The sequence below is a fragment of the Blastococcus deserti genome, assembly GCF_042682525.1.
Lineage (GTDB): Bacteria > Actinomycetota > Actinomycetes > Mycobacteriales > Geodermatophilaceae > Blastococcus_B > Blastococcus_B deserti.
In genome coordinates, this window is record NZ_JBHUHP010000001.1 from 407,474 (window position 1) to 464,704 (window position 57,231).

General features: G+C 73.0%; 50 protein-coding genes (2 of these 50 only partly in view). 27 read left to right on the plus strand and 23 right to left on the minus strand.

Annotated features, from left to right (window positions below):
- Nucleotides 1-530, plus strand: partial view of a hypothetical protein gene (locus ACFSHS_RS02010; RefSeq protein ID WP_376871099.1) — the final stretch only. It extends 1,354 nt beyond the left edge of the window; 530 of the gene's 1,884 nt are visible here — the last part of the coding sequence; the start codon falls outside the window, past its left edge; its stop codon occupies nt 528-530.
- Nucleotides 531-693: 163 nt separating this feature from the next.
- Nucleotides 694-1,848 carry an acyl-CoA dehydrogenase family protein gene (locus ACFSHS_RS02015; protein WP_376871101.1) on the plus strand — a complete coding sequence of 385 codons (1,155 nt, stop codon included), beginning with the start codon at nt 694-696 and terminating at the stop codon, nt 1,846-1,848.
- Here ACFSHS_RS02015 and ACFSHS_RS02020 read toward each other — a convergent pair.
- From ACFSHS_RS02020 to ACFSHS_RS02035, 4 genes are all read right to left on the minus strand, one after another.
- Nucleotides 1,781-2,485 (minus strand): cyclase family protein, encoded by a 705-nt coding sequence (locus ACFSHS_RS02020; protein ID WP_376871103.1) that lies wholly within the window; start codon nt 2,483-2,485, stop codon nt 1,781-1,783. The two genes, ACFSHS_RS02015 and ACFSHS_RS02020, sit on opposite strands and share 68 nt — an antisense overlap.
- Nucleotides 2,486-2,562: 77 nt before the next feature.
- Nucleotides 2,563-3,390 carry a DUF1028 domain-containing protein gene (locus tag ACFSHS_RS02025; protein ID WP_376871105.1) on the minus strand — a complete coding sequence of 276 codons (828 nt, stop codon included), beginning with the start codon at nt 3,388-3,390 and terminating at the stop codon, nt 2,563-2,565.
- Complete coding sequence (locus ACFSHS_RS02030; RefSeq protein WP_376871107.1) at nt 3,387-4,193, minus strand: TIGR03089 family protein; 807 nt, start codon at nt 4,191-4,193, stop codon at nt 3,387-3,389. The genes ACFSHS_RS02025 and ACFSHS_RS02030 overlap by 4 nt, the downstream gene beginning before the upstream one ends.
- 61 nt (nt 4,194-4,254) lie before the next feature.
- The gene (locus ACFSHS_RS02035; RefSeq protein WP_376871109.1) at nt 4,255-5,718 is read right to left on the minus strand and encodes an LCP family protein; all 1,464 of its coding nucleotides are present in this window, start codon (nt 5,716-5,718) and stop codon (nt 4,255-4,257) included.
- A gap of 1,305 nt (nt 5,719-7,023) precedes the next feature.
- On the opposite strand from ACFSHS_RS02035, the gene ACFSHS_RS02040 reads away from it, so the two are divergent.
- The 9 genes from ACFSHS_RS02040 (at nt 7,024) to ACFSHS_RS02080 (ending at nt 19,165) form a co-directional block, all read left to right on the plus strand.
- Complete coding sequence (locus ACFSHS_RS02040) at nt 7,024-8,106, plus strand: FAD-dependent oxidoreductase (protein ID WP_376871111.1); 1,083 nt, start codon at nt 7,024-7,026, stop codon at nt 8,104-8,106.
- Nucleotides 8,093-9,184, plus strand: a complete 1,092-nt coding sequence (locus ACFSHS_RS02045) for a hypothetical protein (protein ID WP_376871113.1) — start codon at nt 8,093-8,095, stop codon at nt 9,182-9,184. The genes ACFSHS_RS02040 and ACFSHS_RS02045 overlap by 14 nt, the downstream gene beginning before the upstream one ends.
- Nucleotides 9,181-9,969 (plus strand): NAD-dependent epimerase/dehydratase family protein, encoded by a 789-nt coding sequence (locus tag ACFSHS_RS02050; RefSeq protein WP_376871116.1) that lies wholly within the window; start codon nt 9,181-9,183, stop codon nt 9,967-9,969. The genes ACFSHS_RS02045 and ACFSHS_RS02050 overlap by 4 nt, the downstream gene beginning before the upstream one ends.
- Nucleotides 9,966-10,778: a sugar phosphate isomerase/epimerase family protein gene (locus ACFSHS_RS02055; protein ID WP_376871118.1), complete on the plus strand. Its 813-nt coding sequence runs from the start codon at nt 9,966-9,968 to the stop codon at nt 10,776-10,778. The genes ACFSHS_RS02050 and ACFSHS_RS02055 overlap by 4 nt, the downstream gene beginning before the upstream one ends.
- Nucleotides 10,775-11,593: a glycosyltransferase family 2 protein gene (locus tag ACFSHS_RS02060; RefSeq protein WP_376871120.1), complete on the plus strand. Its 819-nt coding sequence runs from the start codon at nt 10,775-10,777 to the stop codon at nt 11,591-11,593. The genes ACFSHS_RS02055 and ACFSHS_RS02060 overlap by 4 nt, the downstream gene beginning before the upstream one ends.
- Nucleotides 11,590-12,069, plus strand: a complete 480-nt coding sequence (locus tag ACFSHS_RS02065; RefSeq protein WP_376871122.1) for a GtrA family protein — start codon at nt 11,590-11,592, stop codon at nt 12,067-12,069. Before ACFSHS_RS02060 ends, ACFSHS_RS02065 begins: the two co-directional genes overlap by 4 nt.
- Nucleotides 12,066-13,640 carry a DUF2142 domain-containing protein gene (locus ACFSHS_RS02070; RefSeq protein WP_376871124.1) on the plus strand — a complete coding sequence of 525 codons (1,575 nt, stop codon included), beginning with the start codon at nt 12,066-12,068 and terminating at the stop codon, nt 13,638-13,640. Before ACFSHS_RS02065 ends, ACFSHS_RS02070 begins: the two co-directional genes overlap by 4 nt.
- A 175-nt stretch (nt 13,641-13,815) precedes the next feature.
- Entirely contained in the window at nt 13,816-16,398 is a 2,583-nt protein-coding gene (locus tag ACFSHS_RS02075) for an N-acetylmuramoyl-L-alanine amidase (protein WP_376871126.1), read from the plus strand.
- 1 nt (nt 16,399) lies between these two features.
- A complete protein-coding gene (locus tag ACFSHS_RS02080; RefSeq protein ID WP_376871129.1) occupies nt 16,400-19,165 on the plus strand; it encodes a SpoIID/LytB domain-containing protein in 2,766 nt (921 codons plus the stop codon).
- Here the strand turns inward: ACFSHS_RS02080 and ACFSHS_RS02085 are convergent.
- Nucleotides 19,152-20,255: a glycosyltransferase family 4 protein gene (locus ACFSHS_RS02085; RefSeq protein ID WP_376871132.1), complete on the minus strand. Its 1,104-nt coding sequence runs from the start codon at nt 20,253-20,255 to the stop codon at nt 19,152-19,154. The genes ACFSHS_RS02080 and ACFSHS_RS02085 overlap by 14 nt on opposite strands.
- 207 nt (nt 20,256-20,462) lie before the next feature.
- On the opposite strand from ACFSHS_RS02085, the gene ACFSHS_RS02090 reads away from it, so the two are divergent.
- A complete protein-coding gene (locus ACFSHS_RS02090) occupies nt 20,463-23,486 on the plus strand; it encodes a rhamnosyltransferase WsaF family glycosyltransferase (protein ID WP_376871134.1) in 3,024 nt (1,007 codons plus the stop codon).
- Nucleotides 23,483-24,856, plus strand: coding sequence for a glycosyltransferase (locus tag ACFSHS_RS02095; protein ID WP_376871136.1), 1,374 nt, complete (start codon nt 23,483-23,485; stop codon nt 24,854-24,856). Before ACFSHS_RS02090 ends, ACFSHS_RS02095 begins: the two co-directional genes overlap by 4 nt.
- A 37-nt stretch (nt 24,857-24,893) precedes the next feature.
- On the opposite strand, the gene ACFSHS_RS02100 is transcribed toward ACFSHS_RS02095, so the two are convergent.
- Nucleotides 24,894-25,808 (minus strand): class I SAM-dependent methyltransferase, encoded by a 915-nt coding sequence (locus tag ACFSHS_RS02100; RefSeq protein WP_376871138.1) that lies wholly within the window; start codon nt 25,806-25,808, stop codon nt 24,894-24,896.
- 224 nt (nt 25,809-26,032) lie between these two features.
- Between ACFSHS_RS02100 and ACFSHS_RS02105 the strand changes: the two genes are divergently transcribed.
- A complete protein-coding gene (locus ACFSHS_RS02105; protein WP_376871140.1) occupies nt 26,033-27,040 on the plus strand; it encodes a class I SAM-dependent methyltransferase in 1,008 nt (335 codons plus the stop codon).
- Here the strand turns inward: ACFSHS_RS02105 and ACFSHS_RS02110 are convergent.
- The 7 genes from ACFSHS_RS02110 to ACFSHS_RS02140 all read right to left on the minus strand — a co-directional run bounded on the left by ACFSHS_RS02110 (nt 27,031) and on the right by ACFSHS_RS02140 (nt 36,166).
- Nucleotides 27,031-29,130 (minus strand): glycoside hydrolase family 99-like domain-containing protein, encoded by a 2,100-nt coding sequence (locus ACFSHS_RS02110; RefSeq protein WP_376871143.1) that lies wholly within the window; start codon nt 29,128-29,130, stop codon nt 27,031-27,033. The genes ACFSHS_RS02105 and ACFSHS_RS02110 overlap by 10 nt on opposite strands.
- A 54-nt stretch (nt 29,131-29,184) precedes the next feature.
- A complete protein-coding gene (locus ACFSHS_RS02115; RefSeq protein WP_376871146.1) occupies nt 29,185-30,015 on the minus strand; it encodes a rhamnan synthesis F family protein in 831 nt (276 codons plus the stop codon).
- Nucleotides 30,016-31,227 carry a class I SAM-dependent methyltransferase gene (locus ACFSHS_RS02120; RefSeq protein ID WP_376871149.1) on the minus strand — a complete coding sequence of 404 codons (1,212 nt, stop codon included), beginning with the start codon at nt 31,225-31,227 and terminating at the stop codon, nt 30,016-30,018. It lies immediately after the preceding gene.
- 35 nt (nt 31,228-31,262) lie between these two features.
- On the minus strand, nt 31,263-32,564 hold the full coding sequence (locus ACFSHS_RS02125) for an ABC transporter ATP-binding protein (protein WP_376871152.1): 1,302 nt from the start codon (nt 32,562-32,564) through the stop codon (nt 31,263-31,265).
- The gene (locus tag ACFSHS_RS02130; RefSeq protein ID WP_376871154.1) at nt 32,561-33,373 is read right to left on the minus strand and encodes an ABC transporter permease; all 813 of its coding nucleotides are present in this window, start codon (nt 33,371-33,373) and stop codon (nt 32,561-32,563) included. Before ACFSHS_RS02130 ends, ACFSHS_RS02125 begins: the two co-directional genes overlap by 4 nt.
- Before the next feature lie 175 nt (nt 33,374-33,548).
- Nucleotides 33,549-34,505 (minus strand): glycosyltransferase family 2 protein, encoded by a 957-nt coding sequence (locus tag ACFSHS_RS02135; RefSeq protein ID WP_376871156.1) that lies wholly within the window; start codon nt 34,503-34,505, stop codon nt 33,549-33,551.
- Nucleotides 34,506-34,780: 275 nt separating this feature from the next.
- Nucleotides 34,781-36,166, minus strand: a complete 1,386-nt coding sequence (locus tag ACFSHS_RS02140) for a hypothetical protein (protein ID WP_376871158.1) — start codon at nt 36,164-36,166, stop codon at nt 34,781-34,783.
- Nucleotides 36,167-36,382: 216 nt separating this feature from the next.
- Here ACFSHS_RS02140 and ACFSHS_RS02145 point away from each other — a divergent pair, with 216 nt between their 5' ends.
- Nucleotides 36,383-37,489: a glycosyltransferase family 4 protein gene (locus ACFSHS_RS02145; RefSeq protein ID WP_376871160.1), complete on the plus strand. Its 1,107-nt coding sequence runs from the start codon at nt 36,383-36,385 to the stop codon at nt 37,487-37,489.
- Nucleotides 37,490-37,733: 244 nt separating this feature from the next.
- On the opposite strand, the gene rfbA is transcribed toward ACFSHS_RS02145, so the two are convergent.
- The gene (rfbA, locus tag ACFSHS_RS02150; protein WP_376871163.1) at nt 37,734-38,612 is read right to left on the minus strand and encodes a glucose-1-phosphate thymidylyltransferase RfbA; all 879 of its coding nucleotides are present in this window, start codon (nt 38,610-38,612) and stop codon (nt 37,734-37,736) included.
- A 155-nt stretch (nt 38,613-38,767) separates the two neighbouring features.
- On the opposite strand from rfbA, the gene ACFSHS_RS02155 reads away from it, so the two are divergent.
- Entirely contained in the window at nt 38,768-39,838 is a 1,071-nt protein-coding gene (locus ACFSHS_RS02155; RefSeq protein ID WP_376871165.1) for a glycosyltransferase family 4 protein, read from the plus strand.
- Between the two features lie 10 nt (nt 39,839-39,848).
- Here the strand turns inward: ACFSHS_RS02155 and glf are convergent, their stop codons facing one another.
- Nucleotides 39,849-41,033 (minus strand): UDP-galactopyranose mutase, encoded by a 1,185-nt coding sequence (gene glf / locus ACFSHS_RS02160; protein ID WP_376871167.1) that lies wholly within the window; start codon nt 41,031-41,033, stop codon nt 39,849-39,851.
- 96 nt (nt 41,034-41,129) lie between these two features.
- Here glf and ACFSHS_RS02165 point away from each other — a divergent pair, with 96 nt between their 5' ends.
- The 4 genes from ACFSHS_RS02165 to ACFSHS_RS02180 all read left to right on the plus strand — a co-directional run bounded on the left by ACFSHS_RS02165 (nt 41,130) and on the right by ACFSHS_RS02180 (nt 44,391).
- A complete protein-coding gene (locus ACFSHS_RS02165) occupies nt 41,130-42,098 on the plus strand; it encodes a glycosyltransferase family 2 protein (RefSeq protein WP_376871170.1) in 969 nt (322 codons plus the stop codon).
- A 40-nt stretch (nt 42,099-42,138) separates the two neighbouring features.
- Nucleotides 42,139-43,239 (plus strand): mannose-1-phosphate guanylyltransferase, encoded by a 1,101-nt coding sequence (locus tag ACFSHS_RS02170; RefSeq protein WP_376871171.1) that lies wholly within the window; start codon nt 42,139-42,141, stop codon nt 43,237-43,239.
- Between the two features lie 67 nt (nt 43,240-43,306).
- A complete protein-coding gene (locus tag ACFSHS_RS02175) occupies nt 43,307-44,035 on the plus strand; it encodes a glycosyltransferase family 2 protein (protein ID WP_376871172.1) in 729 nt (242 codons plus the stop codon).
- Entirely contained in the window at nt 44,032-44,391 is a 360-nt protein-coding gene (locus ACFSHS_RS02180; RefSeq protein WP_376871174.1) for a DUF2304 domain-containing protein, read from the plus strand. The genes ACFSHS_RS02175 and ACFSHS_RS02180 overlap by 4 nt, the downstream gene beginning before the upstream one ends.
- Before the next feature lie 13 nt (nt 44,392-44,404).
- Here ACFSHS_RS02180 and ACFSHS_RS02185 read toward each other — a convergent pair whose 3' ends face one another.
- Nucleotides 44,405-45,298 carry a glycosyltransferase family 2 protein gene (locus ACFSHS_RS02185; protein ID WP_376871177.1) on the minus strand — a complete coding sequence of 298 codons (894 nt, stop codon included), beginning with the start codon at nt 45,296-45,298 and terminating at the stop codon, nt 44,405-44,407.
- Entirely contained in the window at nt 45,288-46,562 is a 1,275-nt protein-coding gene (locus ACFSHS_RS02190) for a lipopolysaccharide biosynthesis protein (RefSeq protein ID WP_376871179.1), read from the minus strand. Before ACFSHS_RS02190 ends, ACFSHS_RS02185 begins: the two co-directional genes overlap by 11 nt.
- A 302-nt stretch (nt 46,563-46,864) precedes the next feature.
- Between ACFSHS_RS02190 and ACFSHS_RS02195 the strand changes: the two genes are divergently transcribed.
- Nucleotides 46,865-47,635 (plus strand): SDR family NAD(P)-dependent oxidoreductase, encoded by a 771-nt coding sequence (locus tag ACFSHS_RS02195; protein ID WP_376871182.1) that lies wholly within the window; start codon nt 46,865-46,867, stop codon nt 47,633-47,635.
- Nucleotides 47,636-47,691: 56 nt separating this feature from the next.
- The gene (locus tag ACFSHS_RS02200; RefSeq protein ID WP_376871184.1) at nt 47,692-48,648 is read left to right on the plus strand and encodes a DNA-3-methyladenine glycosylase family protein; all 957 of its coding nucleotides are present in this window, start codon (nt 47,692-47,694) and stop codon (nt 48,646-48,648) included.
- A gap of 1 nt (nt 48,649) precedes the next feature.
- On the opposite strand, the gene ACFSHS_RS02205 is transcribed toward ACFSHS_RS02200, so the two are convergent.
- Genes ACFSHS_RS02205 through cofD form a run of 3 tightly spaced genes read right to left on the minus strand, consistent with a single transcriptional unit; the run spans nt 48,650 to nt 51,355 of the window.
- Complete coding sequence (locus ACFSHS_RS02205; protein ID WP_376871186.1) at nt 48,650-49,252, minus strand: dTDP-4-dehydrorhamnose 3,5-epimerase family protein; 603 nt, start codon at nt 49,250-49,252, stop codon at nt 48,650-48,652.
- A 26-nt stretch (nt 49,253-49,278) separates the two neighbouring features.
- Complete coding sequence (locus ACFSHS_RS02210) at nt 49,279-50,397, minus strand: coenzyme F420-0:L-glutamate ligase (protein WP_376871188.1); 1,119 nt, start codon at nt 50,395-50,397, stop codon at nt 49,279-49,281.
- Nucleotides 50,390-51,355, minus strand: coding sequence for a 2-phospho-L-lactate transferase (gene cofD / locus ACFSHS_RS02215; protein WP_376871190.1), 966 nt, complete (start codon nt 51,353-51,355; stop codon nt 50,390-50,392). Before cofD ends, ACFSHS_RS02210 begins: the two co-directional genes overlap by 8 nt.
- A gap of 333 nt (nt 51,356-51,688) precedes the next feature.
- On the opposite strand from cofD, the gene ACFSHS_RS02220 reads away from it, so the two are divergent.
- Both ACFSHS_RS02220 and ACFSHS_RS02225 read left to right on the plus strand, forming a co-directional pair.
- Nucleotides 51,689-51,958 carry a WhiB family transcriptional regulator gene (locus ACFSHS_RS02220; protein WP_458199623.1) on the plus strand — a complete coding sequence of 90 codons (270 nt, stop codon included), beginning with the start codon at nt 51,689-51,691 and terminating at the stop codon, nt 51,956-51,958.
- 121 nt (nt 51,959-52,079) lie between these two features.
- On the plus strand, nt 52,080-52,889 hold the full coding sequence (locus tag ACFSHS_RS02225) for a hypothetical protein (protein ID WP_376871192.1): 810 nt from the start codon (nt 52,080-52,082) through the stop codon (nt 52,887-52,889).
- 3 nt (nt 52,890-52,892) lie between these two features.
- On the opposite strand, the gene ACFSHS_RS02230 is transcribed toward ACFSHS_RS02225, so the two are convergent.
- From ACFSHS_RS02230 to ACFSHS_RS02240, 3 genes are all read right to left on the minus strand, one after another.
- Entirely contained in the window at nt 52,893-53,807 is a 915-nt protein-coding gene (locus ACFSHS_RS02230; RefSeq protein WP_376871194.1) for a hypothetical protein, read from the minus strand.
- A gap of 60 nt (nt 53,808-53,867) precedes the next feature.
- Nucleotides 53,868-54,335 (minus strand): metallopeptidase family protein, encoded by a 468-nt coding sequence (locus tag ACFSHS_RS02235; RefSeq protein ID WP_376871196.1) that lies wholly within the window; start codon nt 54,333-54,335, stop codon nt 53,868-53,870.
- Nucleotides 54,336-54,402: 67 nt separating this feature from the next.
- Nucleotides 54,403-55,155 carry an SDR family NAD(P)-dependent oxidoreductase gene (locus ACFSHS_RS02240; protein WP_376871198.1) on the minus strand — a complete coding sequence of 251 codons (753 nt, stop codon included), beginning with the start codon at nt 55,153-55,155 and terminating at the stop codon, nt 54,403-54,405.
- Between the two features lie 101 nt (nt 55,156-55,256).
- Between ACFSHS_RS02240 and ACFSHS_RS02245 the strand changes: the two genes are divergently transcribed.
- The 3 genes from ACFSHS_RS02245 to ACFSHS_RS02255 form a co-directional block, all read left to right on the plus strand.
- Nucleotides 55,257-55,607: a DUF3499 domain-containing protein gene (locus tag ACFSHS_RS02245; RefSeq protein ID WP_376871200.1), complete on the plus strand. Its 351-nt coding sequence runs from the start codon at nt 55,257-55,259 to the stop codon at nt 55,605-55,607.
- A gap of 150 nt (nt 55,608-55,757) precedes the next feature.
- Nucleotides 55,758-57,122 (plus strand): phosphomannomutase/phosphoglucomutase, encoded by a 1,365-nt coding sequence (locus ACFSHS_RS02250; RefSeq protein WP_376871202.1) that lies wholly within the window; start codon nt 55,758-55,760, stop codon nt 57,120-57,122.
- Nucleotides 57,119-57,231: the 5' portion of a Trm112 family protein gene (locus ACFSHS_RS02255; protein ID WP_376871204.1), read on the plus strand. It continues 100 nt past the right edge of the window; the window shows 113 of its 213 coding nt (coding positions 1-113); it begins with the start codon at nt 57,119-57,121; its stop codon lies off the right edge, out of view. Before ACFSHS_RS02250 ends, ACFSHS_RS02255 begins: the two co-directional genes overlap by 4 nt.

Sequence of the window (57,231 nt, forward strand, 5' to 3'; positions counted from 1 at the left end):
TCGCGGTGGCCCCGGAGGTGCCCGCCAACGAGGTCGAGGCCGCCCTCCAGCGCATGGACTTCCGCGACCACGAGTGGCAGTACAAGACGGTGAACGTCGTCTACTGGCTGCTCTTCCCCGTGGCGGTCGTCCTGGGCGTCGTCCTCCTGGGGGCTCTGCTGGCGTCCCGGCGCGGTCGCGCGACCGCCGGACCGCTCACGGCGTTGGGCGTCGCGCTGTTGTTCGCCGCGGTCTCACGGCTCGGGCTCATCTCGATCGTCGACGCGGCCGACTACGACGCCGACCAGTCGCGGTACCTCATCCCGGCGCACGCGCTGCTTCTGGCGTTCGCGGTGGTCGCAATCGTCCAGGGCCTGTCGGCGCTCGACCTCAAGCGACTCGGTGCGGTCGTCCGCGGGTCGCGCGAGGACGACCGCCGCGCCCCGGCGGACACGCGGAAGCAGGCCGAGGACGTCGTCTCCGACGAGTGGATCCGGCCCCTGGGTTCCCGCCCGATCGACGACCGGACCCCGGTCCGCAGCGGCCGCTGACCCGTCGCGGCGGTGGCCCCCGAGTGGACGGGGTCCACGACGCCGCAAGAGCTCGACACCTTCCCCCGCATCTGCCGGCCATGTCCGTAGGCGCAGGGACGCGATCGGCTGGCTGTCGCGAGCCGATGCCGACCGGGAGGCAGGTCGGGCTTACGATCTACCCGTGGGTAGCAACACCGCGCTATACGCCCTCACCGAGGAGCACGAGGCGATCCGGGCCGCCGTCCGTGAGATCGCCGAGCGAGAGATCGCGCCGTTCGCGGCGGAGGTCGACGCCGCCTCCCGCTATCCGATCGAGGCCCAGAAGGCCCTCACGGCCGCGGGCTTCCACGCCACCCACATCCCCGAGCAGTACGGCGGCGAGGGCGCCGACGCGATCGCGACCTGCATCGTCATCGAGGAGGTCGCCCGGGTCGACGCGAGCGCCTCGCTGATCCCGGCGGTGAACAAGCTGGGCTCGATGCCGATCATCCTGTCCGGTTCCGAGGACGTGAAGCAGCAGGTCCTCCCGTCGATCGCGGCCGGCGACGCCATGATCAGCTACGGGCTCTCCGAGCGCGAGGCGGGCTCCGACGCCGCCGCGATGAAGACCCGCGCCCGCCTCGACGGCGGTTCGTGGGTGCTCAACGGCGCCAAGGCGTGGATCACCAACTCCGGCGTCTCCGAGTGGTACACGGTCATGGCCGTGACCGACCCGGAGAAGGGCGCCAACGGCATCTCCGCGTTCGCCGTCCACCGGGACGACCCCGGCTTCGCCGTCGGGCCAAAGGAACGCAAGATGGGCATCAAGGGCTCGCCCACCTGCGAGCTCTACTTCACCGACTGCACCATCCCGGCCGACCGCATCGTCGGGGTGCCGGGCACGGGGTTCAAGACCGCGCTGCGGACGCTGGACTTCACCCGCCCGACCATCGGCGCGCAGGCCGTCGGCATCGCCCAGGGCGCGCTCGACGCCGCGGTCGCCTACGTCAAGGACCGTCGCCAGTTCGGCAAGGCGATCAGCGAGTTCCAGGGCGTGCAGTTCATGCTCGCCGACATGGAGATGAGGATCGAGGCGGCCCGCCACCTCGTCTACGTCGCCGCCGCCGCGGGGGAGCAGGGCCGGCCCGACGTCACCCGCGTCTCCGCCTCGGCCAAGGCGTTCGCCTCCGACGTCGCCATGCAGGTGACCACCGACGCCGTCCAGCTGTTCGGCGGGGCCGGCTACACCCAGGACTTCCCCGTCGAGCGGATGATGCGCGACGCGAAGATCACGCAGATCTACGAGGGCACCAACCAGGTGCAGCGCATGGTGATCGCACGGAGTCTCCTGAAGTAGCGGCCGGTCCTCGGGGGACCGGGTCACGAACGGCTGAGCACGGCCCGCGCAGGGGCGCCTCAGCGCCCGGGATGCGCAGCGGCAGACAGGTGGGGTCCCACCAGCCCGGGTCGACCGCCCGCAGGTCGAGCGTCTCGAGGATGGTGACGCCGGCGCGGAGGAACGTCTCATGCGTGGGCGCCCGGTCCCGGGACGAGGCGCTGGACAGGTAGTCGATGCCCACGAGCCGGATGCCGCCCGGTGAGCGCGGCGGCGGCGTCCGAAGCGACCGCGACGACTCCTCCACGAACGTCGGCGCCTTCCACAGCGCCGAGTTCGACGTCCTGAGGAGGACCCGCACCGCTCCGTCGGGGATGTCCCGGCGGCTCAGTGCCGCGGCGTCGATGTCGCCGTGCTCCGCTGCCGCGTCCACCACCCAGGCCGGCCCGAGCAGGGTCTCGATCGGGACGGCGTCGACGCCGGGCTGACCGTCGAGGAAGTGCACCGGTGCGTCGACGTGGGTCCCGCAGTGCAGCCAGCACGTCAGGGACGAGACGTTCGCCGGATCACCGTGAGCCCGGTGCTGCACGCGTCGGACCTCCATCTCGGTGTCGCCGGGGTACAGCGGCGCCAGACCGGGAACCAGGGGCACGGTCACGTCGACGTAGCGGGTCGCGTCCCCGGGACACCCGCCGGGAGGACCTGCGACCGGATTCGAGCGGGCCGGCGGTCCGGTCAGCCCTCGCCGAGCAGCCGGGACACCGCGCCGACGCGGGGGTCCCCGGCCATCGCCGCGAGCCACGCCCGCCACCCCGGGCGCGAGCGCATCGCCTCCAGCGCGGCCCGGGCGGCCTCCCGGTCGCCGCGCTGCGACGCGGCCAGCGCGGCGTAGAGGTCGCGGGCGCCTTCCGGGGCGAAGACGGCGAGGGTCTCGTAGTCGCGCTCGTCGTAGGCCCGCTGCAGGTTGCGGAGCATGCGCAGCTGCGCGACGGGGTCTCCCGAGTCGTCGACCCGCAGATCGGCCCGCACGCCGTCGTCCTCGTCGGTCGCCGGCTGGCCGCTGACCACGAGCAGCGCCGCGGACTGGCGCCCCCGCAGGTCGCCCCCGGCGTCCTGCCCGGCCGTGAGCGCCGCCAGCAGCCGGTCGGCCAGGTCGCCGCGCGCGGCCGCGAGGGCGGTCGCCATCGCCGGCAGGACCTCGTCGGACGCGAGCATGTTGCCCTGCACGCTGAACCCGTCACCGGTCAGGTGCCCGCAGACCGGGAACGACCCCGGACCGGTGTCGGCGGCGACCTCACCGGTCGCACCGAGGACGGCGATCTGCCGGTCGGCGTCCTCCGCGGAGTGGGCGGCCCGGCGCACCAGGACGGCAGGCGGGGTGCCGTCGGCGAGCCCGCCCAGGAGGCTCCCGCCGAGACCGCGCCGGCTGCGGGCCTGCACGGCCACCACCCCCACTCCGGCCCGTGCCGCCGGGACGGCGCGGCCCACGGCCAGGATGCAGGAGGAGACGGCGACCCCCAGCTCGCCGGTGTCCGCGTCGTGCGCGAGGGCGGAGAACGTCACTCCTCGCCGCCCGTCCGGCCCAGCTCGCGGACGCCGTCGACCCGGACGCCCAGAGTGGCAGTCACGCGCTCGGTGGCGGCGCGGCCGGGCAGCCGCTCGACATCGACGTTCCGGCACAGGACCAGGGAGGCGCCCACGGCCAGGGGTGCCAGCAACCACGCCACGGGGCCGGCCTCCGTGGCGGTCCGCTCGTCGACCAGGACGCGGTCGTCGGGACCCAGGCCGAGCCGCCCGGCCAGCTCGGCCGCCGCCTCCACCAGCCCGCCCAGGCCGAGCTCGAGACCGCCGGCCAGCAGCCCGGGCGCAGCCGGGTCGGGCAGGGCGTAGGGGACGAAGCGGTCGCCCGCCGTACGGACCTCGAGCGCGAAGTCACGGGCTGGTCCGGCGTACCCGGTCATCCCCGCTCCCAGAGGGTGCAGCGACAGGCCCAGCAGCTCCGCGTCCCCGGCCGACTCCTCCAACGCGGGCAGGCGGTCCTGCGCGGCGAGGACGACGTCGACGCCGACGAGGCGGTCCTCGTCCTCGGCAGCGGTGTCGAGCACCGCGGCGCCGCAGCTCCACACGCCGAGCAGCACGGCGGCGGTCTGCCAGTGCACCGGGAGGGCCACCGCGACGGTGCTGCCCGGGCCGACGTCGAACTCGTCCTGCAGCAGGTTCGCCGTCTTCGCGACCCAGTTGTCCAGCGTCGTGGCCGAGAGCTCGACCCGCTCGCCGGTGGCGTCGTCGTAGTGGGTGAGCAGTGGCCGGGCCGGGTCGCGGTCCCGGACGTTCGCGAGCAGGGCGGCGGGACCGGCGGGAAGCATGCCCACAGGATCGCAGGCCGGGACCGGTGGGCGCCGCCGTAGCCGGCGGCGCCCACCGATGTCACCCGCGCTTGGTGGGCGGCTCGCCCTTGTCCAGCGCCTCCTGCGCCGCCTCGGGGTCGTAGGCGCAGGCGTCCGTGGCGTTCGTGACAGGCGATTCCGACGCAGCGGCCGGCCCCGAGGCCTCCGGAGCGGCCGTCGCCGTGCCGGCGGCGGCGTCCGAGCTGTCGCCCGACGGCGCGGGCTCGGCCGGGGTCGGTGCCGGTGCCGGGGTCATGGCCAGCGCCTGCTGGACGGTCGCCCGGATCTCGTCGTAGTCGGGGTAGGCCGGCCGGATCAGGGTGTCGTCGAAGACCACGCTCTGGATACCGGCGTCCTTCACCTTGAGGGCGAGGTCGGCGAAGTTCCCGACGACCGACTGCGGGATGTCGGTGCTGACGATGTCCTGCGTCGTCGCCGCGATCTGCTGGTAGCGGGTCAACAGGGTCATAGGGTCGGCGGCCTCGACGATCGCGTTGATCATGCAGCGCTGGCGGTCCATGCGCTGGTAGTCCGTCAGCCCGAAGCGTCCTCGCGCGTAGTCCAGCGCTCGCTCGCCGTCCATGTGCTGGTTGGGGCCGGGCGCGATGTAGTCGTCGGGCAGGTAGCCGAGGGAGGGCTCCCCGCCGATCGGCACGTAGTAGTTCACGTTGACCGTGATCCCACCGAGGGCGTCGATCAGCTGGCTGAAGCCCTCCAGGTTCACCAGGACGAAGTAGTCGATCGTCAGGCCCAGGGCCTCACCGACGCCGACCTTGAGGAATTCGGCGCCGGGATACGTGCTCCCCTCGAAGATTTCGGGGTGCTCGTTCGGGCCGTTCCGGTAGACCGCGTTGAGCAGGCTCTCGCTCTCGCTGCCGGCCCAGAACCCGTCCGGGTAGGCGTCGTGGAGTTCGCTGCCCTCGGGGAAGGGAAGCTCCTCGAGGTTGCGCGGCAGGCTGAACGTCGTGGTCCGGCCGGTGTCGGTGTCGATGCTGGCGACGATGACCGTGTCGGTGCGCACGCCGGTCCGGCCGTCGCCGCCGTCGCCCCCGAGCAGGAGGACGTTGACCCGGCTCTTGTCCCCCCACGGGTTGCTGGCGGCAGCGCTGGGCACCGTGGCGGACTCGACGTCGCCGCCGAACAGGCCGGTGATCAGGTTGCGCTGCACCGACGCGAGGTGGGCCGCTTCGAAGGCGGGTGCGGCAACCCCCAGGGCCAGCAGCGTGACGAGCAGTCCGCCGAACAAGTGCTGCCTGCGCGTCGTCGAGTCCGGCGCCAGGACGCGGTAGCCCGCGATGACGACGAGGGACCAGACGACGGCCAGGCCAACGGCAGCCGCGATGACGAGCAGGAGACCCGTGGGGCTGACCGCCAGGCGCACGGCGATGTGCTGGCCCCCGGTGGCCAGCCAGGCGGCCAGGGCGACCAGTGCCGCGAAGCCGGCGACCAGGGCCCAGCCGACCCTGCGGTAGCCGGCGGCGAGGAAGGCGGTCCCGGGGATCACGGCGCCGAGCGTGGTGAGCCCGAGGACGCTACCGAAGCGGGGTGCAGGGATCGTCGCCCGCGGGTCGGCAGCGGAAGGGCGGTGGCTCATCCTCTGCGACGTCGGGCGACCGGCTTCGTCACCGCCGGCCGGTCGCGCCCGCGGACGGGGCGGACGGCCGGCGCGGGGGTCCAGGCGAGGAGGGAGCGCGCGAGCGCCCAACGTCCCCGCGCGCGGGTCGTATGGTCGGCTCACCGGCTTCCTCACTGTCGGGGATGTGACGGTCCAGTCCGACAGAACGCAGCGCGCCTGTGTGATGCTGGCGTTCCGTCGTCGGCGAACGAAGCTGATGGTAAGCACGCAAGCCATTGCCGGTGGACGTTCGACACCCCCGGGTCGTGATACCTCCTACCCGTCGAGCACGGGCGTTCACATCGGCCGCAGACGCCACAGACGGCGCCGGATGTGCCGCCGCCCCGCCGGTCGTGCGGGCGGCGGGGAAGGGGTACCCGCGGGAGCCGGTCGGCCCCGGGGGAGCGCACCGCCCAGCGCCCCCCGACGGGACACCCACCCATCACCAGGCTCGCCGTCCGCGGACGGCGCTGGGCCCGTGGCCTCGGGGCGGCTGTCACGGTGAGGTGCGGGCGCACCTGTGGCACGGCATCCCGTGTCCGCACAGCTGCCACCACGGGAAGGGCGCCACGAGGCCACATCGGGTTCGGCGTCGGCATCACGCGGAACTGCCGTGCCGCTGGGGCACGAGGTGGGTCGGGACCCGGACCGCCGAGGCATGGCCTTCGTGCCGGCGAGGTGGGCGCCGGAACGGCATCGTCGCGCCGTAGTGCCGCCCTGTGCCCAGGTTCTCCGACGACGGGTTGCCGGTGGGTGCGGCGAGGGACACGTCGATCCGGCGGCAGGCTTCCGCAGAGGCGTCGCCGGTAGCCAGCGGTCCCCGGACGCCGGCACGTGTCCCCCCGACAGGTCGGCAGTACCACCAGGGGGTGGTGACAGGAAAGGTCGCCACAGGCGGGGCCGGATGCAACAGGCGCTTCCGACGCGACGACGCTCGTGCCGTCCTCGACCGCGCCCCCTTCCGGCCTCCGCGCGGATGGCCCACGCGCTGGAGGACCACCGCCCTGCGGCGGTGACGGACCCTTCCGGTCCATGCATGCGGTGCCCGTGTGACTCGTGTGACGGCAGAGGCCCGAATTCGATCCGGGGCCTGTCACTCAGAGTGGTTGGAACCGTACTCTCGGGACACCGCAGGAGTGAGGGCTCTCCAGAGCCACCTCGGCCACGTCTCTCAGCGAAGGAAGTGCCCGCCGGATGATCGCACCTCGCCTGGTCGTCGTCGGGGGCGGGTTCTACGGCTCCTCTCTCGCGGCTCACCTGGCTCGGGAAGGCGCTTCGGTCACCCTCCTCGAGGCGCGCCGCGACCTCCTCGGCGGAGCCAGCTACTTCAATCAGGCGCGGGTGCACGGGGGCTATCACTACCCCCGCTCGCTGCGCACCGCCGGGCGCAGTCAGGCCAGCTACGCCGCTTTCATGTCGCGCTATGCCGACTGCGTCGTCGACGACTTCCTCTGCATCTACGCCGTGGCGCGGGGGTCGCTCACCAACGCCCGCAAGTTCCGTCGGGTGTGCGAGCACATCGGGGCGCCCCTGATGGACGCACCGGCCGGCGTCCGGCGGCTGTTCAACCCGGCGCTGATCGAGGCCTCGTGGGTGACCCGCGAATCCGTCTTCGACTCGCTCAAGTTGCGGGAGATCGTCCGTCAGGAGCTGGACGACGCCCGGGTCACCGTCCGCCTCGGAGCCCGCGTGACCGCGGTGGAGGAGGGGCCGGCGAGCGCCGAGGTCATCCTGGAGGACGGCCAGGCGCTCACCGCCGACCGTGTGCTCGTGTGCACCTACGGGGAGACGATCGGCGCCCTGCCCGATGACGTCGGGTACTCGGGCCTGCACTGCGAGCCCTGCGAGATGGCCCTCGTGGACCTGCCCGACGACCTGCGCGGGAAGGGCATCACCGTCATGGACGGCCCGTACTTCTCGCTCATGCCGTTCCCCTCGACGCCGTACCACACGCTCAGCCACGTGCGGTACACCCCGCACGGCGCCCAGCCCTCCTACGAGGCGGCGCAGGCCGCGCTACGCAGCGGGCTGGCCAGCCGCGCGGATTTCATGCTGCGGGACGCGATCCGCTACGTCCCCTCACTCCGCGACGCCGTCCACCGCGAGTCCCTGTGGGGGGTCAAGACGGTGCCGGCGCGCCGCGACGGTGACGACGCCCGGCCCATCGTCATGCGTCGATCCGGCGGGGGCCGCGTCATGTCCCTGCTCGGCTCGAAGATCGACAACATCGGTGACGCACTCCGAGTAGCAGAGGAGCACCTCCGTGACGCTGTCTGACATCCAGGCGCCTCGCGCCGTCCCGGCCCCGCGTAGGACGGGTGTGGAGCCGGCGGAGCTGGTTCTGCGCACGCCGGCTCCCGACCGGAGCGCGAGCACGTTCGTGAGCGTGGTCGTGATCGCCGAGGGCCCGGCGGCCCAGATCGAGAGCGACCTGACCGCCCTCGACGCCGCCCTGTCCGCCGCCTACCCGGTGCACGAGATCGTCCTGGTCCTGTCCGGCGCCCGGGGCCGGCAGCCCTGGGCGCGGGCCCTCGCCCGGCGGCAGGCCAACCTGCAGGTGCTCGGCCTCCTGCACGAGTGCACCGACGAGGTGGCCTTCACCGCCGGGCTCGACGGGGCCCTCGGCGACGTCGTCGTGACCGCCCGCCTGGGCGTCGACGCGCCGACGGACGTCGTCCGGTGCGCGAGCATGGTGGACGACGACACGGGCATCGTGGTCGGCGTCGACAGGGCCGCCGGTGGGGGCCGCCGGCTGGCCCTCGGCCTGAGCCGTCGGCTCGCCCGCTACGGCATGCGGGACGACGACATCGCGTCGGTGAGCCTGGGCCTGCGGGCATACAGCCGGCAGGCGCTGGACGCCTGGCTCCCGCGGCGCGACCGGGACCGCGTCCTGCGGCTGTTGCCGTCGCTGTCCGGCTACCCCTCCGCTGTCCTGGACTACACCCCGGGCACGCGAGCCCATGCGCGGTCGACCACCAGCCTGCGCCAGGTGCTGCGCTCGATCTTCTACGCCAGCGCGCGGCCGCTGCGGCTGGCCGTCGGTATCTCGGTCACCGCGAGCGTGATCAATCTGCTGTACGCCCTCTACGTCGTGATCGTCGGGGTCTTCAAGGGCGCCGTCGCCGGCTGGACGTCGACGAGCCTGCAGACCAGCGTGATGTTCTTTCTCATCTGCGTGGTCATCGCGATCATGGCCGAGTTCATGTACCAGTCGAACGAGACGGCGAACGAACGGCCCGCCTACCGGGTGGCGTTCGAGGCGACGAGCGCGGTGCAGAACGCGCGAGACATGCTGAACGTAGAGGCTCAGGGCGCCGCCGCGGTGCGGTCCGACGACGGTCGGGTGGCGTCATGAGCGACACCGTGCGGCGCGCGCTCGTCGGCTGGTCCGGGTTCGTCGGGGGCGCCCTGCTGCCCCGGATCCGCCCCGTCGCCCGCTTCCGCAGCACCGACATCGACCAGCTCCCGGCATCCGACGTGGACGAGATCGTCTGCGCGGGCGCACCCGCCGAGAAGTGGCGGGCCAACGCCGAGCCGGAGCAGGACCGCGCCAACATCCAGCGGCTCATCGACGCCCTGGACGGGAGCCGGGCCACGTCGTGCGTCCTGGTCTCGACCGTGGACGTGTACGCCGACTCGCGCGGGGCCGACGAGGACACGCCGGCCGACACCGCGCAGGAGCAGGCGTACGGCCGGCACCGGGCGCTGCTGGAGGAATTCGTCACCGGGCGGTTCGAGAACACGCTCATCGTCCGGTTGCCGGGGATGTTCGGCCCGGGCCTGAAGAAGAACCTGATCTTCGACCTGATCCACCAGCCCGGGAGCCGCTTCGCGAACGCGGCGTCGACCTTCCAGTTCTACGACGTGCGCGATCTCTGGGGTCACGTGCTGGTCGCCCGCGACGCGGGGCTGACCGTCGTCAACCTCGCGACCCAGCCGGTGTCCTCGGCTCAGGTGGCCGAGGAGAGCTTCGGCCTGCCGTACGACTGCGACGACCGCCCGAAGGTGGCCTACGACCTGCGGACGGTGCACGCTCCGGTCCTCGCCGGTCGCGAGGGCCCCTACCTCCGGTCGGCCGGCGAGGTGCTCGCCGCCGTCCGCACGTGGGGCGCCGGCGAGCGGCGGTTGGCGGCACTGTGAACCTGGCCTTCTCTAACCTCGCGTGGTCGGCCGAGGAGGACGCGCACGTCCTGCCGCGATTGCCGGAGCTGGGCTTCGCTTCCCTCGAGGTGGCCCCGACCCGGTTGTGGGCCGACCCCTTGGCGCAGGATGCGGCGGAGGTCGCGGCGGCGCGTTCGGCGATCGAGGCCGCCGGCCTGCGGATCGTGGCACTCCAGTCGCTGCTCTTCCAGCGTCCCGAGCTGCAGTTGTTCGGGGACGCCGAGGCGCGCCGCGGGCTGCACGACCACCTCGTCGGGATGGCGCGTCTCGCGGTCGGCCTGGGCGCGACCCGGCTGGTGTTCGGCTCGCCTGGGAACCGGCGCCGCGGCGATCTGCCCGTGGAGCGGGCCGATGAGATCGCCGTCGAGCTTTTCGCCCGGCTCGGGGCGCAGGCCGCCGACCTCGGCGTGTGCTTCTGCATCGAGGCCAATCCGACGGCGTACAACTGCGACTACCTGACCGACGCCGTCGCGTCCGCGGCCTTCGTCCGTGCGGTCGGCTCTCCCGGCGTGCGGCTGCACTTGGACACCGCCTGCATGGCACTCGCCGGTGACGACGCCGCCGAGCGAATCCGCGCCGGCGCCGACGTGCTCGCCCACGTGCACGCCAGCGCGCCGCAGCTGGGCGCCGTCGGCCCCGACGGCCCGGTCGACCACGGCGCGGTGGCCGCCGCACTGCGCGCCGTCGACTACGACGGGCACGTCTCGGTGGAGATGCTCCGCCAGGCGGACGACCCGACCGGCGCCGTCCGGCGCACCGCGGAGTTCGTGAGGAAGACCTACCAGTGAGCGACACGAATGCACCTGACCGGCATCCGGCGGGGTGGGCCGTCCCAGCGGGGGACGTGCACGTCCTCGAGTCGGAGCGGGGCAGCCGCTACTGCGTCCTCATCCCGGTGATCAACGAGGGCGAGCGCATTCTGGGTCAGCTCGGCCGCCTGCGGGACCACGGCTTCGGGATCGACGTCGTCGTGGTCGACGGCGGCAGCACCGACGGGTCCACCGACCTCGACGTCCTCCGCGGGCTCGGCGTCCGGGCGCTGCTGGTCAAGCGCGATGCCGGCAAGCTGAGCGCCCAGTTGCGCATGGGCTTCGCATTCGCGCTCGCCGAGGGCTACGACGGGGTCATCACCGTCGACGGCAACGGCAAGGACGACGTCGCCGCCATCCCGCGGTTCGTCGCCGCGCTCGACGCCGGTGCCGACTTCGTCCAGGGGTCGCGCTATGTCCCGGGCGGCCAGGCGATCAACACCCCGCGCGAGCGGCACCTGGCGATCAAGCTGTTCCACGCCCCGGTGACCTCGCTGGCGGCGCGGCACCGCTTCACCGACACCACCAACGGCTTTCGCGGGCACTCGCGCGCGCTGCTGCAGGACCCCCGGGTGGCGCCGATGCGCGCGGTCTTCGACACCTATGAGCTGCTGGCCTACCTGCCCATCCGGGCGGCGCGCCTGGGCTTCGCCTGCACCGAGGTGCCCGTGACCCGCGCCTACCCGCCGGCCGGCGACATCCCCACCAAGATCCACGGGCGATCGGCGCAGCTGGACCTGGTGAAGATCCTCGGTCGGGCCGCGACCGGCCGGTACGACCCCGAGGTGGCGTGAGCACGCCCCGCCGCAAGAGGCTCGGGGTCTTCGCGCGGTTCGTCCTGGTCAACGCGTTGAACACAGGCCTGTACTGGGGTCTCTACCTGGCGCTGCTGCCGGTCGCGCCGTACATGGTGGCCAACGGGATCGCCCTGGCGGTCGCCGTGCTGGTCGCCTACGTGGCCAACGCTCGGTACGCCTTCCGTGTCGGCACGTCGCGGTGGTCCCTCGTCATGTACCTGGTGACCAACGGCACCACCGTCGTGCTCCGCTCCGCAGTCGTCTGGGTGCTGGTGGAGGTGCTCTCGCTGAGCGAGGTACTCGCACCTCCGGTGGCGGTGGTCGTGACCATGCCCGTCGCCTTCGGATTGACCCGGTGGGCCATGCGTGAGCGCGTCGGCGCGCCGCAGAGCGCGTCCAGCCGCCCGGCCGCCGAGGTCCCTGCCGCCGAACTCGCGCACGCGGTTGGAGGGCCGGGATCAGGATGCCGTTGAGTCGGTCCTCGGAGGCGCGCCGCTGGCTGGTCGCCTTCATGCTCTTCTCCGTCTTCGGGCAGACGTGGGCGCTCGCGACCCCGGTCTTCGGCGTGCCCGACGAACCGGCCCACTCGATCTACGCCGCCGCGGCCGCCCGGGGTCAGGTGTGGGCGCCCTCCGAGGGGGTCGAGACCGTGGTCACGGTGCCGGCCGAGTTCGCCGACGTGCCGCTGGTTCCCTGCTTCGCCTCGCACTCGACCCTCCCGGCCGGATGCGCGCCGGCGTTCGAGGGGCGGCCCGGCGAGGCGCAGGTGGTCACCACCGTCGGCCACTACCCGCCGGCCTATTACGCGTACGCCGGTCTGGGGTCGCTGGTGGCGGACGGGGCCGTGGCCGTCTACCTGATGCGAGGGCTGACGGTCCTACTCGTGGCGGGCCTCCTGGCCTCGGCGGCCTGCAGCGCCCTGCGGGCCGACCGTCCGCGCGTCGCCCTCGCCGGACTGGGCCTGGCCACGACACCGATGGTGTTCTTCTTCTCCGGTTCCGTGAACCCACAGGCCCCCGAGATCGCCGCAGCCGTCTGCCTGTGGACGAGTGGCTTCGTGCTGCTGTCGCGGCTGCGGGAGGAGCCCGGGGCGTCGCTCCGGTGGAGCGAGCCGCTGCTGCGCCGGTCCCTGCTGGCGGCGGTGGTCCTGACCGTCGCCCGGCCGCTGTCGCTGCTCTGGCTGGTCGCGATCCTTGCCGCCCTGCTGGTGCTCCGCGGGTCGCGCGAGGCGGTGCGGAGGCTGCTCCGGTCCCCGGCGGTCGTGGCGACCGTTCCCGTCGTCTGCGCCACCGCCGGGTCCACCCTGGCCTGGATCGTGCTGCGGGACGCCTTGCGGCTCCTCCCGTCGGAGGGCTTCGCGGACCTGCCCGTCCTGCCGGCAGCCGTGACGTCGTTGCAGACGGTCACCACGGGGCTGTCCCAGATGGTGGGCTTCTTCGGATGGCTGGACACCCCCCAGCCCGATGTCGTCACAGCCGTCTTCGTCTGGGGACTCGCGACGCTGGCCGCCCCTGCCCTCGCCGGCGCGCCCCGCAGGGACCTCCTCGTCCTCGGCGCCCTGGCCGCGGCCGCGGTCCTCGTGCCGGCCACGCTCCAGCTGCTCACGTACAGGGAGTACGGCTTCTCGTGGCAGGGCCGGTACACCCTGCCCCTGGCGGTCGGGATCCCGCTCCTCCTCGGATTGCTCCCGGCGACCGCCGCGACCGGGCGGGCCGGCAGCCACCGGCGCGTGCTCGCCGTCGTCGTCGCCGCCTTCGTCACGCTCCAGACCGCCTCTCTGCTGTGGGCGCTCAACCGCAACGTCCACGGCATCGGTGGTCTGTGGGGGCGCTCCGCCGCCGGCTGGGGGCCCCCGGTTCCCACCGAGCTGCTGGTCGCCGGCCTGCTGGGCGCGTCCCTCGTCTGCGCCGTGCTGACCCTCCGCAGCGGTCGGCGGGCCGGCGCGGCACCGGGCACGGGAGTCGTGGCGGACGGGCGGGTCGAGACCTCCCCGCTGCCCGTCGCCGCCGGCGGACGGAGCCCGCTCCAGGAGGCCGCCGTCTAGGTGTGGCCGGCTCGGCACCGCTCGAGTGCCCCCTGCCGGCTCAACTCCGGTCCCGGTCGTCCGAAAGAAACAGGTAGGCCGCGTCGCGCCCACCCCCACGAACCGCCGCAGATCACTCGTTGTACCCGGAGGACCAGTGCGCCGCCTCATCGCAGCACCCATCGCCTTCTTCGCGATGACCAGCACGATTCTCGTGTTGCCCGTGTACGCCGCCCCCGTGCCGGAGGCTCGCCCGGTCGAGGTGGCGATCGACGAGGTGGCGCTGGGCTCGGTCACCGAGCCCGCCGGGGAAGCCGTGGTCGCCACCGACGGCCAGTCGGTCGAGGGCGGGGTCGACGAGGCGGAGGCCACCGCCCCGCCGGTCGAGCCGCCCGTGGGGAAGCCGTCCGCCGAGCAGGTCGCGGCCGACGACGTGCCCGGGGACGAGCAGGTCGTCTCGGGGGAGGAGCTGCCCGGTGTCCCGGCCCTCACCTACGCGCAGCCGGACGCGGAGAAGTTCTCCACGGTGGGCATCACCTGGCGCCAGGGCGGCGTCACCGACGTGGTGGTCCAGCTCCGGGTGAAGGACGCCGACGGCGCGTGGGGCGAGTGGACCACTCTCGAGGCCGACGACATCGAGCAGACGCCATCGGAGAAGACGCCGGCCGAGGAGGCGAGGGGCGGCACGGCGCCGTACTGGACCGGCGAGTCCTACGGCGTCGAGGTGATCGTGCAGGGCGCCGGCGGCGTGGTGCCCGACGACGTCAAGGTCGCGCTGATCGACCCCGGCGAGAGCGCGGCCGACGCCGTGCCGGCCGAGTCCGGTGCCGTGGACCAGGCAGGCGCCGCCTCCGGAGCCACGATGCCGAGCATCATCTCGCGGGCCGCATGGGGCGCGGACGAGTCGATCCGCACGTGGGGGCCCGAGTACGCCCCGACTCTGAAGGCGGCGACCCTGCACCACACGGCCGACCGCAACACCTACAGCGCCACCGACGTCTACGGGATGATGCGGTCGATCTACGCGTACCACACGCGGACCCGCGGCTGGGGCGACATCGGCTACAACTTCATCGTCGACAAGTTCGGCCGGATCTTCGAGGGCCGCTACGGCGGGATGACCTCGACGGTGATCGGCGCACACGCCGGTGGCTTCAACACCGGGACCTTCGGTGTCTCGATGCTCGGCAACTACGCCGAGGTCGACACTCCGCAGGCGCTGCTTGACTCGGTGGCCTCGGTGATGGCCTGGAAGCTCCGGCTCTACGCGATCACGCCCTTCGGGTCGACCCAGCTGACCTCGGGCGGAGGGGGGACCGCGAAGTACGCGGCCGGCACGACAGTCACCGTGCCGACCGTCTTCGGCCACCGGGACGTCGGCAACACCACGTGCCCGGGCCAGTACGCGTACAACCGCATGGCGCAGCTACGCGACATGATCGGGGCGCGGCTCAACGCCGTGCCGGGCAGCCCCGAGGGCAACGCAGAGGCGATCGCGGTCACGGGCACCCGACTGGACATCGTCGGATGGGCGTACGACCCCGACGTCCCGACGTCGCCTGTAGATGTCGGATTCTCCGTGGACGGTCAGTGGGCGCTGACCATGCGCGCCGACGGTCACCGGCCCGACGTGGCGGCGGCGTTCCCCTTCGCGGGGCCCGCGCACGGCTTCCGCGGGCAGTGGGGCCTCTCACCGGGCCGGCACACCATCTGCGTCGTCTTCGGCAACGCCGGGGGCCCGGGACAGACGACGTGGCACAGCTGCAAGGTCGTCACGGCGACGAACGACGACGCGGCCCACAACCCGGTGGGTCAGGCCGAGGTGTTCACCCCCGACGGCCGGTACATGACCGTGACCGGCTGGTCGGTGGACCCGGACGCGCCGACCAGCGCGCTCGAGATGCACGTGCACATCGACGGCCAGTACGCCGGGTCCTTCCCGTCCGGTGCTCCGCGCGACGACATCGCGGCCCAGTACCCGGGGGCCGGCCGCTACCACGGCTGGTACTGGCGGGGCGCGGTCGCCCAGCCCGGTAACCACCAGATCTGCATCTACGCGATCAACCGCAACCGCGGCACCCGGGACCCGCTGATGGGCTGCAGTCCGTTCAACGTGCCGAACTCGCTGTTCGTCCCGACCGGCAACTACGAGGCGGCCACCCTCCAGGGCCGGTCCGTCGCCGTCTCCGGGTGGGCGTACGACCTGGACGTCCCCACCACGCCCACCGACGTGCACGTCCACGTCGACGGGCAGGTGGCTCGCATCCTGCGCGCCGGGGACGCCCGGCCCGACGTCGGCGCGGCGTACCCCGCCGCCGGCCCGAGCCACGGCTTCAGCGGCTCCGTCAACCTCGCGCCGGGCACCCACAGCGTGTGCGTGTACGCCATCAACCTCGGTGGCGGGTACGGGGACCCCGGGCTCGGCTGCCGGACGGTGACCGTCGACGCACGGGCGTGGAACCCGGTGGGCGGTCTGGAGATGGCCATCTCCCACTCGGACGGCCGCGTCGACCTCAAGGGCTGGACGTGGGATCCCGACGCCGGTCCCTACTCCACCCCGGTCCACTTCCACGTCGACGGCCGGTGGTTCGGCTACATGACATCGGCCGAACCGCGGCCCGACATCGCCGCGACCCTGCCCCCGGAGGCCGGCCCCGGCCACGGCTTCAGCAAGACGATCAAGATCACCAGCGGCTGGCACACCATCTGCGCGTACGGGATCAACGTCGGCACCGGCACGGAGGACCCCCTCCTCGGCTGTCGGGTGGTGTACGTCTGACATGGGCAAGCGCACACGACTGCTCGTCCTGGCCCTCGTCGGGCTCCTGCTTGGCGGCACCGTCGGCCTCGTGGCCAGCGAACCCGCGCAGGCGGCCGAATGGTTCCCCGTCCCGCCGGGCCGGGTGTACACGGTCGACGGGCACGGCTACGGGCACGGCCACGGCATGTCCCAGCGGGGGGCGCAGGGAGCGGCCACCCAGGGGCTCACCGCCAACCAGATCCTCGACTTCTACTACCCGGGCACCACGCGGACCAACATCGGGACCCCCGGCGTCCGGGTGCTTCTCACCGCCACCGCGTCGGCGGACCTGCGGATCGACAGCACGGCGGGGACGCCGTACATGTACATCCAGGACGCTGCCACCGGCATCCTCGCCCAGGCGACGTCGGGTCCCTTCCGGGTGCTGACGTCCGGGACGAGCCAGCGCATCATCCGGTGGGACGGCGCGCGGTGGGTGAACTTCTCTATCGGGGGCAGTGGCACCTACGCGGGGCCGCTCGCCTTCTGGACGGCCGATGGCGCAACCGTGTTCGCCGCGGACGGCAGCTCGCGCAACTACCGCGGGTCGATCAACGTCGTCCGCACCGCGAGTGGGGTCAGCACGGCCGTCAGCCACGTCAACATGCAGGAGTACCTGTCGGGCGTCGTGCCCGCCGAGTCACCGCCGTCCTGGCGACCGGCCGCCCTCGAAGCGCAGGCGGTGGCCGCCCGTAGCTACGCCTGGTGGGACATCCAGACCCCGTCCGCGTCCTATTACGACATCTGCGACACGACCGCCTGCCAGGTCTACAAGGGGCGGTCCATCGAGGATCCGCGGACGAACACCGCGGTGCACGTCACCGGGGGCACCGCGCTCTACTACCGGGGCGCTCCAGCGTTCACGCAGTTCAGCGCGTCCAACGGCGGCGCGATGCTGGCGGGCAGCCAGCCGTACCTGGTCTCGAAGGCCGATCCCTACGACGGGCTCGCAGGCAACCCGGACCACAGCTGGACGACGACGCTGAACGCCTCGTACCTGGAGTCTGCCTATCCTCAGATCGGCACGCTGCAAGGACTGCGGGTGCTCAACCGGGCCGGCCTGGGGCAGTGGGGCGGCTACATCACCTCGCTGCAGGTCGTCGGCTCGAAGACGACCGTGTCGGTCAGCAACCCCCGCTTCGGCCTGAAGTCCACCTTCTGGAGACCGCGGGCGGAGGGCAACCCGTTCGGCTCGTTCGACACGCTGGAGCCCGTGACGGGCAACAAGGTCCGCGCGACGGGCTGGACGATCGACCCCGACAGCCCGATGTCGTCCCTCGCGGTGCACGTCTACATCGACGGCGTGGGCTCGGGCTCGTTCCCCGCGGACATCCCCCGGTGGGACGTGAACGCTCACTACGGCGCCGGGGAGAAGCACGGGTTCGACCTGCTGCTGCCGGTCACCCAAGGCAGGCACGAGATCTGCGTCTACGCGATCAACGTGGTGCTGGGCAACACGGACACGCAGCTGGGGTGCCGCACGGTCGACACCAGCGGTCTGCCCGTCGGCGAATTCGAGTCGGTGAGGATCGACCAGGGCCAGGCGCTGGTGACCGGGTGGTCGATCGACCCGGACGACCGGGCGGCGCCGGTCGAGGTGCACGCGCACGTGAACGGGGCGGTGACGGGCATCTTCCCCGCGAACGGCGCCCATGCGAGCGCGGGAGCGCACGGCATCATGGCGCGCCTGCCGGTCCGGCCCGGCTGGAACGAGATCTGCCTGTACGCGATCGATCTGGGATCGTCGAAGTTCTCGGCCCTGGGGTGCCGCCGGGTCGAGCTCAAGATCGATCCGACGGGCTGGATGGAGACCGCCACCGGCGGGGCGAAGGACATCACCGTCACGGGGTGGGCGCTCGACCCCGAGACGACCGACCCCGTCGACGTGCACGTCTACGTGGACGGCGTGCACACGGGGTCGGTTACGGCGAACAGGTCCCGGCCGGACATCGCTGCCGCGTACCCGGGCTCAGGGGACCTGCACGGCTTCGCCGCGACCCTGCCCGCCGTGCCCGGGCAGCACGCGGTCTGCGCGTATGCCATCAACGTCCTGCAGGGATCGACGAACCAGACGCTCGGGTGCAAGACCGTCGACGTAGGGGCCGCGCCGGTCGGGGCCGTCGACGAGGTATCGGTCAACGGCTTCGACCTGCGCGTCCGCGGGTGGGCCCTGGACGGCGACACCAGCGACCCGATCGATGTCCATGTCCACATCGACGGGCAGGTCGCGGCGATCGTCACCGCCTCCGGCGACCGGCCCGACGTCGCGGCCGCGCACCCCGGCATGGGTGCGGCCCACGGCTTCGACCGGCGGCTGAGCATCCCGTCGGGCAAGCACACGGTGTGCGTCTACGCGATCAACGTGCTGGGGACGAAGGGGGATCCGAAGATCTCCTGCTCCGACGTGGTCGTGAACGGTGGTTCGATGCCCATCGGCAAGCACGAGTACGCGAACACGGTGGACGGCATCACCGAGATCAGCGGATGGGCCATCGAGCCCGACCTGCCGACGTCGGCGGTGGAGGTGCACTTCCACCTCGACGGCCAGGTGCTGGGCATCACGAAGGCCACGGAGCCGCGCGCCGAGCTCGCCGAGGCCTATCCCGGGGCGGGCCCGGATCACGGGTACACCGGCCGCTTCGCGATTCCGAAGGGTTGGCACACGGTGTGCGAGTACGCCATCAACGCCGGCGCCGGATCGGGGGGCTACACCGCGCTCGGATGCCAGGTCATCAACGTGCGGTGACCACGCGGCGATAGGCCTCGCGGGTCCGGTCGGCGGTGGCCGCCCACGTGAAGCCCGCGGCCCGGCGGCGACGCCGGGCCGCGACGTCGGGGGCCTCCGTGCCGGTCACCTGCTGCTCGAGCGCGTCCACGAGGGCGTCCACGTCGCCCAGGGGCACCAGCCGGGACAGCTCCGGGTCGTCGCCGACGACCTCCCGGGTCACCGGGAGGTCGGAGGCCACGACGGGAACGCCACAGGCGAACGCCTCCAGCGGCGGCAGCCCGAACCCCTCGTAGAGGGACGGGTAGACCAGTGCCGCGGCGCCGGCGACGACGCTGCGCAGGTCCTCGTCGGCCAGGTAGCCGGTCAGACGCACCGCCCCGTCCGGCAGGCCGCCGAGGTCGAGCGACGGCCCCCACCCGGGCGGCCCCATCAGCACGAGCGGGGGCCAATCGCGGTGCCGCGCGGTCAGCCGCCGCTGGGCGTCCAGCAGCAGCGGCAGGTTCTTGCGCGGTTCGAGCGAGCCGCTGAAGACGAGGTAGTCCGCCGGCAGACCGAGCCGGCGCCGCCGGTCGTCGTCGGGCGGTTCCGCCCGCGCCCAGAGCGGATCCACCCCGAGCGGCGTCACGACCAGCCGGTCCTCCGGTACCCGGTAGGCCTCGGCCACCTCGTCGGCGACCGCGGCACTGGGGACGCACACGGCGCCGGCCCGGCCGATGCTGCGCGGCACCAGGGTCCGGTAGGCCAGCGAGGCGGCGGTCACCGTCTGCGGCGTGCGGAGGAACGACAGGTCGTGCACCGTCACGACCCCGGCGGCGCGGCCGGGCGGCGGGAGCACGAAGTTCGTGCCGTGGAAGACGTCCAGACGGCCGCCGAGCGCGGTGACCGGCGGGAGCTCCAGTCGGGACCAGACCGCCTGCAGGGCACGCGCCGGGACCGGAGGGCCGACGACCCGGACATCCGCGGGCAGCTGGGGGGCGAGCCCCCCGCGCCGGCGCAGCGTGAAGGCGACGCCCCGCACCTCGTCGGGCCCACCGCGGCTGGCGAGCTCGGCGAGCAGCGACCGGACGTAGCGGCCGATCCCGGTGGGCGTGCCCAGCAGCGGGGTCACGTCCAGGCCGATGCGCAGCCGGTCCTCCCGAGGTCTCGAGCGGGTGGCCGCCCGGCGTCGCCGGACGGGTCGCGGAGCGGCCGGAAGGTAGGTTGAACCCCTCTGTTCCCCTGGACGTCCGACTCATCCGAGGGACGTCGGTACCGGCCGGGCCGACGAGGAACGACCGTACCGGCTCACCCGCCCCGACCGCCGAGGAGCCGCCACGTGACCAGTCCATCCGAGTTCAACTCGGCGGAGCCGGCTCCGGCTCAGGGCTGGCGTGAGCGCGTCCAGGCGTCCCTGGTGGCGCGGATGCCGCCGGGAAGCCGGCGGCGGGCCGTGGCGACGGCCGCCCGGGAGACCGCGCGCGACCTCCGGGCCACCGCCGAGTCCCTCCGACGCCACTGGACTGCGCCCGCCGTCGCGGAGATCCCGGCCCCGCCCTACCCCCTGTGGCTGCTCGGGCACCGGGCCTCACGGACGGAGCTCGCCGCGCAGCGGGCTCGGGCCGACGAGGTCGCCGGTGGGCTGCAGGTACTGGTGGTCGTATTGCCTGGCGAGGGTGACCTCGGGGCCACCCTGGAGAGCCTGGCCGCCCAGTCATCGCCGTGGTGGAGCGCGCTGGTCTGCGGCCGCGTCCCCAGCGGTGGAAGCGACGAGCGGGTCACGGCCGTCTCCGACGCGGATCCGGGGGCGGCCGTGGCCGGCCGGCTGGCCGACGCCGGCCGCGCCATGACGCTGCTGCTGCGTCCCGGCGACCGGCTGGCGCCCGACTGCGTCTTCGAGGTTGCGCTCGCGGTGCACCGGGCGCCCGCCGCGGACCTCGTGACGTGGGACGACGACGTCGCGGTCGGCCGGGCGCACGGCGATCCGCGCTTCCGGCCCGCGTGGTCGCCCGAGCTGCTCCTTGGGGACGACTACGTGGGACGTGCCTTCGCCCTGCGCGCATCGACGATCCTGGCGGCCGGCGGACTCGGGCCGCTGGCGGACCCCGCGGCGCACTGGGACCTCCTGCTCCGGGCCGGGCTGCCGGCCGAGCGCGTCCGCCGGATCACGCGAGTGCTCAGCAGCATCCCCGCGCGCACGACCGTCCCCGACGACGCGGCGGTGTCGACGGTGCAGGCCCACCTCGACCGCTCGGCGCTGCACGGTCGGGCGGTGGCGGGCCGGCACGGGGGAGTGCGGATTCTGTGGGAGCTGCCCCAGTGGCCGAAGGTCACCGTGGTCGTGCCGACCCGGCACAACCGCGACGTGCTCCGGTCGAGCCTCCCGTCGGTGGCGGCCAGCGACTACCCGGCGTTCGACGTCGTCGTCGTGGACAACGGGGACCGGACGCCGGAGAACGAGCAGTGGTACGCCGGCCTCGACCTGGGGATCGACCTCGGCGTCCTGTGGTGGGACCGGCCGTTCAACTACTCCGCGGTGAACAACGCCGCGGCCACCCGCAGCGACGCCGAGGTGTTGGTCTTCCTCAACGACGACACCGAGATCCTCGACCCGTCCTGGCTGCGGGAGCTGGTCGGCTGGGCCGTGCAGCCGGCGGTCGGCGTCGTGGGTCTCCAGCTCCTCGACCCGACCGGGCTGATCCAGCACACCGGGGTCGTGATCGGCATGTCCGGCTTCGCCGACCACGTCTTCGCGGGCATGGAGCGGGGCAGCACCGGCATGTACGGCCCGAGCGACCGGATCCGCAACGTGCTGGCCGTGACAGGCGCCTGCTGCGCCGTCCGGCGTGAGGTCTTCGATGCCGTCGGAGGGTTCGACGAGCGGTTCCGGCTCACCGGGTCCGACGTCGCCCTCGGCCTGGCCGCGGTCCTGGCGGGCCGGCGCAACGTCTGCTCGCCACATGCACCGGTTCGCCACCTCGAATCGGCCACCCGCGGCACGACGGTGCCGGCCGAGGACTACTTCGCCAGCTACTGGCGGTACAACCCGTGGCTCTTCGGCGGGGACCCCTACTGGAACCCGAACATGTCGTTGCGCAGCCGCCGGCCGCGGCTGCGCGCACGCACCGAGCCGCCGCCGGCGGAGTGGGTGGGCCGCGTCATCGGGCGCGACCTCACCGCCTACCGGCAGCGCAGCGATGCCGACGAGTCCCGGCGCCTGGCCGCCATGTGCCAGGTCCGGGACGCCGACGTGGCGGCGATCCGCGATACGCACGCGGAGAACCGCGACCGGTTCCCCGTGCGCACCGTGAACTGGTTCGTGCCCGACATCGACAGCCCCTTCTACGGCGGCATCAACACGGCGCTGCGCACGGCCGACCTGCTGGCCCGGGAGCACGGGGTCGAGAACCGCTTCGTCGTCTGGGGACAGCCCCCGGACCACTTCGTCCGGTCGGCTCTCGCCGCGGCGTTCCCGCGGCTGGCCGACTCGCCGATCGCCTTCTACGACGAGTCGATGGACCTCGGTCGGGTTCCGGCCGCCGACGCCGGCATCGCCACGCTCTGGACGACCGCCTACGCGCTCGCGCACGCTCCTGGCATCCGGCGCAAGTTCTACCTCGTCCAGGACTACGAGCCGATGTTCTACCCGGCGGGCACGCAGTACGCCCTGGCGGAGGAGAGCTACCGCCTGGGCCTGTACGGCATCTGCAACACGGCCAACCTCCGGCGGGTGTACGAGGAGGAGTACGGCGGGCGGGCGATGTCGTTCACGCCCGCGGTCGACCCAGCGGTGTTCTCGGCCGACGGACGCCCGGCTCGACGGGACGGCGACCCCGTCACGGTCTTCGTCTACGCGCGGCCGGGGCACTGGCGCAACTGCTGGGAGCTGGCGTCGGCGGCGCTCACAGAGCTGAAGCGGCGGCTCGGTGACCGGGTCCACATCGTCACGGCCGGCGCTCGCGCGGTCGGTGGGGACGACGGCGGCGCCATGGAGCACCTGGGCCTGCTCGACTACCGGGCCACCGGGGACCTGTACCGCCGCAGCGACGTCGGGCTGGCGCTCACCGTCTCCCGCCATCCCTCGTACCTGCCGCTCGAGTTGATGGCCAGCGGCGTTCCCGTCGTCGCGTTCGACAACCCGTGGGGGCACTGGCTCCTGCGGGACGGCGAGAACAGCTTGCTGGCCCGTCGCACCGTCGACAGCCTCGCCGACCAGCTGGAGCGGCTGTGCACCGACGCCGAGCTGCGGGAGCGGCTGGGGGTGCAGGGCCTGGCCGATGTCATGGCCGGACACGCCGACTGGGATCGCGCGCTCGGTGGGGTCTACGACTGGCTCTGCGACCCCGAGGGCGACCGCCCGTGACCGAGGGCGACCGGGCCGGCGTCCTGCTGATCACCCCGGAGCCGGTCGGGCAGCGCATGGCCGGACCGGCCATCCGCACCCTCGAGCTGGGCCGCGCCCTCGCCCGTGACGGGCGGTCCGGGCCGGTGACGGTCGTGTCGCTCGCCGGCGTGGACCGGTCCGACCCGTCGGTGAGCCTCACCGCCGCGACCGACGCGGCCGGCCTGCGGCAGCGGGTGCGGACCGCCGCGGTCGTGGTGATCCAGGGGGATGTCCTGGGTCTGCACCCGTGGCTGGCCGACGAGCCGCTGCCGATCGTCGTCGACGCCTACGACCCCTTCCACCTCGAACAGCTCGAGCAGGCCCGGCCACTGGGGGAGACCGGGCGGCGGGCCGTCGTCCGGGACTGCGTCCGGTCCCTGAACGCCCAGCTCTCGCGCGCCGACCTGGTGCTCTGCGCCTCCGGCCGGCAGCGGTCCCTCTGGCTCGGGCACCTCGCCGCCCTGGGCCGGGTCAACCCGCTGACCTACGACCTCGCGCCGGACCTGTCGCGGCTCGTCGCCGTGGTTCCCTTCGGGATCCCGGAGGTGCCGGCGCCGCCACGCGACCGCGGCGTCCTGCGCCGGACCTTCCCCGCGATCTCCGACGAGGATGTCGTCCTGATCTGGGGCGGCGGCGTCTACGAGTGGTTCGACCCGGTGGTGCTGGTCCGTGCGGTTGCCCGTGTGCTGCCCGATCAGCCGGACGTGCGGCTGGTCTTCCTCGGCACCCGGCATCCCGTGGCGGGTGTCCGGACGGCGACCGACGCGGCGCGGGACGCCGCGCGCGAGACCGGCACGCTGGACCGCGCGGTGTTCTTCCACGACGGCTGGGTGCCCTACGACGAGCGCGGCCACTGGCTCGCGGCCGCCGACGTGGGGGTCAGCACGCACAAGGACCACGTCGAGACGGAGTTCTCCTTCCGCACCAGGCTGCTGGACTACCTGTGGTGCGGACTGCCGGTCATCAGCACCGGCGGCGACGACCTGGCCGAGCACATCGCCGGCCACGGCGCCGGGACGACGGTTGCGGCGGACGACCAGGAGGGGCTCGCCGACGCCCTGCTCCGGGCGGTCGGCGACCAGGCCTGGCGCGCCCGTGCCGGTGACGCGGCCGCGACCCTGGGCCACTCGTACGCCTGGGACCGCGTCGCCGTCCCGCTGGCCGACTTCTGCGCGGACCCCGCCCGCTCGCCGGACCTGCTCCTGGACCCGGTGGACCGGCTGCAGCTCGGGCTCGACCGCCCGGCCGGCAGCTTCTCTGTGCTGAGCCGGCTGCGGGCCGGCTGGCGTGAGGGGGGCGCGGAACTGATCGCCCGCCGCCTGCGGGCCCGGGTGCGCAGGCCCCGCTGACCCCGGGCTCATCGGTGGCCGGTGCGCTGCCGAACGCTCAGCCGGCCGCGCGGCGGACCCCGGCCGCGCCGAGAACCCCGCGCTTGACCCGGCCGACAACGGGCCGGACCCGGCGTGCGGCGACCCGAGCCAAGTCCACCGCGGCCCGGCTGCCGTGACTCAGTGCCTGACCCAGTGCCGATCCGGCGGTCCCCGCACCGGCGACCGGCTTGCGGATCACGAAGACCTCGTTGAACTCCGCGTCGATGCCGAGGGACCGGTCCCGCCGACGGTGGGTCTGGACGCCGGCGCCCACCCACTCGCTGAGGAGCAGTTCGAAGTCGTCACCGTAGTCCCAGGTGACCAGCGCCTTGTTGTCGCCGATCGGATTCCCGTGGTACTCCTCGGGGAAGAGGTGCTCGACGACCCCGTGGGCGCTGACCCGCGCGCGCGCCCGGCTCTCGGACAGCCACGGGTACTTGGGTGTGGTGAAGACGTGCGCGCCCCCGGGCCGCAGGACGCGGTGGATCTCCCGGACCGCACGGTCGGGGTGGAAAACGTGTTCGAGGACGTCCTGGGTGATGAAGACGTCGATCGACTCGTCGGGAAAGGTGAGCGCCTCCACGTCCTCGCTGCGGACGCCGTCGCGGTACTCGCCCCGCGGCACGTCGGGGTAGTAGTGCGAGGAGCTGTAGTTGGTGCAGACCCGGGACAACAGGCCGTTGGACGGCGACGACTCGTGCACCACCAGGTCCTTCCAGCCGGGGATCGTCTCCTCCAGCACCGTCTGCAGGTGGCGCTGGCGGGGGATCGATCCACAGTTCCGGCAGATGTAGAAGTCACGCAGCCACTCGTCGTGGGCGACGAAGACCGTCTGGCTCTGGCAGCAGGCGCAGTAGCCGGGGTTCTCGAAGACCGGCCGGGCCGGCTGGGCGGCTGTCTCCTGTGGTTCGGGGCTGGAGGTCTCTGGCATGGACCCATCCTTCGTGGCCTCGGGTCCCGGGTGGGACGGCCTTCGGTGCCTGAGGAAGTGCTCAGCCTCCGCGCCGAGGATCGTCCTCGTCACGCGGGTGGCGCGTCGGGCTCGTCCTCGCAGACTATCGGCGGGGGGCGTTGCTCAGCGAGACCATGGGGTCGCAGAACTCATCCTGACGCGATCAGTTGGTCGCGCGGGCGCGCGTCGGCGAGAGTGGCGGCATGACGTCCTCACTCGTGCAGCGGCTCGCCTCCGGCGCACCCCTCGGCGATCCCCCCGCTGTGGTGGACGTGCACGGATCTGCCCCGCCGAACCCTCCCGAGCAGTTGCAGGTGCAGTTCGTCGGCTTGTCGTTCGAGGAGGCGTACGCCGAGGCCGAGGCTTTCGTGACGGCCGTGGCGGAGGAACTGCGCGCCTGCGGGCACCCGGGGCTCCGGGGCAGCAGGGTCCTGGACTTCGGGTGCGGCTGGGGCCGGATCAGCCGGCTGCTCCTGTCCGAGGTGCCGCCGCAGCAGCTGTTCGCCGTGGACGTCGACGGGGAGATGACCGCCCTGGTCAACGTGTCGCTGCCCGGCATCAACGCCATGACCGTGCCCGTGACGCCGCCGACCGTTCTCCGTGACGCGTCCATGGACGTCGTCGTGGCTTTCAGCGTCTTCTCCCACCTCTCCCGTGCTGCCCACGAGGCCTGGGCGAGAGAGCTCGCGCGCGTGGTGCGTCCCGGCGGCATCGTCGCGATCACCGTGCTCGGCGAGGAGTTCATCGACCTGGTGGAAGGTGCTCAGCAGCTCGTGAGGCGTGGCGCTGCCGACGACTTCGCGGCGTCCATGGCCACGGTCTTCGCCGACGTCCCGGCGGCCCGCGCCGGGTTCAGGGCCGACCGCCTGCAGTTCGGCGCCACGGGGGGCGGAGGGGTGCGAACCGAGGACTACTACGGGTGGGCGGCGGTGCCACGTCGCTTCGTGGAACGCGTCTGGGGTGACAACGGCATGGAGGTCGTCCGCTGGCGGCCCAGCGGCGAGCTGTTCTCCCAGGGCCTCGTGGTCCTCGTCCGGTCCGGCGACGATGCGGCAGCCAGGGCAGTCCGCCGCGCCCGCCGCGCGGTCAGGCACCGCGCGGAGGTGGCGGTGGAGCGCCTCCGGCGGAGGGCTCCCGCACCGCTGGTCGCGGTCGCCCGGCGGTTCCGCGGCGCGCCGGGGACGGGGACGGGGACGGCGGATCAGCTGTAGGCGACGTCCCGGAGCGCCAGCAGGAAGCTCCTCCCGTGTCGATCGGTCGGCTCCAGGACGGCCGCCTCGGCCCACTCGTTCCAGGCGTTCACGAAGATCAGCCGGCGGTCCGGGTCCCGGTCGGTCACCGCGCGGGCCAGCGCCTGCAGCCACCGGTGGAAGACGTAGGGATTGGCCCCGAACCAGAAGTCGCTGCTCAGCTGCCGTCGGGCAGTGTTGTCGAAGGTGACCATCGCCCCCGGGAAGTGGTTCGGGTTGTCGTCCCGGGCGGCCCGGGCTGCAGCGTCGTCCGCCAGCGCGGGATAGCTCATGGCGTTGCCGTGGAAGTCGTGCCGCATGTGCAGGTCCATCCGGTCGATGCCCTTCCACAGCATGTTGTGCGGCGGGAACTCCATGGAACCGTCCAAGCCGTGCGACGCGGCGTCGTCGAGGCCCTGCATGCTGTGCCCCACGTCCACGTGCAGGAGGAACAGCTCGCCGATACCCTTCTGCCGGGCGATCTCCCGCCAGCGCCGCGCGACCCGGGCGAAGTCAGGCATCTGGGCGGGCCGGTAGACCGCCAGGATCTTCTTGCCCTCGACGGTCATGTACCGCGGGTCGGCGAGGAAGTCCGCCACGTCCTCGATGAACTGCTCAGCGGGCACGCGGTCATAGTCCTGCGCCAGCAGGATGTCCTGCGAGTTCCCGTCCCAGCGTCGGGTCCAGTTCTCGTTGGCCCACATCAAGCAGAACGGGAACTCGAGGTCGCTGGCCAGGAGCGCCTCGATCGGGCGGTGGAGCAGCCGCTTGCCCGCGAACCAGTAGTAGTAGTACATGAAGCCCTCGATCCCGGCGAAGGACGCGAGCTGGGCCTGTGCGCGGCGGACCTCGTCCGAGCGCAGGTCGTAGAAGCCCAGGTCGGTGGGCAGCCGCGGCTGGTAGTGGCCGTGGAAGACCGGCCGGGTCGTCGTGACGTTCGTCCACTCCGTGAACCCCGTTCCCCACCACTCGTCGTTCTCCGGGGTGGGATGGAACTGCGGGAGGTAGAAGGGGACGAACCGCGCGCGGGCTCGCAGCGGCCGGCCGTCGAAGTCCTGGTGGCTTCCCGGCACCGCCGGCCGGGGGAGCAGGCTGCGCTCGACGGTGGACAGACCGGCCTCCGTGGTGAGTACCCCGATCAGACGCTCGACCGCGTGCGCCGTCGTGCCGTTGACCTGTCCGCGTTCCTCCTCGAAGTCCGCTTCCGTCATCAGCAGCGCGCGCAGGCCCTGGAGCACGATGCCCCGGCACCAGTACATCGAGCCGGCCGGGAAGGTCAGCGAGTCGTCGTCGAGCCAGAACTCGAGTCGCCGCGCCAGCTCCCGTGCGTTGCGCTGGTTGTCACCCCAGAACTCGGGGCCGAGCACGCTGCCGTCGGCGGTGACGACCCCCAGGCCGGGATCGCTGCGGAAGGCGTCGAGAATGACCTCGACGTTCGTGCGGTTGCCGAGCAGCTGCTCCAGGAAGCCCGCCCGCCAGGTGGAGCCGTCGCCGGCCAGCTCGTGCTCCTCCCGCCAGGCGCTCTTCTTCGTGTGGACCTTGAGCACGAGCAGGTAGGGGTCGAGCACGCCGGAATTCACGGCCGCCACCGTGGGCCAGATGTCGCGGCCGTGGTTGTCCACCGGCAGGACCCGGCAGTTGCGCATGGCTCCGACCGGGCGGATGTCCACGTCCTCACCGGAGCTGTTGGTGACGATCAGATCGAACGGGACCGGGATGTGGGCGAGCTGGTCGACCAGCTCATCGACCAGCTCGGGGAAGTGGACGTGCATGAGCACGGCGATGCGTGACGGCTGCTCCACGACGAGACGGCCGTACGTACGCCAGGCCGGCGGGTAGAGGACCGGTCGGCCCTCACCGGTACGGGCGACCCACGCGTCGAAGGAAGCCGGCGGGAAGAAGGGACGCCCGTAGTCCTGCGGCAGGTCGCGGCCAAGCGCGCGGTAGACCCGACCCCGCAGCTGCAGTCGTTGCCGGACCTGTCCCAGCTCCTGTCTGCCGGAGGACAGGTGGTGGACTGCCCCACGCTTGAGTCGCCCGGCGGCTCGGCGTACGAGAGTTCCTTCGAGCATGTGTGTCCATTCTGTTGCGAGGGACGCCGAAGCGTCCGGGCCGGGCTGCAACCCTTACAGCCAGTCGGCGACGTCTGTCCCGTAGCGCTCGGCGATCACCGCTGGGATGCGCCTCCCGTCACGTGCGAGGTCCGGATACCGGACGAGCTCCCGCTTCACGAAGGGCACGCCGGCGTCGAACAGATTCCGCCATCCGTGAATGGTCGGATTCAGTCCTTCGCCGACCACTGCGCTGTGATGCACGAACGGCGTGCTCGAGAAGCAGTTCCTCGCGAGAAAGGCGGTGAAACCGAACTCGTAGTGCTGGATGAGCGCGTTCTTGTCCTCGATCACGCGGAGATCGGCCCAGAAGCGGCGCATCACGGGCTCGGCCAGAACGCCGTAGCGGAAGCCGCGGAAGAACGACTGCAGGTGGCTGGCGAACTGGTTGCTCTCCACCATGCCCCAGACGTCGGCGGTGGTCTCCTCGAAGTGCGCGACGACGTCGTCCAAGGGGGCGAAGGGGCCGACGAGGCTGTCATTGAGCACCAGCACGTAGGGGCGGTCCAGCACGTGCTCGTGGGCCGACATCGCCACTGCCCACGAGCCGAAGTCGTAACCGATGTTCGGCCGACGCAGCACGACCAGCTCGTCGAGCCGCACGTCGTCGGCAGCGAAATCGAGGTGCCCCGGGGCGGGACTCGTGGATGACACCACGACCCGGTACCCCAGGCGCTGGAGCTCGGCGACCAACCGGAGGGTGGACCGTGACTGCCCCTCGGCCTCCGACCAGTGGGCGAGAAAGGCGATCCGCGCGGCGTCCGCCGGGATGACGGCGTCCCGCTCGGCGACGGTCACTCCGGCAACGTCGACGACCCGCGGCAGGTGACGCAGGGACGGCTCCATTCAGAGGTCACCAGAACGCCGGAGCCACCGGCCCGTGGCCTGGTTCCGGCGGACCCGACGCAGCGAGATCCGTGCGTTGTCCAGCTCGTCCTTCAGCTGGGTCAGTCGGCTGTCCAGCTGCGCGTTCTTCGGTCGGAGGCTGGCCAGCTCGGCACGCAACAGCCGCAGCTCCTCGTCCCGCGCGCCCTCTTTCTCCTCCAGCGTCCGGCGGAGCCGGTCGCGCTCGGCGCGGGCAGCATCGCGGGTGGCCAGCAGCTCCGAGAACATGCCAGCGGCCGCCCGCGGGTACGTCAGGAACTCCGCGTGGCCCACCTGCTCGGCGAACGGGGCGAACCGGGTCTTCTTGTCCAGCACGACCACCGAGTCGTAGCAGTGCAGGCCGTCGAGCTGGCCGGTCCACACCGGGTCGACGGGGCCAGGCTGGTGGAAGCCGTTGACGTCGTCGAGACGCTGCTTGGCCCATTCCATGAAGGTCCCCGGCCGGTTCCGCCCGCCCTCGTAGGAGTCCCAGTAGGAGGTGTGGCAGTCCTCGACGAGGAAGACACCCCCGTCGGCGAGCAAGGGGAACAGCGTCTCCGCCGTCACGATCTGCTGCTGCATCCCGTGACCGCCGTCGTCGATGATGACGTCGAACGGCCCGTGTTCCTCAGCCACCCGGCGGAGGAAGTCGGCGTCGGTCTGGTCACCGATCTCGACCACGTGGCGCGGGTCCGCCGCAGCCTTGGCGTCCTCGTCGATGTCGATGCCGACCAGGGTGACCTGCGGCCCGAAGTACCACCGCCACATGTCCAGGGAGCCGCCGCGGTAGGTGCCGATCTCCAGGACGCGGATCGGGCGACCGCGGTAGGGCGCGAGGTGGCGGGAATAGATCGGGAAGTAGTGCACCCACTTGTCCAGCACGCGGCCGGCGCGGTGAGAGCTGAAGTACCCGAAGAGCGGGTCGTCGCGCAGCTCGTCGACGCCGTGCCCCAGGTAGAACGCGGCGCGGTAGCACTCGTTGGCCGAGAAGTCGTTCGTGCCGCCCTTGCGGATCGCGTCGCCGAGGCCACGGGCCTGCTTCGCGGGATCGTCCGTGCACGCCAGCGGTGCCCAGAGCAGCCCGCGTTCCTCCTCGGTCAGCTCGTCGCTGGTCTGCACCATGTTCTTGGCGCGGTCGGGGAAGCCCGTGGCCAGAGCGAGCAGGAGGCTGCCGAGCGATTCGGCGCTGAACATGGTTGTGCTCCTTCTGTGGCCGTCGAAACGGAAGGTCAGGGGACGGACGGTCCGAGCGACCAGTTGCCGGTCAACTTGACCAGCCCCGGCTCGGTGACGTCGTCGGCGCGCACTTTGAGGACGAACGCCCGGTCGAGGAAGTCGTACGGGTGCCCCTTGTCGACCGCTGCGGTGGTCACCAGGAACTCGCCTGGCTGCAGCGGGAGTGAGTCGAGGGTGAAGTCCACGTGGCCCTCACCGGGCTGCACCGCGAAGGCGGCCTCGCCGTACCCGGAGTTCGGGCCGGCCACCTGCACCCCGCTCTCGGTGGTGAAGCCCAGCCCGAAGGTCACCGAGGGGACCGCCTCGACGGCCTGATAGCTGATCCGGATGGTGCAGGGCTGACCGGTGGTGAGGAAGGGGCGGGCCTGACTGTCCCCGTCGAGATAGTCGACCCTCGTGACCCTGACCTCGCCCGATCCGCGCCGGGGGGTCCTGCCCTCGGTCTCGTCGGCTGGGACCCCGGCGTCGTTGTTCTCGGGCTGCGGCTGCGGCTGCGCCTCCGCCTCCCGCCGGTTGACGGCGGACAGGTACTGGTCGACGACCTCCCGGGAAGGGCCCACGGCCTTGAGCTTGCCGCCGTCCAGCCAGGCCGCCTCGTCGCAGAGGTCGGCGACCAGCCCGAGCGAATGGGTGACCAGCACGATGGTCACGCCTCGGCGTCGGAGTTCGTAGAGGTGGTCGAAGCACCGGCGCTGGAACTCTTCATCGCCGACGGCGATGACCTCGTCGACGATGAGGATCTCCGGCTCGAGATTGACCGCGATGGCGAAGCCGAGCCGGACGTACATGCCGGAGGAGTAGACCTTGACGGGGGTGTCGATGAACTCCTCGAGCCCGCTGAATGCGATGATGTCGTCCATCGCGGCGTCGATCTGCTTGCGGGTCATCCCCAGGATGGAGCCGTTGAGGTAGACGTTGTCGCGGCCGGACATCTCGGGGTGGAAGCCGGCTCCGAGCTCGAGCATCGCCGAGATCCGGCCGTGCGCGACGATCGTGCCCTCCGTGGGGCGGTGGATGCCGGCGACGAGCTTGAGCAGGGTCGACTTCCCTGATCCGTTGTGGCCGATCAGCCCGAAGGTCTTGCCCCGCGGGATGTCCAGGTCGATGCCCTTGAGCGCCCAGAAGTCGTCGTGCCGCTTGACGCGGGCACGGCGGGGGCTGAACAGCTCCTTGACGTTGGTCCTGCGGTCGTGGTAGCGGCGGAAGCGCTTCGTGACCCCACGGACCTCGATCGCGACGTCGACAGGCTTCGCCGGGGCCTCGATCTCCTCCTCGACCGGGTGGAAGACCGTCACAGCTCCTCGCTCACGTCGGCCGACTTGCGCTGGAAGAACACCCATCCGCCGACCAGCACGGCCAGGCTCACGACGGTGAGGTAGGCCAGTCGACCCCAGCCGGGGAACTCCAGGTGCCACAGGGCCGATCGGAAGGCCTCGATGAACGCCGTGACGGGGTTGTACTCGTAGAGCCGCAACCAGCCATGCTGGTCGTACAGATCGGTCACCAGGGAGATCGGATAGATGATCGGGGACATGTAGAACAGCAGGCTCAGCAGCACGCTCACGATGTAGCTGACGTCCCGGAACCGAGCGTTCGCCACTGCCAGGACCAGCCCGATGCCCAGCGCGAACGCGCCCAGCAGGACGAGCAGGACCGGAGCCAGCAGGAACGACCAGCCGACGTTGCCCACCACCAGGTAGACGACGAACAGTAGACCGAACTCGATCGCCGTCTGGTTGAGCACGGCCGCCGCAGATCCGATCACCGGCGCGAACGGGGGGAAGTAGATCTTGCGGAGCAACGGGCCGGCCGTGACCAGCGCGCCCATGCCGCTCGTGCTCACCGACTGGAAGAAGTTCCACACGACGAGCGCGGTGAACAGATAGACGGTGAAGCTGGTCAGCTCACCGTTGCCTGCGACCGGCGTGGGGAACTTGATGATGAAACCGAAGACGAGGCTGTAGATCGCCAGGGTGGCCAGTGGGTTGATCAGCGACCAGGCGGAGCCCAGGATGCTGCCCTTGTATTTGCCCTTGATTTCGCGATTGGCAAAATTGCCGATCAGTCCGCGGTATTGCCATACCGCCCGAACGGACTGGGTCATGCGAGGGGGTCACCTGTCCTGTCGTCCACCACCGGTCCGCTGGGGACATGGCCAGAGATGTGACGTGGTGGGTCACGAGAAGTCGTCCCACCCACGCTAGCACCGCGCTGAGGGGTGGTCCCGCCGTACGGGACAGGTCCGTGACGTCTGGTGACGCCTGGGACGAGGGAGGCGCTCAGGCCCCGAGAGGGAGGTCCGTGGCCCTCCCGGCCCCAGGCCGGATCCGACGGCGCTCGCGCAGAGCCCACGGCAGCAGCCGCACCGCCGAGGCGAGGACGCGGAGCCGGAGCGACACCCGCAGATTGTGGGGCTCGGCTCCCCGCAGGCGACGGCCGTGCCGGAGGGCCAGGGACGCCGTCGTGAGGAGGAAACGGCCCCATGCCGCCGCCGCAGGGGCCGCGGGCGCGCATCGGACGAGGAGGAGCAGGCGGTTTCGCTCGTTGTGGAAGGCGAACAGCGGCGACATGCGGTCCGAGGTGGCCGCGTGGCGGTGGTGGACGACGGCCGCGGGCTCGTAGCGGATGGACCAGCCGGCCAGGCGGAGCCTCCAGGAGAGGTCGGTGTCCTCGTAGTAGAGGAAGAAGGGCGTCGGAAAGCCGCCCACGGTGAGGGCGGCGGAGCGGCGCAGCAGGGCGGCGCCGCCACTGAACCCGAAGACCTCTGCCGGCTCGGCGACCGTGGCGGGGTCGGCGCCGGCGGCGCGGTCGGCCCCGTACAGCGTCGGCAGGACGACGACGCCCGCGTTGTTGACGACGGGCGGATCGCTGCCGGCCAGCAGCATCAGCGAGGTGACCGCGGCGATGCGGTCGTCGGTGACGATCGTGGCGAGCAACGCCGCCAGCCAGGTGGGCTCGGCGACGGCGTCGTTGTTGAGGAACGCCACGAACTCGCCCGTCGCCGCGCGCAGCCCGGCCTCGGCGCCGCCCGCGAACCCGAGGTTGCGTTCGGTCCGGACCACGCGGACGTGCGGGTAGCGGCGCAAGACCTCGGCGGTGCCGTCGGTGGAGGCGTTGTCGACGACGAGCACCTCGTGCGCGACGGTCTGCCGTGCCAGCGAGTCCAGGCAGTCCGGCAGCAGGTGCGCTCCCTGCCAGGTGACGACGACGACGCTGGCCTGGGGCTCGGAGGGCACGCCGAGGAACCTAGTCAGGTACTCCGGCGACCGGCGAACCAGCGTCAGGCGACGAGCTTCCAGGCGGTGAGTGCGTAGAGGAGAAGCCCCAGTGCCAGGAGCGCGATGCCGCCGCGCCGTCATGCCGCAGGGGTGGGACGGCCGGGGCGCCCACCGCTCCGGCGTAGTGGTCGCGGGCGACGCTACCGACAGATCCGGGCCGGGCCGGTGCCGTGACGGTCACGCCGGAACGGGGAGACAGGCGGCCGTGCCGGGACGTCCGTCCGCGCCCCCGATCAGCGCACCAGGACCCAGGCGGTCATCGCGTAGAAGGCGGCCCCCACGACGAGGAGGACCGTGCCGCCCCGCGGTGTGCGGACCGCGGTGCCGGCCAGCGCCAGCATGCCCGGCACGAGGGAGAGGCCGTACCGCGCGGGGATGCCGAAGTACACGCCGGCGGTGACGAAGTTGACGACGGTCAGGAGCGGTCCGTAGGCCAGCGTCGTGGCGCCCACCGCGATGGCCAGCGCGCGCACCACCGATCCCGGCTCCGAGCGCGCCGCACCCACCACGGCGAGGGCCAGCAGGCCGATGTTGGCGAGGTTGGCGACGATGACCGCACCCGCCGAGCCGGTCATGACCGCCTGGTAGAACTGCGGCTGCAGCGGGGACGTCAGGGACAGCATGGACGTGGCCAGCCACGACGGGTCGAAACGGTCGACGGCCATCAGGACGTTTTGCGGGTTCTCCGACTCGTCCAGGGTCGCCCGCGCGTTCACGACCACCGACCAACCGACGCCGACGACGACCGTCGCGACGCCGAGCAGGCCTACCAGCAGCAGGTTGCGGCGGGTGAGGACGGCGCGTACCCGCTGCCGCGTCGTCGTGCTGTGCTGCAGGGCCCGCACGAGGACGAACGCGCACACCGCGAGGACCACCGCGAGGTTGGTGACCTTGAGCAACAGGGCCACCAGCCCGATCGTAACCGGCAGCCACAGGCGGGATGTGCCCCGGTCCCACCGGATGACGGCCACGGTCAGGGCCGCCCCTGCCGCGAGCGCGGTGGCGTCGTTGGTGACGGTGCTCTGGCTGAGCAGGACGATCGGAGCCGCGGTGAGAGCCAGGGACAAGCCGGCCCGGGTCTGCCACGGGACACCGAGGTCGCGCCACAGCAGCCAGAGCATCCAGAGGGCCAGGACCAGCCACAGGACGCCGGTGAGGCGCATCGCGTCCACGTCGTCGACGACCTGGCCGAGGGCGCGGTCGAGGAGGACGGCCCCTGCGGCGACCGTGTAGTAGGCGGGCGTGTGGATGAAGGCCATGCTCAGCCCGCCGTTGGGCAGGGCCGGCAGGTCTGCCGCGGCGGAGCAGGCGGGGAGCGGCGCGGGGTAGTCGATGGTGCGACAGGTGGTCGCCTCGATCGTCTCCGGCAGCCAGACGTCGCCCGATGCCGGGAAGTCACCCTGCAGCACGCGGTGCACGTAGTCGATGTGCTGGGGCTCGTCGTAGACCGACAGCTGCCGGTAGTTGTCGATGTGCAAGCCCACCAGGACGGTGGCCAGCACGGCCACCACCGCGAACACGACCCACGCCAGCCTGGCCCGGGGGCGTCGCGGGCGCTCGTCCGGCGCCGGCTCGGCGACCGGCTCCCGGGTCCGTTCTCCTGGTGCTGCGCTGCTCATGCCGCCTTCGTCCGCTCGCCCGTGTCCGCACCCGCCCGATACGAGGATGCACGCCGCGAGCCACGGCACCGCAGCGTCGTGCGCCGTGCCGGGCGCGGCGCCGGTGGATCAGACGCTACCGCCCTGCGGCCTCCGGGATCGAGCCGACCGCACCGGCGACCGGCGGCGCCGCCTGTGCCGGGCGCCGACCGCGATCGCTGTCCGTAGGGTCGCCGCGTGCGTGTCGCGATGGTGGTCGAGCAGATCCTGGCGCCGCTGCCCGGTGGCACCGGCCGCTACACCGCGGAGGTGGCCGAGGCACTGGCCGCCGTCGCGCCCACCGGGTGCCGGGTGACCGGCTGGGTCGCTGCGCACCGACGGGTCGGCGCCGCGCGGCTGCGCGGCGTGCGGGGACCCCGGCGGCTGCCGCTGTCGCGGCGGGCGCTCACCCTGGCGTGGGAACGGGGCGTGCCCCTGGTGCCGACCGGTGCCGACGTCGTCCACGCCCCCACGCTGCTGGCTCCACCGCGCGCCGGCCGGCCGCTCGTCGTGACGGTGCACGACGCCGTGCCGTGGACCCATCCGGAGACGCTGACCCCGCGGGGCGTGCGGTGGCACCGGGCGATGGCGGAGCGGGTGGGCCGGTCCGCCGACGCCGTCGTGGTGCCCACGGCCGCGGTGGCCCGGGAGCTGCGCCGCTGGGTCGCGCTGCCGGAGCGCGTCGTCGTCGCCGGGGCCGGGGTGAGCGGCCGGCTCGCCCGCCCCGACGACGCCGCGGATCGCGCGGTGCGGGCCGGGGCCCCGCGCGACGGTTACTTCCTCAGCGTGGCGACCCTCGAGCCGCGCAAGGGTCTGGACGTCCTGCTGGCCGCGCTGGCCGCGATGCCGCACGAGCGCCGGCTGCCGCTCGTGCTCGTCGGGCAGCCGGGCTGGGGCGGTGTCCAGCCGCTGGAACTGGCCCGCGACCTGGGACTGCGGCAGGGGGACGTGGTCGTCCTCGGGCGGCTGCCGGATCCCGACCTGGCCGCGGTCATGGCCGCCGCGGTGGCGGTGGTGGTGCCGAGCCGGGCGGAGGGCTTCGGGCTGCCGGTGGTGGAGGCCATGGCGGCCGGCACCCCGGTGGTGACCTCCGACGACCCGGCGCTGGTGGAGGTCGGCGGGGATGCCACGTTCGTCGCGCCGATCGGCGACGTCGCGGCACTCGCGGCGGCGCTGACCGAGCTGGTCGACGGTCCCGGGCTCCGCCGGGACATGGCGGCACGGGGCCTTGCCCGCGCCGGTCAGTTCACCTGGGAGCGGACCGCGCGGACCCTGTGGGACCTGTACCGCGATCTCCCGCGCTGAGCGTCACCGACCGATCCTGGTCGTGCCGGGGCCGCTGCTCGAGCGTGCCGGTGTGCACTCCGGCCGTCGGGTCGTCACGAGGCCGAGCGGGCCGCGGGGCTCGCCGTCCCCGCGCCGTTCGCATCCGCGCCCGCGCCCTGACCCGGGCTCTCCGGCGCTGCTGGACCCACCACAGCGCCTACGACCCACCCCGCACCGCGGCCGGCTGCGACTACGACAGCGGACCGCAGCTCGACATGGGTCGTCAGGCCGACTGGTCAGAGCGGCCGAGCAGGCTCAGGAGGTAGTCGCCGTAGCCGCTCTTGCGCAACTGCATCCCGAGGGCCTCCAGTTGCGCGTCGTCGATGAAGCCGCGCCGCCAGGCGACCTCCTCGATGCAGCCGATCTTCCAGCCCTGCCGGTCCTCGACGACCTGCACGAACTCGGCGGCCTGCATCATCGAGGTGAAGGTCCCGGTGTCCAGCCACGCGGTACCGCGCTCGAGGACCGTGACCGTCAGCTGACCGCGGCGCAGGTACTCGTGGTTGACCGCGGTGATCTCGAGCTCGCCGCGGTCGCTGGGCTTCACGTTCGCGGCGATGTCCACGACCTGGTTGTCGTAGAAGTAGAGCCCCGGCACCGCGTAGGAGCTCTTCGGCTTCGCCGGCTTCTCCTCGATGGAGATCACCCGGCCCTCGTCGTCGAACTCGACGACGCCGTAGTCCTGAGGGTTGGCCACGTGGTAGGCGAAGACGTGGCCGCCGACCGGGTGGGTGTTGGCCCGGAGGCTCTCGCCGAGGCCGGTCCCGTAGAAGATGTTGTCCCCGAGGACCAGTGCGACCGGCTGGTCGCCGATGAAGTCCGCGCCGATGACGAAGGCCTGCGCGAGACCCTCCGGGCGGGGCTGGACGGCGTACTCGATGCGGACGCCGATGGTGCTGCCGTCCCCGAGCAGCCGCTGGAAACCGGCCTGGTCGTCTGGCGTGGTGATCACGAGGATCTCCTTGATCCCCGCATTCATCAGCAGGGACAGCGGGTAGTAGATCATCGGTTTGTCGTAGATCGGCATCAGCTGCTTGCTGATCGCCTTCGTGATCGGGTAGAGCCGCGTACCGCTGCCGCCGGCCAGGATGATGCCTCGCATCGGGGCAGCGTATCCGTGGGATGACACGCTCCCGAAGGGTGCCGCGGGGCCCCGTAGGCTCGGGTCCTCCCGCCCGCGCAACCCCAGGAGCCGTCCTGCCCGACGCACCCCGCGTAGTCGTCGACGCGACCGCCGTCCCCCCGGACCGGGGCGGGGTGGGCCGCTACGTCGACGAGCTCCTGCCCGCGCTACTCGCCGAGGGTGCCGACCTCGCCGTCGTCGCCCAGGCGCACGATCTCGGGCACTACCGGGCCCTGCTCCCCGGTGTGGACGTGCTGGCAGCGCCGGCGGCGGTCGCCCGGCCGCCGGCCCGGCTGTTGTGGGAGCAGGCTGGGCTGCCGCTGCTGGTGCGGAAGAGCCGGGCCGACGTGCTGCACAGCCCGCACTACACGATGCCCCTGGCGGCCGGCCTGCCGGTGGTCACCACCCTGCACGATGCGACCTTCTTCACCCATCCCGAGGTCCACCTCGCCGTCAAGCGGCGGTTCTTCCGCACCTGGACCCGCATCTCGCTGCGCCGGGCCCGGCGCTGCGTGACGCCGTCGGCGGCCACCCGGGCCGAGCTGGTCCGCGAGGTCGGTGCGGACCCCTCCCGCATCGACGTCGCGCACCTCGGCGTCGACGCGGCCCGGTTCCACGTCCCGTCGGCGGCCGAGCGGGCCGGTGTGCGCGCCCACCTCGGGGTGACCGGGCCCTACATCGCGTTCCTCGGCACGCTGGAACCGCGCAAGAACGCGGCGGGCCTGGTGCGCGGCTGGGTGGAGGCCGTCGGCGACCGGCCGGACCCGCCGGCGCTCGTCCTCGCGGGTGGCCGGGGCTGGGACGACCAGGTGGACGCTGCCATAGCCGCGGTGCCCGACCACCTGACGGTGCTGCGCCCGGGTTATGTCCCGCTGGATCTGCTGAGCGGCCTGCTCGGCGAGGCGGAGCTCGTGGCCTATCCCAGCTTCGGCGAGGGTTTCGGGCTGCCGGTCCTGGAGGCGATGGCCTGCGGCGCCGCCGTCCTGACGACGCGGCGGCTGTCGCTGCCCGAGGTGGGTGGGGATGCGGTGGCCTACACCGAGCCCGATCCGGCCTCGATCGGGTCGGCCCTCCGCGCGCTGCTCGACGACCCGGTGCGGCGCCGGGAGCTGGGTGAGGCGGCGAGGGCCCGGGCAGCCGGATTCGACTGGCGCGCGTGCGCCCGCGCCCACCTGGCGGCCTACCGGGCGGCCGCCGGGGCCTGACCGCCGAAGGTCAGCCCAGGCTTCCGTCGAGCGACCCGCCGCCTTCGAAGAACGGGCGGATGCGGTTGTCGTACATGGTCAGTGCCGAGCCGATGGCCATGTGCATGTCGAGGTACTGGTACGTCCCCAGCCGGCCGCCGAAGAGCACCAGGTTCTCCGCCGCCTCCTTGCGGGCCAGCTCGCGGTAGCGCTCCAGCTTGGCCCGGTCCTCGGGCGTGTTGATCGGGTAGTACGGCTCGTCGTCGGTCCGGGCGGAGCGGGAGTACTCGCGGACGACGACGGTCTTGTCCGCCGGGTAGTCGCGCTCGGGGTGGAAGTGCCGGAACTCGTGGATCCGGGTGAAGGGCACGTCCTCGTCGGCATAGTTCATCACCGACGTCCCCTGGAAGTCGCCGATCGGCAGAACCTCGGTCTGGAAGTCGAGGGTGCGCCAGCCCAGAGCTCCCACGGCGTAGTCGAAGTACCTGTCGATCGGGCCGGTGAAGACCACCGGCACGCCGCCCGGCAGGTCGCCGCGGACGTCGAAGAAGTCGGTCGACAGCCGCACCTCGATGTTCGGGTGGTCGGCCATGCGGGTCAGCCACGCGGTGTAGCCGTCCTTGGGCAGGCCCTCGTAGGTGTCGTTGAAGTAGCGATTGTCGAAGGTGTAGCGCACGGGCAGGCGGGCGATGACCGCCGCGGGCAGGTCGGTGGGGTCGGTCTGCCACTGCTTCTTCGTGTAGCCGCGGATGAACGCCTCGTACAGCGGGCGGCCGATCAGGGAGATCGCCTTCTCCTCGAGGTTGGCGGCCGCCGCGGTCTCGATTTCGCCGGACTGTTCGGCGACCAGCGCCCGGGCCTCGTCCGGGCTGAAGCTGCGGCCGAAGTACTGGCAGATCGTGGCCAGGTTGATCGGCAGCGAATACGTCTGACCGTCGTAGACGCTGAAGACGCGGTGCTGGTAGTTCGTGAACTCGGTGAACTGGTTGACGTACTGCCAGACGCGCTCGTTGGACGTGTGGAACAGGTGCGCGCCGTACACGTGCACCTCGATGCCGGTCTCCGGCTCGGGTGCCGAGTAGGCGTTGCCCCCGATGTGGTGGCGGCGGTCGAGTACGAGCACCCGCTTGCCCAGCTGGCTGGCGGCCCGCTCGGCGACGGTCAGCCCGAAGAAGCCCGATCCGACGACGATGAGTTCCGGAGCGCCAGTCGACACGGGCACCGACAGTACCGGGCGCACGGGCGACCGCCCGGACGCACCGGGGCAGACAGGTGCACCTGGCAGGCCTGGGGAGCGACGTAGGGTCGGGGCGTGACCCAGGTGCCGGCCGACGTCCCGCTGCGGGTGGTCGTCGTGACCTACTCGCCGGGGGAGTCGCTGTCCGGTTTTCTCGACACGCTTCGTGAGGCCACCACCCGCCCCCTCGACGTCGTGCTCGCCGACAACGGGTCCACCGACGGTGCGCCGGAACGAGCGGCGCGGGACCACCCCGACGTCCGGATCCTGTCGACCGGGGGGAACGTCGGTTACGGGGCCGCCGCGAACGCCGGCTTGGCCGACGTGCGAAGCGGCTGGGCGCTGGTGGCCAACCCCGACATCCGGTTCGAGCCCGGTGCGGTCGACGAGCTGTTCGCCGCCGCTGCCCGGTGGCCGCGCGCGGCCACCGTCGGGCCGGCCATCCGCACCCCTGACGGCCGGCTGTACCCCTCGGCCCGCGACCTGCCGTCGTTGACGACCGGCACGGGTCACGCCGTCTTCGGCTGGCTCTGGCCGGGCAATCCCTGGACCGCGCGCTACCGGCGTGAGCGGGAGGAGCCGCGGGAGCGACCGGCCGGCTGGCTGTCCGGATCGTGCTTCCTCGCCGACCTGACGGCCTTCCACTCGGTCGGCGGGTTCGACCCGGGCTACTTCATGTACTTCGAGGACGTCGACCTCGGCGCGCGCCTGGGGGAACGCGGCTGGCTGCACGTGTACGCGCCCTCGGCCGTGGTCGAGCACGAGGGGGGTCACGCGACCAGCCGCGAGCCACAACGCATGCGCCGGGTCCACCACACGAGCGCCCTGCGCTATCTCGCCCGCCGGTACCCCCGGCGCATCCAGGCGCCGCTGCGCGGGGCGCTGCGCATCGGGTTGGGCGCCCGGATGCTCGTGTCGTACGTCAGCGACCGGGTGAACGCGGGCGCCGCGCCCCAGCGGTCGGCCGAGGACGTGCCGCGGGCACGTCGTCGCCCCTGGCGCCGGCGCGAGGTCGGGCCGGGCACCGTGATCGCCCGTCGATGACCCCCGGCCATCACGACCAGGTGAGCAGGGAGACGCCCGCGTGCGCCACGCAGTGATCATGGCCGGCGGCTCGGGCACGCGGCTGTGGCCGCTGTCGCGGGCCGAGCGGCCGAAGCAGCTCCTCGACGTGGTCGCCGGGGAGGGGGGTACCGCGCACAGCCTGCTGGCCGAGGCGTTCGCCCGGCTGCGCGCGGTCCTGCCCGCCGAGCGCATCTGGGTCTGCACCGCGGCCCGGTACGGGGAGCAGGTCGCCGCGGCCCTGCCGGAGCTACGCGCCGACCGGCTGATCCTGGAGCCGGTGGCCCGCGACACCGCGAACGCCGTCGGACTGGCCGCCGCGCTGGTCGAGGCGGCCGACCCGGGCGCCGAGCTCGCCGTCGTCAGCGCCGACCACGTCATCCGGCCGGTCGAGCGGTTCGCCGCCGCCCTCTCGAGCGCGTACGACGCGCTCGCGGTCCGGCCGCGCGCCCTGGTCACCCTGGGCATCCGGCCCAGCTCGCCGGCGACCGGCTTCGGATACGTCCAGCGCGGGGCGCCCACCGGGCTCCCGGGGGTCGCCGAGGCGGCCTCGTTCCGGGAGAAGCCCGACCGGGCCACGGCGGAGGCGTACCTGGCCTCCGGCGACCACCTGTGGAACTCCGGGATGTTCGTGTGGCGGGCCCGCACGGTCCTCGACGCGCTGGCCGAGCACCTGCCGGCGACCGCCGCGGGCCTGCGACGCGTCGTGGCGGCGGCGCCCGGACCTGAACGGGAGGCCGTGCTCGCCGAGGTCTTCCCGACCCTGCCGAAGATCAGCGTCGACTACGCCGTCCTCGAGCCGTCGGCGGCCGAGCCGGGCCGGGTGCTCGTGGTCGACCTGGACGCCGAGTGGCTCGACGTCGGCTCCTGGCCGGCGCTCGCCCACACCCTGGGCAACGACGGGGACGGCAACGCGGTCCACGGCCTCACGGTCCTGGTCGACAGCCGGCGCAACATCGTCTTCAGCGACGACCCGGACCACCTGATCGCCCTCTCCGGGGTGCAGGACTCGGTCGTGGTGCACACCCGCGACGTCACGCTCGTCTGCCCCGTCGGCCAGGCCGAGCAGGTCAAGCAGCTGCTGGCCGCCGTCGAGCGCGACCGCGGCCCCCGCTGGTCCTGACGGCGCTCGGCGCAGCGGGCAGCCGATGAGGACGCCCGGTCGCCGCCCTCACCTACCATGCTCCCCGATGAACCCGACCGTGCGGCCGCCCGACACCGTCCGTGGGGACCTTCCACCGACGGCTGTCGTCATGCCCGTCTACAACGAGGCGTCGGTCGTCCGGCGGGTGATCGCCGAGCTCGTCGACCTGGGGCTCACGGTCATCGCCGTCGACGACGGCAGCACCGACGACTCGGCGGCGGAGATCGATGCCGCGGGCGCCATCCGGGTCAGCCATCCGATCAACCTCGGTCAGGGTGGCGCGCTGCAGACCGGCTTCCTGGCAGCCCTGCGGTTCACCGACGCGAAGTACATCGCCACCTTCGACGCCGACGGTCAGCACCAGGCACAGGACCTGCTCGGCATGATCGCCAAGGCCCAGGAGGGCTACGACGTCGTCCTGGGCTCGCGGTTTCTGGACGGGAAGACGGAGATGGGCGGACTCCGGCGGTTCCTGCTCAAGACGGCCACGAAGGTCCTCAACCGGCGCAGCAGGACCAAGCTGACCGACGCCCACAACGGGCTCCGGCTCATGACCCGGGACGTCGCCGCCCGGATCGACCTCGCGCACATGGGGATGGCGCACGCGACCGAGCTGGAGCAGGTGCTCACCCAGTCCGACTACCGGGTCACCGAGTACCCGGTGCACATCCTCTACACCGACTACTCGAGGTCGAAGGGACAGCCGCTGCTCAACAGCGTGAACATCCTGTTCGACATCCTGTTCCACCGCGTCAGCACCTGGAGCCGACGGTGATCAAGCTGCTGCTGGTGCCGGCAATCGTGCTGGCTGTGGTCTTCTCGCTGCGTTCCCGTGCGTCCCTGCGCGGTCAGGCCCGACGCAAGATCCTCGCCGTGCTGACCGTCGTGGCCGGCGTCCTGGCCGTCCTCTTCCCCGGCATCCTGCAGGCCCTGGCGGACTTCGTCGGGGTCGACCGGGGCACCGACCTGCTGCTCTACATGCTGGCCGTCGTGATCATCTACCTCGTCGGCAGCACCAGCGTCCGCTTCCGCGAGCAGGAGGCCCGCCTCGTGCGCCTCTCCCGCGAGGTCGCGCTCACCGAGACCGAGGCCCGGCTCATCGCCCGCGGGCAGCCCCCCGGCCGCCCCTGAGTCGTTGGACCGGTCAGTGGCCGACGCCGCCGAAGACGTGCCGGGAGAGGTTCCGCATGCCGACGCGGTGTCGCTGCCGCACGGCGGCGGGCAGGTAGGTGAGGGCGTGCAGTCGTGAGGAGACGTGGAGCCGGGCGGCGCGGGCGGCCCGGGACCAACCCCGTGCCTGGAGCTCGCCGGCCACCGTCAGGAAGTACTCGCGCTCCTCGACGAACCGGGTGCCCTCCAGCGCGCGCCAGGACGAGTCGCTGCTGCTGTGCCGCCGGTAGGCGAAGCACACGGTCGGGTCGACGACGAGGCTCTCGCCGCGCTGGAGCAGGTCCATGACGAGGGCCAGGTCCTGCACCACGTTGAGCCCCTCGCGGAAGCCCACCTCGCGCACCTTGGCGACGGAGAAGCACAGGGCGGGAAAATAGAGCCAGTTTCCCTTGAGCAGGCTCGCGGCAACGTCCTCCCCGGAGAGCTCCACGGGTCCGTCGGTCCGCGGCGCGTACACGCGCTTCACGCGGTCCGCCAGCGAGTGCGCCGGTCGTCCGTGCTCGTCGACGACCTCGACCCCCGGCTGGATGACCGCGGCGTCGGGGAAGCGTCGGCGGGCCTCGCGCAGCACCGACACGTAGTTCGGGCGCAGCAGGTCATCGGCCCCGAGCACGGTGACGTCGTCCGCGGTCGCCAGTGACAGGCACTTCTCGTAGTTCTTGTTGGCGCCGAGGTTGGTCTCGTTCCGCAGGTAGCGGATGCGCTCGTCGCCGAGCGTGGCGAACCAGCCCGGGATCGAGTCGTCGGGGTACCCGTCGTCGACGACGGTGAGCCGCCAGTCGCCGTCCGTCTGCGCCTGCACGCTGGCGACGGTCTCCTTGAGCAGCCCCGGATCCCCGTAGAAGGGCACCATGAACTCAAGACTCATCGCCTTCTCCAGACCGCCCCGTCGGTGGGGCGCTTCGAGATGCCGGGGACGTCCCGGCCGAGGATAGGGAACGGTCGCCGCGTCCCCGGCGCCGCAACAGGCGGAGGGTGCCGAACGGCGACACCAGCTCGTGGAGCAGGAGAGCCGCGGCGGTCGCCAGGGCCGAGACCAGCACGACGTCCCGGGCGGTCTCGGCGAGCAGCGTGAGCCCCGTGACCTGGAGGACCGCGGCGCCGGCCGTGAGCAGCACCGTGCGCCGGTTGCCGCTGGCCAGCGCCACCATCAGGTGCACCTGCAGCAGCGAGGCCAGGGTCATGACCGCCGCGATCGGCGCTGCCAGCCCGTAGGCCGCGCTGTACTCCGGGCCGAACACGACGGTGACGAGCGAGGACGGCGCGACGAGGATGGCGCCGGTCACCAGGAGACCCGTGCCCAGGGTGGCGGCGAGGGTCGACAGGGCGGGCCCGCGGATGTCCAGCCCCGACTGGAGCCGGGACGTGACCTTCGGCAGCAGCACGAGGGCCAGCGCCGACGGGGCGTAGAGGGCGATCTTCCCGAGCAGCGCGGCGGAGCTGTAGAGGCCGGCGTCGGTCGCGTCGAGGACGATCTTCGCTGCCAGGACGTCGGCGTTGGTCAGCGAGGCGAACGCGGTGAGGGCAGCGAGCGCGGGCAGCGTGCCGGTCAGCGCGACGGGGCGGCCGTGGCCGTTCCTCAGCGCGCGCCAGAGCACTGCGAGGACGCCGGCCAGGCCCAGCACCGTCACCGCGACGAGCGCCCCCAGCGCCCCGGCCACCCCCGCGACCGCCACGCCCGGCAGCAGCACGACCGGGCGGAGCGCCCCCTGCGGCCCGGCCAGCACCGCCCCGACCGCCCCGAAGAGCTCCCGCCCCTGCAGGGGCCCCAGGCCGACCTGCAGTCCCAGTCCGAGGACCAGCCACACGGCACCGGTGAGCCACACCGACCGCGCTGACAGGTCCAGCACGGCGACCGCAGCCGGCGTCGCGACGAGCAGGACGGCGAGCAGGCCGGCCTGGAGGACGGCGAGGCGTCCGGCCAGCCAGCGGGCGAGGCCGTCGGCCTCCTCGGACCGCCCGGCCGCGATGAGGGCGGCGGTGTCGCGAGCGACCGCGGCCTGCACACCGCTCGCCGGCATGAAGGCGATGGTGGCCAGCGCCGTCATGGCGCTCACGTCCGCGAACTCGGCGGGGGACAGCGCCCGGGCAGCCAGCACGTAGAAGAGGTAGTTCCCGATGTGCCCGACCATCGAGCAGGCGAGGACCAGCAGGCCGGCCCGGGTTCCGCCCGACCGCAGGAGGCCGAGTACCCGGGCTCGGACGCCCGTGCCGCGGGCGTCGTCCAGGCGATGCCCCTCGTGGTTGCTGGCCGTCGGGTCCTCCGGGAGTCGCGGACGTCGGCGAACGCACGCCGGACGCCCAGGTGCGAACGGGGCGCGTGGGCTGCGGGGTGCCGCACCCGGCGGCGCGGAGCAGACCTGGAGCGAGGCTACGTGGCCGGCTGGGACGGCCTCACGTCGCCGCGGGGAGGCACCCGCTAACGTCCGCCGCCATGAAGAGCTTCGACGTCGCAGCCGTCGTCACCGGAGGAGCCTCCGGGCTCGGTGAGGCCACCACCCGCGCCCTGGCCGCCCGGGGCGCGGCCGTCACGGTCCTCGACCTGCAGGAGGACCGCGGGCGGGCCCTGGCCGACGAGCTCGGCGGGCACACCACGTTCGTGCGCACCGACGTGACCGACGAGGCGTCGGTGCAGGCCGCGATCGCCGAGGCCACCGGCAAGGACCGCCCGCTGCGGATCGCGGTCAACTGCGCCGGCATCGGCTGGGCGCAGCGCACGGTGGGCCGGGGCGGGGAGCCGCACGACCTGGGCGCGTTCACGAGGACGGTGATGGTCAACCTGGTCGGCACCTTCAACGTGCTCCGGCTGGCGGCCGCGGCGATGGCCGAGACGGAGCCGGGTGAGGACGGCGAGCGCGGGGTCGTCGTGAACACCGCCTCGATCGCGGCGTACGACGGGCAGATCGGCCAGGTCGCCTACGCCGCGTCCAAGGGCGGGATCGTCGGTCTCACCCTTCCCGCCGCGCGCGACCTCTCCAGCGTCGGGGTGCGGGTCTGCACCGTCGCCCCGGGGCTGGTCGACACGCCGCTGCTCGCCGGTCTGCCCGAGGAGGCGCGGACCGCGCTGGCCGCGGGCATACCTTTCCCGAAGCGGCTGGGCCGGCCCGACGACTTCGCCCAGCTGGCGCTGGCGATCGTCGAGCACGGCTACCTCAACGGCGAGGTGATCCGCATGGACGGCGCGTTGCGCATGGCGCCGCGCTGAGCCGCGCCACCATGAGCACTTGACCGCACCACCCGGGGGAAGTCCTGAGCACCGTCGTGAGCCGAGTCCCGAGCCCAGCCGCGCGGCCGACCCCGTCGGCCGGGCAGGTCTTCGAGTCCGTCTGGACGCCGGACTGGCCCCTGGACCCGGCCCGGGCGCTGGCCCCGCACCGGCGCGGCACCGGTGACCCGACCATGCGCATCACGGACGACGGCCTCTGGCGGACCACGACGACCGCCGAGGGGTCGGCGACGGTGCGCATCGCCGTCAGCGCGGGCACGGTCCGCATCAGCGCGTGGGGTCCCGGCGCCGAGCAGGCCGGAGCGGCAGTCCCGGAATGGCTGGGCGCCGCCGACCACCCGGAAGGGTTCGACCCCTCCGGGCACCCGGTGGTCGCCGAGCTGCACCGCACGACCCGCTGGCTGCGGCTGGGCCGGACCGGCCGCACCTGGGACGCCCTCGTGCCCGCCGTCCTCGAGCAGAAGGTGACCACCGCCGAGGCCTACCAGGTGTGGCGGGAGCTGCTGCGTCTGGCGGGCGAGCCGGCCCCCGGCCCCGCGCCGGAGGGGATGCGGGTGCCACCGTCGGCGCAGCGGGTGCTCGAGGTGACCGATTGGGAATGGCACCGCTGCGGTCTGGACGGCGCCCGCCGGCGGGCGCTGCGGGCGGTGGCGTCGGTCGCGTCGCGGCTCGAGCCCGAGGCGGCCGGCGACTCGGCCGCGCTGCAGCGGCGGCTGTGCTCGATCCCCGGCATCGGGGTGTGGACCGCCGCCGAGGTCGTGCAGCGGGCGCTCGGCTGCCCCGACTCCGTGAGTGTCGGTGACTACCACCTCAAGAACATCGTCGGCTGGTCGCTGGCCGGCCGGAGGACCACCGACGACGCCGGGATGCTGGCGCTCCTGGAGCCCTGGCGCGGGCAGCGCCAGCGGGTCGTGCGGCTCATCCTGGCCGGGGGCGCCCGGCGACCGCGGCGTGGGCCGCGCTTCGCCCCGACGGACTACCGGGGGATCTGACTCACCGTCCGCGCAGCTGGGCGTACCGCGCGGTGCACTGCTCCATCGTCGGCAGGAGGCCTTGGTCCCGGGCCTCGGCGAGCGTGGGGGCCGCCTGATCCTTCGCGGAGAACTCGAACTCCATGTCGGCGGGCCACGGCAGGCCGAGCTCCGGGTCCATGGGGTTGATCCCGAACTCCCGCCCGGGGGAGTAGCCCGACGACACCAGGTACGTGACCGAGCTGTTGTCCGCCAGGGACACGAAGGCGTGACCGAGCCCCTCCGCCAGGTAGACGGCTCGAGGCTGCTCGCTGTCGAGGAGTACGGAGTCGTGCACGCCGAAGCTGGGAGAGCCGACCCGGATGTCGACGATCACGTCGAGGACCTTGCCCGCCGGGCAGTACACGTACTTGGCCTGCCCGGGGGGGACGAGGGCGAAGTGCACCCCGCGGAGGACGCCGCGGGCGGACACGCTGTGGTTGGCCTGGGCCAGGGTCAGGCCGAAGCCGGTGGCCTGGGAGAGCACGTCGGCGCGGTACCACTCCGTGAACCTGCCGCGTGAGTCGCCGTGCGGCACGAGATCGATGGCGTAGCTGTCAGGGACGGCGAGTTCGCGGATCTCCACGGGCCGACGCTATCGAATGCTCGCGTTCACGCTGTCGCAGTGCCCAGCCACAGCCTGCCCACCAGGGAGGAGCCGCCCGGTGTCCCGACCGGCTCCCACCGCGTCGTCCAGCCCTCGGCGTGCAGCTGCACGATCGCGGCGCCGAGCAGCGCGCCGAGGTTGAGCGCCGTGGTCAGGTTCGGGGTGTCGCTGAGGTGGACGTCGACGACGCCGTCGCCCTCGCCGCCGTGGCGCAGGACCACCGGGAACTCCGGCAGCGCGGCGCTGGCGACCCGGAACGCCTCCGCGACCGCCGCGAGCTCACCCGCCCGCGGCACCAGCTCCGCGCCCGGCTCCCGCGTCCGGACCAGGTCCCGGGAGCCGTAGGGGAAGAGGTCGTCGGAGGGCAGTCGCACCAGGGGGCGGGTGCCCTCGTCGTTCGCGCCGGGCAGGGCCGGGCGCAGGCCACGGACGACGGCGACCGGGACACCGGACAGCTTGCCCTTGACCAGGTCCGCGGCTGCCGCCACCTCGTCCACCACCGCCACGCGGGTGGTCTCCAGGCGGTTGCCGAAGGCATCGACGGCGCCCCGGTGGTCGGCGAGGGCCGGGATGCCGGCGGCGCCGACCGCGACGTCGGTGAGCCCTTCCCGCCAGGTCCGGCCGAACGTGTCGCTCACCACGACGGCGACGTCGACGTCGAGCCGCTCGCGCAGGCCGGCACGGAGGGCGCGGGCGGAGGCGTCGGCGTCCTCGGGGAGCAGCACGAGCGCGTCCCGGCCCACGTTGGAGGCGTCGATGCCCGCGGCGGCCACCACCCAGCCGTGCCGCGTCTGCACGATGGAGAGCGGGCCCCGTCGGGCCACCACCCGGACGGTCTCGTCCTCGATCGCCCGCTGACGGGCCGCCTCCCGGTCGGCACCGGGCTCGACGCGCACCAGCCGTCCCTCCACCTTGGAGACCACCTTGGACGTCACCACGACGACGTCGCCGTCCGCGAGCCAGGGAGCCGCCCCGGCGACGGCCGCCGCCAGGTCGTCGCCGGGCGCGAACTCCGGCAGCCCCGGGACCGGGTGGACGGAGATGCCGGCCGGCGGCCCGGACACCGGCGCCTGGGACACCGGCGGCTGGGACACCGGCGGCTGGGACACCGGCGGCTCAGACACCGGCAGCCCGGAACCCGGCGGCGTCGAGGGCCGCCTGTGCCAGGGCGGTGGTCGCCTCGGCGGAGGACATGAGCAGCGGCACCTGCCGGACGTCGACCCCCGGCACGTCGGCCGCGTCGCCGGGGGCCACCAGCCAGGCGTCGAGCAGGCCCCCGTCCGTGCGGGATCCGTAGTGCCGGCCGACCCCTTCCGCACTGACCTCGACGCCCAGTGCCGGCAGGCAGCGGTCGGCCATCCCGCGCAGCACGCCACCGCCGACGACCGGCGAGACGCCCACCACGCGCGCGGGTGAGCTCAGCAGCGCCTCGCGCAGCCCGGGCACCCCGAGGACCGTCCCGATCGAGACGACCGGGTTCGACGGGGCCAGCAGAACCGCGTCCGCGGCGGCGAAGGCCTCGAGCACGCCGGGGGCGGGGCGGGCGGCCTCCACGCCGATCTGGACGAACGCGGCGGGGTCGAGGGCGGCGCGGTGCCGCACCCACCACTCCTGGAAGTGGATGGCCCGCTGCCGGCCGGTGCCGGGATCGGTCACGACGACGTGGGTCTCCACCCGCTGGTCGCTCATGGGCAGCAGGGTGACCCCGGGCTGCCAGCGGTCGGCGAGGGCCGCGGTCACCTGCGACAGCGGGAAGCCGGCGTCCAGCATCCGCGTACGGATCAGGTGCGTGGCCAGGTCGCGGTCGCCCAGGCCGAACCAGTCGGGGTCGGCGCCGTAGGCGGCGAGCTCCTCCTTGACCGTCCAGCTCTCCCCGGCCCGGCCCCAGCCGCGCTCCTCATCGATGCCGCCGCCGAGGGTGTACATGACCGTGTCGAGGTCCGGGCAGATCCGCAGCCCGTGCAGCGTCACGTCGTCCCCGGTGTTGACGACGGCGGTGATCTCCGCGCCCGGCGCGGCGGACCGGACCCCGCGGAGGAATCGAGCCCCACCGGTCCCACCGGCCAGCACCACGATCTGCACGAAAGACATGGTGCCCGATAGGCAGTTGTCGACTGTTCCACGGGCGTGTCGAGGGTCGGGACGAGAATTGACGAACGCTCGTGACGGGTGGGGCTGGTGTGGCGTGTCGCTTACACCGGGCGAAGTTGACGGGCAGGCAACGACACGCGTGTAATTCCGGCGGTGTCGACGAGTGCTGGACGGCCCGGGAACGTCCCGGAGGCCGCGCACCGGGACGAAAGCGAGAGGGGACGCAACGTCATGGCGGAGGTGTCGTGGTTGAGCGATTACGTCGGTGCGAGCGACCGGTCCGCTGACCGGTTCGGAGCCGGCGGTGGCCACCACACGGGCCGCGTGGCGAGCCAGGGCATCGCGGGCCTGCTGGGCATCGGGGCCGAGGCGGATGCCCAGTCGTGGCAGGAGCAGGCGCTCTGCGCAGAGACCGACCCCGAGGCGTTCTTCCCCGAGAAGGGTGGCTCCACCCGCGAGGCCAAGAAGATCTGCACCGGCTGCGAGGTGAAGGCCCAGTGCCTGGAGTACGCCCTCGCCAACGACGAGCGGTTCGGCATCTGGGGCGGGCTCTCCGAGCGTGAGCGCCGCCGGCTGCGTCGCCGCGCCGTGTGAAGAAGGACCCCACTGCTCGCCACCGCTCGCACGCTCGCGGCGGGACCCTGCAGAGGGGCCGTTCCATCGCCTCGCCACAGCCGCCGACGCTTGCCGTCGGCGGCTGTGGTCGTATTCGGGGGTGCTCACCCGGACCGTCGTCGGCCGTGCCCGGGTGGTCCGGGAGATCCGCGCCGCGGCGCCGCTGATGGCCGACCTCCGCGCCCCGGTCACCGCCCGGGGCCCCTGGCTCACCGCCGTGCTTAACGCGGGGGTGGCCGGCCGCGGCGCCGGCCGGCCGGCGGCGGTGGTCGTCGGAGCGCACGCCGAGGGGCGTCCCGACGCGGTGGCGTTCCTCGCCCTGCGACGCCGCGGGCCGGTGGTGGTGGTGACCGTGCTGGGCGGCGGCGTGCAACCCGTGCCCGGAGGGCGGCCGCCGGCCCGGCTGCTGGCGCGGGACGGGGAGGCGGCCGGCCTCCTCGCCGCGGGCATCCACGACCTGCTCGGCGACGTGCGCGGGTCCGCCCGGCTGCGCCTGGCCGGGCTCCCACTGGGTGATCCCACGGCCCGCGCGCTGTCGGCCCGGCTGCCCGACGGCCTGATCGCCAACGAGCGCAGCCACGCCATGACCGACGACCTCGACGGGATGGGCGGCGTGGTGCGCAGCCGGGACCCGGCGGAGCTCGAGCGGTGGCTGCCGGCCCTGCTCGCCCGTGAGCCCGACACGCGGGCCCGCGGCTTCCTCCGGTCCTGCGCCCGGCTGCACGCCGCCATCGGCCAGGTGGAGCTGGCGGTGCTGCCCGGGGACGACGGCCCGCGGGCGGCCCTGCTGACCCTGCTCGACGGCGCCGACCGGTGGCCGTGGTGGGGGTGGAGCGACGTGGGCGGCCTGGGCACCGCCATGGGCGCGCCGCTGGTCAGCGTGACCGCCCCCGCCCGCGGATGGCCGTGAGCGTCAGCGCCCGTAGGTGATGGTGCTCGGCTCCCCGGCGCTGGTGGGGACGCGCTCGTCGCCCAGGTGGAGCAGCCCGGTGGCCGGCTCCTGTCCCGGTCCCGCCCGGCCGTCCCGGGGAGCCGCCCGGACGGTGACGTCGTAGGCGCGGCCGGTCGGCTCCGGTGGCGATCCGGTCTGCCGCCGCGTGGCGGCGAAGCGGCCGGAGATCAGCAGGCCGCCGCCGTCCGCCGAGACGTGCAGGTCCGGCCCCGACAGCGCCCCGTACTCCGGCACCGACGGCGTGCAGCCGGCCTGCCGAGGGTCCTCCGGGGCGTCGGTGCGGAGGCAGTTGAACGTCGGCAGCTCGATCTCCGCGGCCGCGCGGTCGCCGTCGGTGCGCACCCGGACCCGCGGATAGGCCACGGTGACGCCGACCGCGTGCCGCTCGAGGACGACGCCCTCGAAGACCAGTCGCGCATCCACGGCGACCGCCCGGGGGGTCGCCGAGGCCGGTCGCTCGTCGCTGCGCGGGGCGTCCGGATCGGGGGTACGGGCGGTCGCCACGGCCGCCGCGGCGCCGATCAGCAGCAGGGCGGTGCCCCCCATCGCGGCCAGGACGGCGCCGGTCCCCGACCCGCGGCGGGGGGCGAACGGCGTCGGCGGGGACCCCGCCGGGGTGCCGACCGCGGTGCTGAGGGCGGCCCAGCCGCCGGTCGCGGTGTCCGGTGCCCGAGCCGTTCCCGGCGGGAACTCCAGGAACGCGGGGAGGTCGTCGTCGACGGGGTCCGCGACGGATCCGGCGGGAGACGCGGGCGGGTCCGCTCCCGGGCGGCGACGGCGCACGGCCAGGGCACCCAGCGCGGCCGGCACCGCCAGGAGGATCCCCAGCACGAGGCCCAGCACGAGCCAGGGCCCGGCCGTCACGGGGATGTCCATCGCGGTCAGCATCGCAGGGCGCCGGCAGCACATCCGCCGGTGTCCACCGAGCCGCCCGACTCAGCCGGTGGGGTCGATCTCCTCCGGATCGCGGCCGAGCAGCACGGCCACCTGGTCGACGACGACGTCACGCACCAGGTCGGCGAGGTCCTCGCGGTCGTGGGCGCGGATCTCCAGCGGCCGCCGGTAGACCACGATGCGCGGCGGCACGTCGCGGCCGTTCTCCCGGTGGGCCGGCAGCAGCCGAGCCAGCGGAACCGACCCGTCGTCGAGCACGTCCGCGTCGAGGACCACCTCGTCGGGGTCGGTGTGCTCGACCCAGGGCACGTCCTCGACGGCGAACTCGACCCCCGCCAGCTCCCGCTCCCAGCGGCGCTCGAGGTCCTCCACGGCGTCGAGGACCAGGTCGTCGAACTGCTCCGCCCGGCTGCGGGCCAGGGGCACCTCGGCCGGCACCAGGCGCCCGCGCAGACCGCGGCCGTGGCGGTCGCGGCGGGATCGGCCGGGGCGGCGGGGTGGGCGGGTCATCGGCGGCGGGGTGGGCGGGTCATCGGCGGCGGGGTGGGCGGGTCATGTCGGTCGAAGGGTACGGGGCTCAGCGCGGCAGCCGTCGCCACACGGCCCGGGGGAGCAGGCGCATCAGGAAGAAGACGGGGCGGAGGACCGCCGGCACCCACACCTCCTGACGGCCCCGGGTCAGCGCGTCGACGACGGCGTCGGCGACCTGGCCGGGCGTGCTCGAGAACGGGGCCGGCGACATCCCGGCGGTCATCCGGCCGATGACGAAACCCGGCCGGACGAGCAGCAGCCGCACGCCCGAGCCGGCGAGCGCGTCGGCGAGCCCGCTGGCGAACCCGTCGAGGCCGGCCTTCGCGGAGCCGTAGACGTAGTTGGCCCGGCGCACGCGGACGCCGGCCACGGAGGAGAAGACGACGAGCGTGCCCCGCCCAGCCGCCCGCAGCCGGTCGGCCAGCAGGGTGAGCACGTGGACGTGGGCGACGAAGTCGGTGTGCACCACCGCCACCGCGGCGGCGGGATCGCGCTCCGCGACGGCCTGGTCGCCGAGCACGCCGAAGGCGACGACGACCGTGCCCGGCGGCCCGAACCTCCGCTCGACCTCGTCGAGGACGGCCGCGTGGCCGGCCAGGTCGTCGGCGTCGAACGCCACCCGGCCGACGGTGGTGGCCCCCGCCCGGCGCACCGCCCCTTCCTGTTCGTCCAGGTCAGCCGGCTGCCGGGCGGCCAGGACGACCGTGGTCCGGCCGCGCGCGGCGAGCCGCTCGGCGACCGCCGTCCCGATCTCGCTGCGCCCGCCCAGGACGAGGACCGGTCCCGTGTCGATGCCCACGGGGTCATCGTGCAGGATGGGGCACCCGATCCCGATTCCCCGCGTGCCTGCTGCGGCCGACCGCCGTGCAGGTTTACTGTGCCTTGCGTGAGGAACCGGTGGTGAGGCAGTCACGTCGCTGCTCGCGCAGCGGCTGCGCGCAACCGGCAGCGGCGACCTTGACGTACGTGTACGCGGAGTCGACGGCCGTTGTCGGCCCGTTGGCGACGTTCTCCGAGCCGCACAGCTATGACCTGTGCGAGTTCCACGCCGAGCGGCTGACCGTGCCCCGCGGCTGGGAGGTCGTCCGTCACGAGATCGACCTCGAGGACGCCGGCCCGACCGGTGACGACCTGCTGGCCCTCGCCGACGCCGTCCGCGAGGCCGCCCGCCCCGAGCCCCCGCGCGACCCCGCCGACGACGGCAGCGGAACCCGCCGCGGTCACCTCCGGGTGCTGCCCGACCTCACCTGAGCGAGGACCCCGCTGCCCCCCACCGCTCGCGCGCTCGCGACGGGCCCCTGCAGCGGGGCCACCACGCCGGGTCCACGGGCCGCCGATAGGGTCGGCGACGCCGGGTGCCACTCGGTCTGCGTGAAGTCGCGAGTACGAGGGTGAGCCGCGTTGCCGGACCTGTCATCGATCGTGAAGGCCTACGACGTCCGTGGCGTCGTCCCCGGCGAGTGGGACGAGGACGTCAGCCGGGCGATCGGTGCGGCGTTCGCCGAGTTCGTGGCCGGTGACAGCGGCGCGACGGCCGTGGTGACGGCGCACGACATGCGCGAGTCCTCGGTCCCACTCTCCCGCGCCTTCGCCGAGGGCGTCATCAGTCGCGGCGTCGACGTCATCGAGGCCGGCCTCGGCTCGACCGACCTGCTGTACTTCGCGGCCGGCTCCCTCGACGTGCCCGGGGCGATGTTCACCGCCAGCCACAACCCGGCGCAGTACAACGGCATCAAGCTGTGCCGCGCCGGCGCGGCGCCGATCGGGCAGGACTCCGGCTTGGCCACGATCCGCGAGTGGGCTGAGCGGAACTCCTACGAGCGCACCCCCGACCGGGTCGGCCAGGTCACCACGCGGGACGTCCTGCACGAGTACGCCGCCCATCTGCACTCGCTGGTCGACCTGTCGGGCATCCGTCCCCTGAAGGTCGTCGTCGACGCGGGCAACGGCATGGGCGGGCACACGGTGCCGGTCGTCCTGTCGGGGCTGCCCCTGGAGATCGTCCCGCTGTACTTCGAGCTCGACGGCAGCTTCCCCAACCACGAGGCCAACCCGCTCGACCCGGCCAACCTGGTCGACCTGCAGGCCGCCGTCCGCGAGCACGGCGCCGACGTCGGGCTGGCCTTCGACGGCGACGCCGACCGCGTCTTCGTGGTCGACGAGAACGGCGATCCGGTGAGCCCCTCGGCCGTCACGGCGCTCGTCGCCGTCCGGGAGCTGGCCAAGGGCCGGGGGACGACGATCATCCACAACCTGATCACCTCGAGGGCGGTTCCGGAGATCGTCCGGGAGCACGGCGGTGAGCCGGTCCGCACCCGTGTCGGGCACTCGTTCATCAAGGCCGAGATGGCCCGCACCGACGCCGTCTTCGGCGGTGAGCACTCCGCGCACTACTACTTCCGCGACTTCTGGCGGGCCGACACCGGCATGCTCGCCGCCATGCACGTCCTCGCCGCGCTGGGGGAGCAGTCCCGCCCCCTGTCGCAGCTCACCGCGGCCTACAGCCGGTACGCGGCGTCCGGCGAGATCAACTCCACGGTCAGCGACGCGGAGGCGAAGATGGCGGAGGTCCGCGCGGCCTTCGGCGAGCAGGACGGGGTGAGCATCGACGAGCTCGATGGGCTCACCGTGCAGCTGCCCGACGGCGCCTGGTTCAACCTGCGGGCCAGCAACACCGAACCGCTGCTGCGGCTCAACGTCGAGGCGCCCGACGAGGCGCGGATGACCGAGGTGCGGAACCGAGTCCTGGAGATGGTGCGCGCATGACCGAGACGTCACCGACGGCGGCGAGCGGCCCGCTGGGCCTGGACCCGCAGCTGCTGTCGATCCTGGCCTGCCCCGACACCCACCACAGCCCGCTGACCGTCGACGAGCA

What these genes read in the sequence shown, in the direction of transcription:
- ACFSHS_RS02110 (WP_376871143.1), bottom strand. Translation starts at nt 29,130, where the DNA reads ATGCTCGAAGGAACTCTCGTACGCCGAGCCGCCGGGCGACTCAAGCGT.
- ACFSHS_RS02140 (WP_376871158.1), bottom strand. Translation starts at nt 36,166, where the DNA reads ATGAGCAGCGCAGCACCAGGAGAACGGACCCGGGAGCCGGTCGCCGAG.
- ACFSHS_RS02185 (WP_376871177.1), bottom strand. Translation starts at nt 45,298, where the DNA reads ATGAGTCTTGAGTTCATGGTGCCCTTCTACGGGGATCCGGGGCTGCTC.
- ACFSHS_RS02100 (WP_376871138.1), bottom strand. Translation starts at nt 25,808, where the DNA reads ATGCCAGAGACCTCCAGCCCCGAACCACAGGAGACAGCCGCCCAGCCG.
- ACFSHS_RS02190 (WP_376871179.1), bottom strand. Translation starts at nt 46,562, where the DNA reads ATGGTCGGGCACATCGGGAACTACCTCTTCTACGTGCTGGCTGCCCGG.
- rfbA (WP_376871163.1), bottom strand. Translation starts at nt 38,612, where the DNA reads ATGCGAGGCATCATCCTGGCCGGCGGCAGCGGTACGCGGCTCTACCCG.
- ACFSHS_RS02120 (WP_376871149.1), bottom strand. Translation starts at nt 31,227, where the DNA reads ATGTTCAGCGCCGAATCGCTCGGCAGCCTCCTGCTCGCTCTGGCCACG.
- ACFSHS_RS02230 (WP_376871194.1), bottom strand. Translation starts at nt 53,807, where the DNA reads ATGGACATCCCCGTGACGGCCGGGCCCTGGCTCGTGCTGGGCCTCGTG.
- ACFSHS_RS02075 (WP_376871126.1), top strand. Translation starts at nt 13,816, where the DNA reads ATGACCAGCACGATTCTCGTGTTGCCCGTGTACGCCGCCCCCGTGCCG.
- ACFSHS_RS02115 (WP_376871146.1), bottom strand. Translation starts at nt 30,015, where the DNA reads ATGGAGCCGTCCCTGCGTCACCTGCCGCGGGTCGTCGACGTTGCCGGA.
- ACFSHS_RS02235 (WP_376871196.1), bottom strand. Translation starts at nt 54,335, where the DNA reads ATGACCCGCCCACCCCGCCGCCCCGGCCGATCCCGCCGCGACCGCCAC.
- ACFSHS_RS02195 (WP_376871182.1), top strand. Translation starts at nt 46,865, where the DNA reads ATGAAGAGCTTCGACGTCGCAGCCGTCGTCACCGGAGGAGCCTCCGGG.
- ACFSHS_RS02040 (WP_376871111.1), top strand. Translation starts at nt 7,024, where the DNA reads ATGATCGCACCTCGCCTGGTCGTCGTCGGGGGCGGGTTCTACGGCTCC.
- ACFSHS_RS02105 (WP_376871140.1), top strand. Translation starts at nt 26,033, where the DNA reads ATGACGTCCTCACTCGTGCAGCGGCTCGCCTCCGGCGCACCCCTCGGC.
- ACFSHS_RS02130 (WP_376871154.1), bottom strand. Translation starts at nt 33,373, where the DNA reads ATGACCCAGTCCGTTCGGGCGGTATGGCAATACCGCGGACTGATCGGC.
- ACFSHS_RS02050 (WP_376871116.1), top strand. Translation starts at nt 9,181, where the DNA reads ATGAGCGACACCGTGCGGCGCGCGCTCGTCGGCTGGTCCGGGTTCGTC.
- ACFSHS_RS02030 (WP_376871107.1), bottom strand. Translation starts at nt 4,193, where the DNA reads ATGCTTCCCGCCGGTCCCGCCGCCCTGCTCGCGAACGTCCGGGACCGC.
- ACFSHS_RS02175 (WP_376871172.1), top strand. Translation starts at nt 43,307, where the DNA reads ATGAACCCGACCGTGCGGCCGCCCGACACCGTCCGTGGGGACCTTCCA.
- ACFSHS_RS02080 (WP_376871129.1), top strand. Translation starts at nt 16,400, where the DNA reads ATGGGCAAGCGCACACGACTGCTCGTCCTGGCCCTCGTCGGGCTCCTG.